Raw genomic sequence first — 56,555 nt, forward strand, 5'->3', positions numbered from 1 at the left:
CGTAAAGGCTGCAGTTTTCAACGTATGTCTACGCACTATGATTTCCGGCCGCCGAAGCGGCCGGAAAGGTGATGCTTGGGAGGATCATGGGCTCTCACCAAAGCCCATAAACTCATGCTGCCGGCGTAAGCCTGGCGTCGATGCCAAGCGCGAGCGCTTTGAGGATCAGCGCACAGGATGTCGCTCCGGCATCGAGGACGCCGATCGAGCGCTCGCCCAGCCGGCTCGCCCGGCCGATTTTGGCCACCAGATCGCGGGTGCTGTCGCGCCCCGCCTCAGCGGCGATGACCAGAGCCTTCAGCGATTCCGAGAACGGCTTCCCATCGCGATTGGCGGCGTCGAACGCCGTTATCGCGGGCACAAGCGTATCGAGAAGGGTCTTGTCGCCAACCTTTGCCGAACCGATGGCCTGGATACCCTCGAGACCGCTATGCAGCATTGCACTGAAAGTTGCCGCATCGATGGCCGGAACCTTTTCGATCGTTTCAGCGAACTGGGTGAACATGACGCCGTAGAGCGGCCCCATGGAGCCGCCGATTTCGGTCATCAGCACGGTGCCCAACGTATCAAGTGCAGCGGCCAATGACATGTCATTGCCCTTGATCCTCTCTGCCGCCATGCCGAAACCCTTGGCCATGTTGACGCCATGATCGCCGTCGCCGATCTTGCCATCGATCTCGCTGAGATAGGCACGGTTCTCGATGATCTGGTCTGCCAGAGAAAGAACGATATCTCCCGAGGAGGCATTTTGAAAAGTCTGCATCTCGTCTGTCTCTCCCATCAAAGCATGGCCGGGCACTGAACATCGACATCCAGCAACCGCTTCAGCTCCTCGTCGAGCGCCATCACGGTGAGCGTCGCACCCACCATTTCAAGCGAGGTGAAGTAGTTACCGATATAGGTTTTGTAGATCTTCAGACCGCGGCCGGTGATTTCGGATTCGATCGTGTCATGGAGAATATAGAGCTCGTTGAGAGGCGTGGCGCCTAGACCGGACACGATCACCGCGACTTCGGTTCCGGCGGAAAGATTATGGTCGTCGAGAACGATCTTCGTCATATCGCGCGCAACCTCGCTCGCCGATTTCAGCGGCTCCACCCGCACGCCCGGCTCGCCATGGTGGCCGATGCCGACCTCCATCGTCCCAGGCTCGATCGAGAAGTTCGGATGCCCGACGGCCGGTAGGGTGCAGGGACCAAGGCCGACGCCGATGGAGCGGCAATTGTCGATCGCCCGCTGCGCGATTGCCTGCACCTCCTCGATGCCAGCTCCCTCCCCGGCTTTTGCGCCGGCGCATTTCCACATGAAAATCTCGCCGGCAACGCCGCGGCGCTTCTCTCGCTCGTCCGGCCCTGCTGAGCATACGTCGTCATTGGCGACGACCGTCTCGATGGTGATGCCTTCTTTCGCTGCAAGCTTGATCGCCATCTTCACGTTCATGTTGTCGCCGGCATAGTTGCCATAGAGGCAGACCACGCCTTTGCCGCCATCCGCCTCCCGCGCCGCGTCGAGAAAGCTCTTGGCGGTCGGCGACGAAAAGAGCTCGCCGACGGCAACCGCATCGAGCATGTTGCGTCCGGTATAGCCGATAAAAGCAGGCTCATGGCCGGAGCCACCGCCTGTGATAACGCCGACCTTGCCGGCAACCGGCGCATGCCGCGCGGCGATTACGCGGGGATTGCTGCCGAGCCGAACGATATCCGCATGCGCCTTGACGAAGCCCTTGACCGTATCTTCGACGACCTCGTCCGGATTGTTGATGAACCGCTGCATTGTTGCTCCTATTTTCCGCGCGTCAGACAATGGTGTAACCGCCATCGATAAGAAGGTCCGCACCGTTGATCATGTCGGCGCCGTTCGAGGCAAGAAACACCGCTGCCGCCGCTATCTCTTCCGGAAAGGCGAAGCGGCCGGTTGGAATGCGCTGCTTCAGCGCTTCCCCACGTGGGCCGTCCCAGGCCTTCCTGCCCAAGTCGGTCAGAACGACGGTTGGAGAAATCGTATTGACGGTAATACCGTGTTTTCCCCATTCGGCGGCGAGTGTCTTGGAAAGGCCGATGACACCGAATTTCGATGCGCAGTAGGCAGCATGTTGGTCGATGGCGACGGTACCGGCCTGCGAAGCCATGTTGATGATTTTCCCGCCTTTGCCGGCTTTAATCAGCCGCCGTCCGGCAGCTTGGGAGACCAGGAACGTTCCCTTGAGATTAATGGCGATGGTCTTGTCCCAGGCGTCGAGGCTAAGATCCTCCGCGGGTGCCAGCATGACCACGCCGGCGCTGTTGACGACGATGTCGATGTGTCCGAAAGCGGCTTCGGCCGAAGCGATCACATTTTCAACCGATTGCGGATCGGATACATCGCAGACGAAAGATTTCGCGCCATTGCCGAGTTCGTCGGCCTTGGACTTCGCGACCGATTCATTGATATCGATCACGCCGACAGCGGCACCCTTGGCAGCGAATGCCGATGCTATGGCGCTGCCGATGCCGGAGGCCCCGCCGGTGACCAGAGCGACCTTGCCGCTCAGCGAAAAATTCAGATCAATCTGTTTTGAATCAGTCATGACTTTCTTCCCGACCTGTAAGGATTGGGGGTGGGCATCAGCCCACCCCACGGATGGATTATTTGCGCGTCGCAAGAAGCTGATCGACGTTTTGTGCCGTAACCGGGGTCCACGGTACATTATAGTTCTTGTCCTTGCCGTCGTTCCACGGCATGTCCTTGTAAGTCGTCCAGATATCCGACTCCGGCTTGTAGTTGCCATGCTTCGCCTGGTAGATGGCAAGGTCAAGCGCGCCCTGCGCCTGCGCCCGCGCATCCTGCAGGATCGATGTCATTTCGCCGGCCTTGACGGCGCGCAACGCGTCGGTAACACCATCGATACCACCAATGGCGAAGCTCTTGACGTCAAGTCCAGCCGACTTGATCGCCTCGATCGCACCCAAAGCCATTTCGTCGTTCTGACCGATTATGCCATTGATCTGGTTCGGATGGGCCGTCAACCAGTTTTCCATCAGCGTCTGGGCTTCCGCACGCGACCAGTTCGCCGTCTGGTCTTCGAGAACCTTGACATTCGGGCACTCGGCAAGCGCCTTCTTGTTACCTTGCAGACGCTGGATCTGTGCGGACTGGCCGACAGGACCTTCCAGGATGACCACATTGCCCTTGCAGCCGATCTTGTCGAGAACGGCCTTGGCTTCCATGTAGCCGGAGATCGTGTCGTCGGAACCGACATAGGACGTGAGCTGATCGGAATTGACGCGCGTATTCGAGCCGATCACCGGAATGCCGGCATCGACGGCCGATTGTACGGCGGCCGCGCCAGCATCGACATCGATCGGCGCGAAGATGATCGCATCGTATTTCTGCGTGATCATCGTCTTGAACTGATCCTGCTGGACCAGCGCATCATAGCGGCCGTCGAAAACTGTCAACTCGACTTCGCCGCTCTTGACCGCCGGATGGTCCTGGAGCGCCGCCGCCCAGATCTGCATGAACTCAGCGTTCAAACCGTAGGGCGCGGCACCAATCTTGATCTTCTCCTGCGCTACGGCCGATGAAGCCAGCAGCGCGGTTGCCGACGCAAGCGCAATCAAAAGTTTCTTCATTTCATTTCCTCCACCTTGGGTTTAGGCTGCCGGCATGGCTTGCCTTTGAGACGGGTCGGCAACGCGCCAGCCCCGAATTTCTGCGTCGGAGCTTAGGCTCCAAAATTCCGTTTCTGGTCGAGCATCACAGCACCGACGATCAGAGCGCCTTTCAGCACCTGCTGGTAGTAGGACTGGATTCCCATGAGATCGAGACCGTTGTTCATGACACCGATGATCAATGCGCCGATCAATGTTCCCGTGACGCGACCAACGCCTCCGGAAAGGCTGGTTCCGCCGATCACCACCGCCGCGATCGCATCCAGTTCATAGGCAACGCCCGCCTGCGGCAGCGCGGACCCTGTGCGGGCGCTGAGCAGCATTCCGGCAATGCCGGCAAGGCCGCCAGAGATGACGTAGACGATGAAGCGGATGCGGGTGGTGTTGATGCCCGAGGTCTTTGCGGCATGTGGATTGCCGCCGACAGCGTAGATATAGCGGCCGAAGCGGGTCCGGTTGAGGATCCACCACGAAACGGCGAACACGACGGCGAGGATGATCACCGGCGCTGGTATATTGAGGAAGTCGCCGGTGCCGATCCAGCGGAAAGCTGGTGTAAGCGCCGGAACCGGGCGGCCTTCGCCATAGATGAGCGTCAGACCGCGTGCCGCTGAAAGCATGCCAAGCGTTGCCACGAAGGCCGGCACCGAGAAGCGCGAGACGATCACACCCGATACCGCACCGCAGGCAATGCCGACCAGCAGGCCGATACCGAGGTCGACGACGACCGGATAAGGCGCGCCGACGATGCCCGCCGTTGCGGATGTCGTCGCAAAACTGGCACTGACGATACCGGCCAGCGCCACGACCGATCCGACGGACAAATCGATACCGCGCGTCAGGATCACGAAGGTCATGCCGATGGCCAGAACCCCATTTATCGAGGTCTGCAGCAGGATGTTCGAAATGTTGCCCGCGGTCAGGAAGTACTCGTTCGAAAAGGCGAGAACGCCGACCAGCAGCAGGAAGGCCAGGAAGATGCCGTATTCCTGAATCAGCAGCCGTCGTTGGTCTGAACCGAACCAACTGCCCGCACTCTTATTGTCATTTTCGCTAACTGACACCACTAGCTCCTCTGTTGCCGAAGGATTGCTCCGACCCTCGTCAGGTCGATAGGTGGACGAGTGATTGGGCATCCGTCTCCTCCCGGCTATAAATCCCGGCACTCCTGCCGGCGCGCATCACCATGATGCGGTCGGACATGCCGAGAACTTCGTCGATTTCCGATGAGATCATCACGACGGTTCCGCCGGCTTCGGCGAAGTCGCAGATGATGCGATAGATTTCGCGCTTTGCGCCGACATCGACGCCGCGCGTCGGTTCGTCCAGCAGCAGCACCTTCGGATTGCGCAGAAACCACTTGCCGAGCACGACTTTCTGCTGATTGCCACCCGAAAGGCCTGAAACCGGCATGGTGTCCTGCGCCGCCTTGATCTGGAATTGCTCCCGCATCCGGCGACTCGCCTCCACTTCGCCCGGCCGGTTCATCGCAAAAGCCGGGCTCAGCTCAGGCAGGCTTGCCATGCAGATGTTCGCCCGCACCGAGTCCGACAGATTGAGCCCGGTCTGCTTTCGGTCCTCCGTGACGAGCGCCAGCCCGTGCGCCATCGCTTCCGCAGGCTTCGTAATGGAAACCCCGGCGCCGTCGATCGTGATTTGACCCGCCGAAGGCTTGTCGAGACCGAAAAGGCAATTGAAGATCTCCGTTCTCCCGGACCCCATGAGGCCGTAGATGCCGAAAATCTCGCCTTTGCGGACGGAGAAGGAAATGTCCTCAATCTTGTTCGGGCAGGTGAGCGCAGCGACCTCCAGACCGACTTGCGCCGTCGGCGCGTTCGTCTTGACATATTCCTCGGCCAGCTCGCGCCCCACGATCATGCGGATGAGATCGGGCCGCTCAATATCCGCCAGCGCGCCGCTGCCTACAAAGGCGCCGTCTCGAAAGACCGTATAGGAGTCGGCGATCTGGAAGATTTCCGACAGGCGGTGCGAGACATAGACGATGCCGCGCCCCTGCGCCTGCAGGCGCCGGATGGCCGCAAACAAATGCTGCGCCTCCCGCTCGCCGATCGCCGAGGTCGGCTCATCCATGAAGATGACCTCGGCGTCGTGGCTGAGCGCCTTTGCGATCTCTACGAGCTGCATTTGCGCAACGGACAGGTTCATCATGTACTGCGTGGCGCGGATATCGAATTCGAGATCGTCCAAGAGCTTCTGCGCAGCGCGGTTCATGCTGCGAAAATCGATGCCACCAAAACGGGTCGACGGCTCGCGACCGAGATAGATGTTTTCCGCAACGCTCATGTGAGGAACAGGGCTGAGCTCCTGCTCGATGATCGCAATGCCTGAGGCCAGCGCATCGGCGGGACCAGCAAACTCCACTTCCTTGCCACGCCGACGGATGGAACCGGCGTCGCGGTTGTGTATGCCCATCAGAATTTTGAGAAAGGTCGATTTGCCGGCACCGTTGCCGCCGCAGAGGGCGTGAACCGAGCCGGCGCGCAATTGAAAGCGACCCTCGCGCAAAGCGGCAACACCGCCAAAGGACTTCTTCAGCCCTTCCACCTCCAGCAAAAATTCCACCTGCTCTCCTCCGCAATGCACTCGGCAATCCTGATGACGGATGCCGATCGACGTCGCGGGCCTCTGCCTCGATGTCGATTTCTGACATTATTCGATTACGAGTCGACAAATGTCAAGTGACGGGCGATTACTAATATGGCCCCCATGGTTCGAGCTCAGATCGCCCCGCCGTAAAACAGGTGAAAGGCGACGATCTTCGGCATTCGCCGGACAGGCGAATGATCAAAGAAAATCGGTACGGTACGGTGATATTTTGCTTGGTACTTTGACCGGATCACCCGTCGGAACTTCCGGTCGATCGAAAGCGCTAGTACATATTGGCGACTATTTGGACGCCTTGGCATGTGGCAATGATTCAGTGGAATTCGGGGCGGTACTGAGTCGAAGAATTTCACGGAGCCACAAGGCGGACAGATGACTGCCTTGTGGCAGACTGAATGAGGAGAACTCGTCGCTAACCGCCAGAAAGCTGCGAGTTCTTTTCATGTCGTGCGCCGCGCGACGGCCGAAAGGCTTTGTCTTCCAACTAGCGATCAATCTGCCAGAGCCGCACGTCTGCCCATCGACGGCAACTGTTGGCCCTTGGTCATGTCACCGGGTCGGGAACACAGTCGGCGGCGCTTTCGCTGCAGATTTCCGGAGTAGAAAGAAGTCGTAGCGCAAGTCCGCGATTGTGACTTCCTCAACACCCAAATTGCGATCTTCGATATAATCCATTGCTTTCCAATTGGATTTTCCGCTGACGGAACAAAGGTCCATAGCCCGCGTTCACCCGCTACACATATCAACGCAGTCGGAGGTCTTATCATGGGTCGCGGTATTCTTCTTTGGCTTCTCGGCATCCCTTTGCCGATCGTCATCCTTCTTGTCCTCTTCATGCGATAGGAGGCGATGATGTCCGTCTCTATGAACAGGCCCGAAGGCTCAGTGGCTCCGGTCGAGTCAGCCAATTCCGCGATTTCCTGGGGTCCCATTATAGGCGGTGCTGTCGCAGCCACGGGGATCACTCTTATTCTGCTTTTGCTGGGCTCAGGCGTTGGCCTTACTATGGTGTCGCCTTGGTCAGCTCAGAGCGCGTCAGCAGGCTCGATCGGCATTACTGCAGCGATCTGGCTGGTGGTCGTGCAGTGGTTGTCGTCGGCGTTCGGCGGCTACCTCACGGGCCGGCTTCGCACAAAATGGGCCGCCGTCCATACCGATGAGGTCTTCTTTCGCGACACGGCTCATGGCTTTATGAGCTGGGCACTGGCGACTATCTTCGTTGCTGGTTTTCTGGCGTCATCGCTCACATCGCTGGCAGGAGCCGGTGCACAGGCCGTCAGCACCGCCGCTACAACCGCGAGTGTCGCCGGAACGGCGGCTGCCGCTTCTTCCGGCGCGCCGGCCGCCGATCTCTCCACCTCGTATTTCACCGATGTGCTGCTTCGTCCCGAACAGAACCGCACGAGAGCTACTGCCGACGAAAATGCTTCGGCTGCAGAGATTTCACGCATATTGCTCAATAGCGTGGCGCAAGGCGAGGTTTCTGACGACGACAAGAATTATCTTGCAACTGTCGTCGCATCGAGAACAGGCCTATCCGACGCAGATGCCAAGGCGCGTGTTGATGTCGTATTGAAGCGGATCGACGATGCCAAGGCGGCCGCACAAAAAGCCGCGGATCAAGCGCGCAAGGCGGCAGTCACGACGACCTTGCTCGGCTCTCTGTCGCTGATCATTGGTGCGTTCATTGCCTCTGCGGCAGCCGCTCTTGGCGGACGGCAGCGTGATGAGGAAGAAGATCTCATCAGAACTCGACTGTAACATCGCCATCTTCAATACCGATCGGGATGCTTGGCTCTATCTAGGCAGAAATTGCAACATCTTCGTTGAAAAAGGCTTCAACGAACTATTTCAGATCAAATTATAATCGCCATTGTCTTAGAAGGATTGCTTTTCCGATGGAGAATCAACCGGTCAACCTTATCCTTGCCGCGCGCGCCGCCTTCAGCCAAGCAGCGGCGCTTGTTGTACAATACAGCTTCTCCATCCTCGGCGCCGTCATTCTTCTCATTGCCGGCTGGATTCTATCGGGAGTGTTCAGCCGGTGGGCTTATAAAGGCCTATCGAAAATACATGGGATCGATGAGACGCTTGCCCGTTTTTTCGAAAACGTCCTGCATTACAGTATTCTCATCTTTGTCTTTGTCGCTGTGCTGGCACAGTTCGGTATTCAGACGGCGTCGATCGTTGCTGCTCTCGGCGCTGCCGGCTTGGCAATCGGCTTGGCTTTGCAAGGCACGCTTCAAAACATCGCAGCCGGTATCATGCTTCTGGTGCTCAGACCGCTGCGTGTGGGTGAGTATATCCAGACCGCCAACGTCGAAGGGATCATTGTCGAGATAGGTTTGTTCGCAACCGAAATGAAAACAGCGGACGGCCTCTACCTGATGGCTCCCAATTCCACGCTCTGGAATACACCGATCACAAATCACAGCCGCGAAGTAAGCCGGCGTCAGCAACTGTCGGTCGCCGTCGGCAATGATGTCGACATCGACGCTGTGACGCAGACGCTCCTCGAGCTTGTAAAGTCGGACGAACGTGTGCGAAAGGATCCGCCGCCCCACGTCTATTCGGACGATCTTACCGCCGACAAGACGGTATTAGTGATCGAATATTGGGCAAAAACGAGGGATTGGTCGGAGACGCGCCACGCCACGATCGAGCGGCTGAGACGAGGCCTTGCTGCCAAAGGCATCATGCTCAAGTAAATCGCTGAGGGCGTTTGCATGAGGTCATGACATGCCGCTGCAGGAATTTTGAATCGAAGCGCAAAAGGTAGGCGCGACCACGGAACATACTCCCCTTACGTCGATTGATAAGCGAATAGGAGATGAGCCATGGCAGATAACATACCAACCAGTTCGCGAACAACCGATGAGTCACAAGCGGCAAAGCCAGAAACGCGAGACCTCGAAAAGGAAATCAGAGAACGGGCATATGCCATCTGGGAAAACGAAGGCAGACAAGAAGGTCGAGATCTCGAGCATTGGGAACGTGCAAAAAGACAGATCAGCGGTGAGTTCCACTTTGAGGAAACCGAGATCGAGGGCGACGATGAGCCAAAGTACGATGCGCTGAGGGAAGCAGTCGGCGAACATACCGGTTCATTTCCGGCAAAAAGCGATCTTGAATACGCGGGAGCAACCGTTGAGCGACGACACCGCCGCAATCATCTTTAGCTCGATCGCAGCTTCATAGCTCGTTCATCGGATGCGGCAGCGGCGGAAACTAATCTGTTTCGTCCATGAGCTTTTGCCTCGAGCAAGGCCGCATCGGCTCGCTGTAAGAGTGTGGCTACCGACCCGGCGATTGGTGATGATGCGATTCCTATCGAAATGGAAACCGCGCCGAGGACACGCCCGCGATAGGCCAAGGGCGTTGCGAAGACAATCGACCGGAGCTGTTCGCCCAACTGAAGGCCCTCTTCTTCATTGGCTCCAGGCAAAAGCACTGTGAACTCCTCGCCCCCGAAGCGATAGGCTATTCCAGCATTGCCCACTGTGTCGAGCATGATCTGGGCCACGTATCGCATGACTTCATCGCCTGCGTCGTGCCCATGTTCGTCGTTGAAGCGCTTGAAGTGATCGATGTCGATCATCATGCAGACAAGGGGCTTGTTCGCTTCTTCTCTGGAATAGAGGTTTAAGGCCTCATCGAGTGAGCGCCGGTTGAAAAGGCCGGTCAACGCGTCGCGGACCGCAAGATTCGTAAGCTTGTCGCGAAGCTGCAGATTGGCGATCGCAAGGCCGACATTCTCGGCGATGAGCTCGAGGTAGAGACGCGATGTCTCGGAGGCTGCCTCTGATTGATCGCGTTCTTCGAGATAAAGCAGACCAATCGCATCGCCTTGAGCGGTCAGCGGCACGCACAAGCCCGCGACTTCCTTCACATCGAGATGCTGGCAGGCAATATCGTGATGGGTCGCATCACTGACGTGCGGTCGTCCGCGGCGAAGGCCCCAGCAGGCGCTTGCAGGAAAGAATAGCTCAGAACGACGCGGATCGAGCCAGCTACTGAACCGCGTCAGCATCGTCCGGCTCTCGTTCATAACATAGAGGTGGCCGGAAAAATGCGGAAAGATCTGCGGCACAAACAGTGCAACAACCGCAGCCAATTCATGTTGGGCCTGGCAGGCTTGCAGCCTGTGCATCATCTGCAGGATCAAATCTTTCGTCTGCTGATCTCGCCGTCGCTCAGCATCGAGCCGCTCACGTTCGATCCCGTTTTCCCGGAAAATGTGGATCGCTTCATTCATCTCGCCGATTTCGTCGCGCCGGCGATCGAGTGGGACCTCGACTTCATAATCCTGCTTTGCAAGCCTGTTTACGATCCCGGTCATGCGCATAAGCGGTACGGCGACGCGGCGCTTCAGCACAAAATAGAGGACGCCCAGGAAAACCGCGGCGGTGAGAGCCAGCAGCGTCTTTGCGGTGGAACTCCAAAAATCGCTGCTCGACTGCGCGTCGTTCATCGCAGTTTCCATACGCGCCGCAGTCGATTCCCGAAAGCGTGCAACCGCGTCGAGGAGAGCCGTCTGAAGGCGCTCATGATCGGGCCCGAATAAGGTTTGCCGGGCACCCTGTTGATCTCCGCTGCGATAGGCCGCCACAGCCGCCTCTTCGACTTTGTCCAAAGCTTCGGCATCGGCTTGGATTTCGTCGAGCGTTGCCAATTCGGAGGCAGACGCGCCAAGCGCGCGGACCTTCCCGATCGCGGTTTCGCGCCGGCGTTCTTCTCCTTCCTTACCCTGGAAAGTTTGAAGATGCCGGTCTTCCCCCCTCATTACATAGAGACGCGCTTCGTCCGTCGTTTCTTCCGCCCCAAGGGCAAGTTCCTCCCCCAGATCATCAAGAGCCAGATGCTCCTGAACCGTTATCCTCTCCTGAGTGGCGCTATATGCCGAAAGGATGAAGGCGGCACCCGACAAAACGGTCAGAAGCACCGTGATGCCATACGCCCAGTTTGTAATTGTGCTTATTCGCATATTCGGAAAATAGGCTTTCCTGATTTAGAGACAATTAACGGTTAGGAGCGGCTGAGGCCAGTCTCTCCATCAGCGCGTGGCCTCAGCCGAAAGCCTCGTTTCGCAGCAAGCCGGAATCGCAAACAGCGTCGGCCCGACGGCTAGAGCTGCCGGATTCTTCTCGGCCATGTCCACACACAATGCCATTCTTCAGGATGATTTGCCGACGGCCTCCGCATATTCGGCAAATGTCCTGGTTTTCCCTTGACCCGAGTCCTCATTGGCGAGGAGCAGCAGGCGGATGGGGAAGAGCATCGCCTTTTGGTTGGCTTCTGAAAGGCCGCGGGCTTCGCAGTTGACGCCGTGCTGTGCACGTTCCAAAGCCTGCTGCATCTCGCCACGAGAAACGATGCCGCTGTCGACAAGAAGGGCATTGATTGAAGCGATCGCGGTGACGAGACCTTCGAGTTGGAGGTTGGCGGTGTTCAAAGTTCGACTCCTTCGCCGATGATTTCCACTGTAGCGGCCGCGCCATTTGACGCGATAGCTGTGTTGGTGAATTGCATGGTGTCCTCCGATGAAAGATGGCTATAAACGGCAGATTGTTCATGAAGTTCCCGGCGCCTGCCGTGGCGGCCGTTCGCCGGTTATCAATGGTGTTGCCACGATGATGACCGATTTGCGTGGTGTTCCCTTCTCTTCGGGCAATGGGACCACTTACGTATGGAATGGATCAATCGCTACATCGATCAGCCGCTGCTTGATGGCGCGGCCAATTGGCTTCGAACTTGGCATCTTTATTCCGGACAGCCCCCGGAGCGCCTCGAGCCGACCTGGCATCTCGCTGTGCTCTCGGTTCTTTTAATTGCCGCTCAATATTTTCTCCACGGCTCCGGGTTGCTGCTCAGCGCTTCGGCTCTCATCATGCTCGCGCTTCCTTCCGTATGGAAACTCCTTTTCTCAATGAGAAAGACAGATACATATGGCCGACGAGAATATACCGTACTCCGGACATATGCATTCACAAGACGGGAGACAGAATGGTCAGTAAGAATGACCGTCTTGTTCGTGTCCGCCGGTCTTCCGTTCTTCGCCGGATCCGATGACTCGACGGGCGCGTATTACTTGTTCGGAGCAAGCATCTGGTTCGTACTGACGGCGCCTGTCAAATTCTACCTTCAGGCAGCGGAACCGCCGGAACCCAATGAAGGCGATAGATCATTCCAACGTGCTGTCGAATTTGGATAGCCTGCGAATAGTTGCCGTCAAACCTGTTTATCGCCGGCATCCGTTGGCTCCGCTTGAAAGATCAATGCCATAGCCAGGTTGGCGCAGGCATGACGTCTGGGAACCAATACCGATGAGCTCCGTTATCTCCCACATAGTTCGAAAGGAGACCACGATGCTCTACTATGCTCTGGTGTTTTTTGTTGTGGCGCTGATTGCCGGTGTTCTCGGATTTGGGGGCATCGCGGGCGCTTCTGCTTCGATCGCGCAATTTCTGTTCTTCCTTTTCTTGGTCTTGTTCATCGTCTCGCTGGTAATGCGGGTCGTGCGGCGACCATAAAAGTAGGAATGAAGTAGCGTCTCTAACAACGACCCGGCTAAGGGACTGCAGTCCCGCCATGAAATCATTGTGCAACGTTCAGTTCTTTAGCCGGGTTTTCCCAAATGTGCTGGAACTTTCCCACCTCCTACCGGTCTTGAAGGCGGGCGGCAGGGGCGCGCCATCACGTCCCATGAACCAAGCAGCGACGCCTGACCTGCCGCTTGCGTGCCCAGCTTTGCGGCGGGCCCAAAGAATAGCGGACACGAAGTCCTAGACTTTCCGATGATCGCTTCGGACGGCAGAAGGCTCCCTCTCAGACAAAAAAAGCCCTATCCGGTGATGGATAGGGCGAATGATAATCCAGCTGTCGGGCGCGGGCACGTCCGACGGTTGATTTAGAACATATTATTATGACAACTTCTATACGTCGTTTGACTTACCTGATTGGATGGAAGCATCCTGACGGCAGATTTTCGCAAGTCCATCTGGCCTGTTATCGACGCCGTCGATGCGCTTCCCCTCGCCTCGTCATCAGACGCAACTTTTCGCCATTCGCGGCAGTTTTCTTTTCCGAACAAAGCTAGCCAAGCTGCGTTATCTCTTTATGAGCAACCGAGATAACGAGGAGAAAATCATGGATTGGAACAGAGTTGAAGGAAATTGGAAGCAGTTGAAAGGAAAGGTAAAAGAGCAGTGGGGCAAGCTCACCGATGACGACCTTGATCAGATCGACGGTCGCCTAGACCAGCTCGAGGGCAAGATTCAGGAACGCTATGGTTTGGAAAGAGACCGTGCGCGGCGTGACATTGATGACTGGTACGGTCGACAGACTTGGCACTAAACAGACTTGGCACTAACAAGTCGCGTTACCCCAATTGCCCCGCTCCGGCGGGGCATTTTTTTCGATTCCTGGCGCTCGCTTCCAAGCCCCGCGATAACACTTCTGTGATACTCACGATGGCCAGGTTGACTCGCAATATGCGCGTCCTAAGCTTCACTTCGGAAATATTATTGAGGTGTCGCCATGACTTATTTCGAGGAGACGCGAAGAATAGCGTGCGAAAATGACGCCGGGCGCCGCATCGTCATTATCGAACAATTAAAATGGCCCAAGTTTACCTTCTCGGATCGGCCGGGCGGTCCCGTGTTCGACTACATGACGGAAGACGGTCAGATCGCCAACAAGCTGGACGACGAGAATTTCCTTTTGCTTCTCACAGACGAAGTTTTCCATCGGGCATAGCGGAATAGGCAAGACGCTGCAGCGAAGTCGCAAGCTTCGCACATCCCTCATACAAGATACTCCTAATGCGCCGTCTAAATCGGTGCGAATAAAGAAGGGGGATATAGTGATGGGCTACGACTGGGATGGCGTGAAATCACGCCGCATGCGGGTATTGAAGCTTGGTATATCGCTGTTCATCTTTGCCATGACCCTGGTGGGACCGACAATGTTTTTCCTGCATTTTCGCTGAGGTTGCCGCTTCCACCTGAATGGCCGACCCAAATCGACACGTTGCTTCGGTCGATATTGCTATTTTTGTTAGCCATCCCGAGAATGGGTCGACGAAGACGCCGACCCAATGACATTTGATGTCCCGACGCCTACATCAGGGGTTTAGGTGTGAGGGAGAACGAGCAGGTTCTCTCTGCCGTTCCTCATCGCGATACGCGCTTTCTCGCGAACAAGCCCTCCTAGGTCGATATCCGGGTCACGCTCCGGATCCAGACCATCCCAGTCCAGTGCCACCTGCAACAGCGCCATATTCGTCAGGTGGACAAGGTTGCGAAGCTGTAGCGCTTCGGCTGCCTCCTTCGCTGTGGAAATCAGCCGGAACATTCTGACAAATTCACGCACTCTCAGACTATCGTCGTCGGGCATGGGCGCCTCCTAATTCCAGACACGAAGGTCAGGTTTCTCATGCCGCCATCTCCAACAGTCGGGTCGCAACGGATCGTATGGGTTTGGGCCGAACATAGAGCGGAGCCGACACGTCGAGCATGTGCCGCATGTTCGCGAGGACGCGCTGCGAGACCTCGAATGCACCACAGCAAACAGGATATCTCCCATATCCGTCGCAACGGCCAAGTTCATCGACTTCGGCACCTGCCCGCTTGTACACTCGCTTGAGATAGGGTTCGTAGTTGGAAATCATGGTGTGAATGCCGTGATCGAGTGCGCATTCACAAAGTGCGAGCAACAACAGACTGAATGCCCGGCCAGCATCGATATCGGGAAAATCACTTGCGATGGCAGCTTCATCGATACACATGCGCGTCCCTTCCCAGATCCCCGGGGCAACGAGGTCAGTTGCTGCTGGAAACGTTTCTCTGAAGACGTCGTAGAGAAGCGTCGGCCCTGTCGTGGGCATTAGCCGTATCCCGCCATAGAACCGCATCCGGCGCTCGTCGCACCAAACAAGATAGGCAGGGCCGAGCGCGTCATAGCTATCGCGTTCGTAGGGTCCGATGACGGTTACGTCCCAGCCGAGCGTATCCGCAAAGATCGTCTTGCGAAGGCGGAACATCTGATCGAGGATGCTCGCATATTTATGATATTCATGTGCTTGAATAACTATGAACATTTTCGCCTCCAACAGTTTCTGTCGCAAGGCAAGGATGAGCCGGAAAACCGTGATCGCAAATTCCCGCAAATGGAGCCCCTCATTTGAGGGGATATGTCAGGGGAGTGATGATACGGAGCTGCACGGCCTTCGTTGTAGCAGCCGAGAGGGTGGCGCAACCCAGCTTGAACCGCGCCGTCTTTAGATAATCCCGCGTCGTATGTTCGGAGATGTCGAGGATCAGCGCGATGTCCTTATAGTCCTTGCCAAGTGCTGTCCAGTGCAGGCACTCGATTTCCCTTGGGCTCAAGGATGGTACTGGATCATGCTCGCCATAAAGTTCCAGCACAGCTTTGCCGTGGATGAGATGCGCGAGTTCTGTCCATTCCTCTCGGCAACTTGTGACCAACTCTTGCCAACTATCAACCGGCAAACCAGAGTTGATTGAAAGCAACGACCGACGTCTAGCCTTGTCAGCGACGGGAATGGAATAACCATTGCCGCCGAGACCATGTTTCTGAGCGTCGACCAATAGCGCATAGGCCTCCGGCGTAGGTTCCACCTCGCTCCAGTCGAACGGAAGTTGACGAAGAAAGCCTTCCCTAACAACGGGATCAATCTTGACGTAGCCATTGAGAAGATATCGAGAGACCCAGGCATCAGGATAGGTGGTGCGAACAAATGGCGCGTCGATCGTATCCATGATGGTCTGCGCGAGATGGTAAGTCACGTAGTCGACATCGTATGCCGCCTGCAGAGACCGAATGGCGGCGTCGACTTTGGACGCCGTTTTGATCTCGTTGAAGACGTGCTCGAATCTTGGGTTGTCGGAAGTTCCCCGCATGACTCATGACCCAGCTGCGCCACCATCCTACCGCGAGATTGGTTCCACAAACAAGGGGATCTCCCCACATATGAGGGGAATGACGTCTGCAAAGGTGGTCCGCTATCCTGATGTCAGGAGAGCGATATGGGCCAAGCGGACGAAGCCGAGCAGGCGGTGGGCCACGCCGCCAATGGACTAAAAACGAGCTGGCACGATATGGCCGGCTCGGAAGCGTTGATACGGGCACTGATCGCCGAACGAAGCCAACGAACAAACGAGGCTCTGTTCTGGATTCGGGTCTATCGTGCTCTGTCCTCCGAGGCCATCGACACAATCCCCCCTTTTTTACGATGAAAGCTGCCAGGGCTCCGGACATGACTTGCAAGCCGAGCGGCACCGCCCGCGACACGACGCGCAGCGCGACCTTCAGGAAACATGCTGGCGGCCCGCCGTGAGTTCGCCCCCTTCCCGTCAAGTCGCTTGGTCGCTTTCAACCGATCCTGAACGTTAAGTCACACGGTTGCTGCCTGCGAGGCTCAAGCGCCGGCAAATTTGGCGTTGCTGTTGACGTCCTGCACGATAGTCGGTTCCCGCTGTGCATCTCTAACCCTCAAATGTCGGGGGGCACGAGACCTCACGGATGCATCTTCGGCCACTCGCTGGCGAACCAATCCCATCACACGGAAATTGAGGCGAGTTTGCTCGACCTGCAGCAAAAAGGCCGAATAGCCTTTTCTCGGAAAAAATGCATGAAAACGCATAATAATCAAATTATTAGCAAAGTGCGCCCAAAAGTGTAGAGAGGTATTCTCGTTTGACACGGCAGAAGGACTGAATTCTGTGCGACTTTCACGACGCAAAACAAAGTGTCACAAATTATGTGATCTTGTTAGTTTACGCTGTTATGAATTTTGGTGGGATGCTATGAGCCTTCCATGAAGTTTTCGGGACGTTCCTGCGACCTCAGAGCCACGCTCCGATGCAACCGAAATGACATCCCGACAGTATCAAATGATCGCAATCGCTCGCAATGGCAAAGGGAGAGCTTGAATGGCACGCATCACGTTGAGGCAGTTGCTCGATGACGCCGCAGAACATGGCTACGGCGTACCCGCTTTCAATATCAACAACATGGAACAGGCACTCGCCATCATGGAGGCCGCCGATGCCGTCAACGCGCCCGTCATCATGCAGGCATCACGCGGCGCCAGAGCCTACGCCAACGACATCATGCTGAAGCACATGATGGATGCCGTCGCTGAGATCTACCCTCACATCCCGCTTTGCGTCCACCTGGATCACGGCAACGACCCGTCCAGTTGCATGACAGCCATTCAAGCCGGCTTCACTTCGGTAATGATGGACGGTTCACTGAAGGCCGACGCCAAGACGCCGGCCGATTGGGAATACAATGTCGGCGTGACAAAGACGGTCACCGATATGGCGCATCTCGGCGGCATCTCGGTGGAAGGTGAACTCGGCGTGCTCGGCTCGCTGGAGACCGGCATGGGTGAGGCCGAGGACGGTCATGGCGCCGAAGGCAAGCTCTCGCACGACCAGCTTCTCACCAACCCCGACGAGGCGGTCAAGTTCGTGCGGGAAACGAAGGTCGATGCCTTGGCGATCGCCATGGGCACCTCGCACGGCGCCTACAAGTTCTCCCGTAAGCCCGACGGCAAGGTGCTGGCGATGAATGTGATCGAAGAAATCCATCGCAAATTGCCAAATACCCATCTGGTGATGCACGGCTCGTCCTCGGTTCCGGAAGAACTCCAGGAGATCATCAACAGGTACGGCGGCCAGATGAAGCCCACTTGGGGCGTGCCAGTCGAAGAGATCCAGCGTGGGATCAAGAACGGTGTGCGCAAGATCAACATCGATACCGATGGCCGCATGGCCATGACCGGCCAGATTCGCCGCGTGTTGCAGGAAGACCCGAGCGAATTCGACCCACGCAAGTATATGAAGCCCGCCATGGCGGCGTTGACGAAGCTTTGCAAGGAGCGGTTCGCGCAGTTTGGAACGGCGGGCCATGCTGCCCGTATTCGGCCGCTCCCTGTCACCGAGATGGCCAAGCGCTACAAGTCCGGCGCGCTCGACCCGGTCTTCTCCTAAAGTCGTTCCAGGAAAACCGCTGAGCGGTTTTCCGTCCGGAATTGTTCAAAACAAAAAGATGCAGCGGCTCGGCGATTCCTTTGAACGCCGGGCTAATCCACAGGATGGCACCTCAGCCGGAAGCCGGGCCTGCAGTCGTTCTGGCTTCCGAAAACAGATGCGCCGCGGCGTCATCGAGCCGCCGGCCATGAAATTTTGACATGATAGCGGTGACGTCTTCGATCTCGGCTGCGAGCCTTTGTTCCGTCCATCCAAGCGCTTCGGCAGCAATTGCACCGATGTCGCGCAACCCTTGCATGGTCAGCGCGCCTTCGATCGCAAGCGTTGTCCGCCGGAACACCACGTCCGACAGGTGGATGACGAATTCTTGCCGCACGATCCAGTCGATCTCGAGAGCACTGTAATGCGGAGCCCCGGCGAGGCGCGCGGCATCAGTGTGTGCCGATGGATAATCGAGGATCGCTGTGGCGGTGGTGCCGTAGCGGCTCAAGAGCTGGTCGATCCGGCCCGGCGCTGCACCGGTTCGCTTCGCAACAGCGCGCACCCATTCTCCGCGCGCCGTCGAATTCGCCGGGAAATCATGTCCGCCGCCGATCGCAAGATGTTTTGTGGATTGGCTCCGAGTGCGGTTCAGTCGCTGGAGCACAAGATCTGCAACCTCCTCGGCAAAGCCGCGGAAGGTCGTCCACTTGCCCCCCACGAGCGAGACGATCGCAAACGGACGATCTGACTGCGGTTCGATCACCGGAGCGGAATGGTCGCGGCTGATCAGTCCCGGCGACGATGCGTCCGAAGCCGGTAGAGGGCGAATGCCGCTATAGCTATAGACCACCTGGTCCCGCCCGAAGCGAAGACCCGGCAGCAGCGACTGGACGCTTTCGAGGAAATAGTCGATCTCTGGCTCTTCACACCGGACGTTGTCTGGATCGTCGCTGGGAATATCCGTCGAACCGACCAAAGCAAGACCGAGATAGCTATAGACGAGGCAAATACGGCCGTCGTCCGCTTCGAAGTAGATCATATGGCCGTTCAGTCCGCGCACGAGCTCGGGGTGGTCGAGCAGGATATGCGAGCCTTTCGTGCCACCGATCAGGCGTGAGGGGGCGCCGAGTGCGTCGTTGACGCGGTCGATCCAAGGGCCGGCGGCATTGACGACAAGCTTCGGAGCAACCGAAAATGTTGTACCGTCGGCGCGGCTGAAGCTGAGCCTCCCCTCGACCGAAGACGTCAGCGTGGTGAAGTTCGCCGCCAGCGCGTTCTTGTTGGCTTGAAGCCCATCCATGACCAGCTCGTAGACGAGTCGTTCCGGCCGGCTGATCTTGGCATCGTAGTAGATGCCGCCCGCGACGATATCAGGGGTGACATACGGCATTTCCTTGAGCGCGCGCTTCTTCAATATGAAGCGGTGGCGCGGCATGACCCGGTTACGCGACCCGAAAAAGTCATAGAGCGCAAGCCCGATCTTGATGAGAACGGCGCCGCGGCTGCGGGGCGCTGTCGTCGAGCCCGTCAGTGTGCGCAATGCCGCCCATATGCCTCGCGTCCACGAGAAAATCGGGATGAAGGTCGGCAATGCCTCGACGCAGTGCGGCGCGTTCTGAAGGAGGAGATTGCGTTCCAGCGTTGATTGGGCAACCAGGCCGAACTCACCCGTCTCCAGATATTTCAGACCGCCGTGAATGAGGCGCGAAGGCGCGGCGCTTGTTCCCGATCCGAAATCGGCCTTGTCGACGATGAGACAGTTGATCCCCTGGGCAGCAAGATCACGAAAAAGCCCAGCGCCGTTCACACCGGCACCGAGAATGACGACGTCTATGTCCTTGTCCGGCAATGTCGCAAAGCGTTGTTTCAGATCGGCGGCGATATCGGTCATACCATTGTTTCCTACTGAACTACCGTCAGCGCGATCTGCCCGCGCGGCGGTCAATTGTCCTAGTCGCGCGATTCAGCGGACGCGAGGCGGCCGATCTTCGGCCAGATTGGCGTCATCGCCTCGGCGATCTCACGAAACAGATCGTATCTCTCGCGATAGTGGATGCTGCGGGATACGTCTGGATGGCAGGTTCTGGCGATCTTGCCGACATCGCGGGGATCGCTCTGCGGATCGGCATAGAGACCGATGCCCGCACCTGCGCAAAGAGCCGCGCCCCAGGCCGCTGCCTCGTCTGTCTCCGTCACCGTCACCGGAATGCCAAGGACGTCGGCGAACATCTGGACGACGGTCGGATTGCGGGAAACGCCGCCGGCAAGCCGCGCCTCCCCAAAGGCGAAACCATCACGCAGCGCATCGACATGGATCTTGTGGTTGAAGGCAATTCCCTCAAGGACCGCCCGCAGCATGTCGCCGCGATCATGCCAGCCACCCAGGCCGAAGAAGCCAGCGCTTGCAGAAGCGCCATAGGGCGAGCCGAACAGATAAGGGTGAAAAAGCGCCGTCGAGGGACGCGCGAACGCAGCGTCTATCTCGTGCGCCAGCAGCGCATGGATCGACCCACCAGACGCCTCGCTGCTTGCGCGTTCGCTGGCGCAAAGCCGGTCAAGGAACCAATCGTAGTTCGCCGTCGATGCCGGAGAAATCGACATATTGTTCCACTGACCGGGCGCAATGGCATTGCGGCAGAACCAGCGTCTGTCGACGCGCGGCTCGGAAGACAAGGTTTCGTTGATCGAGTATGTGCCGGCAATCACCGCAACCACGCCTGAGGCGTAGCCACCCGCACCGAGAGCCGATGCGGTGACGTCGTGCAGGCCGGCCACGACGGGTGTTCCCTCGGCAAGGCCCGTGCGTGCAGCGGCCGCCCGCGTCACATGGCCGACGATCTCGTCGGAGCGCGAGGCCGGCGGCAGGGCATCGGCCAGCGCTTCCAGCCCGAAGAGCCTGAGCGCATCCTGCGAATAATCCTGGCTTTGGACATTGGTGAAGGAGGTGCTTGCCTCCGTCCGATCGGTGCCGATGACCTCGGTCAGGCAGAAGCGCAGCCAGTCCTTGCAACTCATGATATGGCCGATCTCCGCAAAGCGGGCCGGTTCCTTTTCCATGATCCAGGCAAGCAGCGCCGATGGCGCCGAGACATGCGGCAATTGCCCGGTAAGCTCTATCGCTTCATCTGCAACCGGACTTTCGAGCCAGCGATCGACGACGTCTCCTGCCCGGCTGTCGAGCGACAGGATCGCACGACCCAGCGGCCTGCGAGACCGATCGAGCATATAGATGCCGTCGCCGTGAGCGGTTGCCGCAACCGCCTTGATATCGGACGCCGGGCGCTTGCTGAGGCTGATCGCCTCGGCGATCGCGTCCGCCGTCGCCGTCCAGAGCTCATCCATGTCCCGTTCGATGTGCCGGGCTTTCGGTATGAACTGCGTAACGCGCCGGCGCGCCACCGCAATCGGCGTCCCGTCGACATCGAAGATGACGGCTTTGGTGACGGTCAGACCGCTATCAATTCCGAGCAGACTCGGCATTCTCATTACTCCGGATAGTGGAAAGGCCGCAGGCATGATCCGGGCGGCGAATGGCCGGCCGCTCTCCGGCCCCGGCTGTCATCGCCACCCTCATGATCGGCCTCCATCGCCCCTGGCGATGACGACGTTGATATCTTTGGACCGCATACGATCGATGTGAACGGCCGGCGTCTTGTCATCGACAACCACTGCGTCAAACTCGCTGAGTGCCGCGAAACTGTGCAACGCGCGCCGCTCGAATTTCGTGTGATCGGCAAGAAGGATGCGCTTGACGGCGCTGTCGAACATCGCCCGTTTCGTGTCAACTATTTCCGGCGACTGATGGAAGACGATGTCGTCGGTGATCGCCGACATCGAAATGAAGGCGGTATCGGCCCTCAGCCGGGTGATTTCGTTGATCGTCATACGGCCCATGAAGGCGTTGCACCAACTATAGTATTGACCACCGAGGGCCAGAAGCGTCACGTCATGCATCCCCTTGAGCGTGTTCATGAGGGTCAGCGAATTGGTGATCACCGTCAGCGGGACCTTGGCGGAGAGATGGGCGGCCATTTGCAGCACGGTGGTGGAATCATCGAAGAAGATCGCCTGGCCTGGCTCCACGAACCGCATCGCCGCAGCGGCTATCGTTTTCTTTTCGGCCGCCTGCCGATTTGAACGGTAGACGTCGCTCGATTCGATAAGGCTGGTTGCGGCGGCTGTGACGATGCCGCGCGTCTTGCGGAAAAGGCCGCGGCTTACGAGCTCGTCAACATCCCGGTGAGCGGTCATCAGACTGATGCCGAACCTATCGGTCAGGTCCTCGATACGCATGGAGCCTTCCGTCATGACCGCCTCGGCAATCATCTGCCGGCGAACGAGCTGGCGGGTGTGCCGGCTGTCACTTGGCAATTCGTCCAAGAGGGATGCTCCTAAGCCTGTCTTCTGTGTCACTTGAGCCTCTGCCGCTGAATCTCGTCGATGTCAGTTTCGTACAGCGAATGCAGTGCGAAGGCAAAAAGAGGAGATAGAACAACCCTTTGCATTGCGCATGTCTTGGCCGCCTTCTGCGAACTTCCAGCGGCTGAATGAAGGGGCGCCGCTGCCGGCGCCCCTTGTTGTCATCACTGCGACAGGACGAACGGAGCCGTGTACTTGTCCACATTGTCCTTGGTGATCAGGATGCAATCGAAGAGCTGCTTTTCGCTCTTGGCACCCGTGCTACCCGTCTTGATGACGTTGTCGGCCTGCTTGACAGCTTCCGCGGAGAACGTCGCGACCGGCTGCAGCACCGTGTACTGCAGTTCGCCGGCCTTGATCGCGGCAACCGCGTCCGGCGAACCGTCGAAGCCGCCGACCTTGATCTTGGCGAGCTTACCTGCTTCCTTCAGCGCGGCGATCGCGCCGAGCGCCATTTCATCGTTACCGGAAATGACGCCGATAATGTCGGGGTTGGCCTGCAGCATGGACTGCATCTTGTCGTGGCCCTGGGTACGATCCCAATTGGCAACTTCCTTCGCGACCTTCTGGAGGTCCGGATACTGCGTCAGCACCGTTTCGTAACCGTTGGAACGGGTTGCGGCATTGTTATCGGACGGAGCGCCGAGCAGCTCGGCGTATTTGCCCTTGTCGCCGACGCTTTCGACCCACTGCTGGGCGCCGAGCGCAGCACCCTGCGCATTGTTGGAGACGAGCTGAGCCTTGGCGAGACCTTCCTGGTTGATTTCAGCGTTGACCAGGACGACCGGAATGCCGGCAGCCACAGCCTTCTTCACAGCGCCGACCGAGCCGTCAGCATTCGCTGGGTCGAGGATGATGGCGACGGACTTGTTGGTGATTGCGGTGTCGATCAGATTGCTTTCAGTGTTGGTATCGCCTTTGTGGGCACTGACGGTTGCCGTGTAACCCAGCTTCTCGGCCGTTGCCTTGGCGATATTGCCTTCCGTCAACCAGTACGGGTTGGCCGGATCATTGACGATGATCGTCATCTGACCGCCGGCGGCCCATGCGGCTCCGGTCAGAAGCGGCGCCACCGCGACAGCCGCCATAACAATGCGCAAACCTTTTCTAAACATTAGTCTCTCTCCCATTTGATGAGCTCAGATAATGCCGGCGAACCGGCGGTGCTTTCCGCAATCGGCAGGCTGTTCGAAGCAGGTCCGCCGTCGTGGACAAGTTCAGTTGCGATCGTCAGGCCGACTTGGTCCGACGTCCGTATTGGATGCTGTTCATGAGGACGGCGAGCACGATGACTGCACCGGTAAAGACGGTCTGCCAGTAGGCGGACACGCCGATGATGACGAGACCGTCCGACAGGAAGCCGATGACGAAGGCACCGAGCATCGTACCGCGAACGGTGCCGCGGCCACCGGTCAGCGCCGCTCCGCCGATCACGACTGCTGCGATTGCGGTCAATTCATAGGTCGTGCCTGCCGTTGGGCCGGCCGAGGTGAGCTGCGACGACAGGACCAGGCCGGCAATGGCGGCACAGACGCCAGAAAGGACGTAGACGATGATCTTCACCCGCTTGACCGGCACGCCCGACAGGTCGGCCGCGCGTTCATTGCCGCCGGAAGCATAGAGCCAGCGACCGAAAGCGGTGCGGCTGAGAACGATGCCGCAGATGATGGCCAGCGCCGCCAATACGATGACGCCGATCGGAATGCCTGCCAGGCGGTTGAAGCCGAGCCAGTCAAAGCCGGTATTGCCGAGTTCCGGACGGCCGCCGAGATTGTTGTAGGTGAGACCGTTGGTCATCAGCAGCGCGACGCCGCGTGCAACATAGAGAACGCCAAGCGACGCCACGAAGGCCGGTACGCGCAGATAAGCGATCAGTATGCCGTTCACCGCTCCGACGACCGCGCCAAGCGCGCAGGTGATCACGACGACCGCCCAGACGGGCGGATACAGGATGACGCCGAAACTCGACAGCGTCACGCCTTGCATCAGGAAACCGGCGATACAACCCGCAAGCCCCAGCGTCGAGCCAACGGAAAGGTCGATGCCACCATTCAGGATCACCAGAAGCATGCCGATCGCCAGAATGCCGAAAATCGCGACATGCGAGGCCATGATCAGGAAGTTGTTCAGCGTGAAGTAATAGGGCGACAGAAAGGAAAAGACTGCGATGATGACGATCAGCGCGAAGAACGCGCGGCCTTCGAGGATCAACCGGATAAGATTGGTGTTCCGCTTCTGCCCGTTCGCAACCGCTTTCTTTTCAGTGATATTCGTGACTGACATAATCAGTGCTCCATAATTGCCGGCTAGTGCGCGACCACTGCTTCGCCCGAGGCGGCCATGATTTTCTCTTTAGTGACGTCGGGACCGAATTCGGCGGATATCCTGCCTCGGTGCATGACGATGATGCGGTGGGCAATGCTGAGGCATTCGCCGACTTCCGAGGTCGAATAGATCACCGCCAGACCGTGTTTGGCGCGTTCGGCCAAAAGCTTGAATACTTCCGCCTTTGCACCGACGTCGATGCCTCGGCTCGGTTCGTCGAGCAGCATGACCTTGGGCTCGGTCGCCAGCATCTTGCCGATCACGACCTTCTGCTGGTTGCCGCCCGAAAGTGAGCCGATTGTCGCGTCGCCGCCGTCCGTCTTGATATGAACCTTGCGGATGGAATCGTTTACCAGCTCCCGTTCGCGCCCGCCGGAAGTGAGCAATCCTTTCGTGAACGCGGCGATGCTGGCGAGCGAAAGGTTGGAGCCGACCGTCATCGTCTGGACAAGGCCATCACGCTGGCGGTCTTCAGGCACCAGTACCAAGCCGTTGGCGATGCGTCCGGCGATGTTGAGATTGGCGACATCGCGGCCTTCGAGGAGAACCCTGCCGCCACTCGATCGAAGGCGTCCCGCGACGCATTCGAGCAGCTCGGTACGCCCCGCGCCCATCAAACCATATATGCAGACGATCTCGCCGGCGCGGACCTGCAGCGAAAGACGATCCACCGCCTTATAGGCAGCGCCGGAAGGGCCTGGAACAGTCAAATCCTCGAGCGCAAGTGCTACGTCACCGATCTTGTGGCCGGTCGGCGGACTTCCGAGATCGAAGTTTTCACCGACCATGTTGCGAACGATCCATTCAAGATCGATGTCCTTGCGATCGGCATAAGCTGTCATGTTGCCGTCACGCAGCACGACGGCATGGTGGGTGATCTGAAGCGCCTCTTCGAGATGGTGGGAGATATAGACGATGGAGACGCCGCGGCTCGTCAGATCGCGAATGACCTTGAAGAGAACCTCCACCTCGCTGGCGCTGAGCGCCGAGGTGGGCTCGTCCATAATGAGGATACGCGAATTGACCGACAGAGCGCGCGCGATCTCGACGATCTGCTGCTGGCCGAGGCGTAGATCCTCGACGGCGGTCAACGGATCGATCTCCTCCTCGAGCTCCGCCATCAGTGCGCGTGTCTGGCGCTCCTCTTCGGCAAAGTCCACGCCGCCACTCTTGATGATCTCGCGACCCATGAAAATATTGTCGCGGACATTGAGATTGGGAGCGAGGCTCAACTCCTGATGGATGATCGAAATACCGCACTCGCGGGCATGGGTGGAGGAGGAAAACGAAACAGGCTGACCGTCGAGGACGATCTCGCCGGAGCTCGGCTGAACGACGCCAGAGAGGATCTTCATCAGCGTCGACTTGCCCGCTCCGTTTTCACCGAACAAAGTGGTCACCTGGCCGCGATGGATGTCGAAATTGACGCCCTTCAGAGCATGAACGTTGCCATAGGATTTTGCGATGTTGCGGGCGGCAAGAACGACCTCGCCCCGTGCGCCCTCATTTTGCGGCGCTGCACTCATTTGACTTCGACCTTGACCGGAGTGACGAGCCAGTTTTTGGGATTGATGAGCTTGAAGACGCCGACGATCGATGCCGTCTTGCCCGAGAGATTTTCCACGTCAAGACCGGCAAGAACGGTCTTCTTCATCTCATTGTTGATTGCCGAGCCGGCATCCTGGTACTCGATCTGATTGGTGAACTGGCCGAATTCGATAGCGCCCGTGGCATCGCGCAGGTCGGTGCCGTTGACGGCCGGACCTGTCTGGACGCGCACGACGACATCGCCCGGCAATCCGTCGACCTTGATCTCGTTGTAGTTGGCCTTTCGCGCGCCGAACACGCCGGTCAGCGAAACCGGGATGACCGGACCTGTGCTCGTGGCTACGCCGTATTTGTCACCTGCCGCCTTCTTGTCAGCCGCGATCGCGTTGGCGAGATCGACAGCATTGACTGCACGTTGCTCGACATTCGCCACCACCTTCGGGAATTCCTGAGCGCCATAGGCCTCCGGTGAGAACGCCTGCTCGCGCACGTCATGAACGGAGCCGATCTTGACGACGGTCGTGTCGAAAGCGATCGCCGCTACGACGATCACAACCGCAGCCACGCCGGCCAATAACGTGAATTTCGGCTTGGAAGCCGCGTATTGAATTTGTGCACTCATGTTCGAAAGACCTTCGGCGCTATCGGCCGGATTGCCCTGCTGGCAAGAAAACGGAAAAAGCGAACCACTTTAGCTGGCTGACGACGGTCATCGAAGCCGCTGTCGGCGCGCCCGGACGGAACGGCGCTTGCCTCGCCCATCGACGCGATCATCGTGGCGTGAAGCCGGACCGTATCCTGAAACGAAATGGCTCATCGGAGTTCCTCCTTGGTTGCCGGTGCTTGTCTCCTCCAATCACCTAGCCTCGCAACAACGTCACATGACGTTGACTACGATAGAAGTATGTTATTAACGCCACCAACCATGTTATAATTTTTTTGCCATGTCAACTGCCCTTCGTCGCTTCAGCGGCTTCGTAACGCATTTTCCGTTTGCGAGACAGCACGGGTCGGAATAGTCATCACGTTCGCCGCGATCGTAAGCATCTTGGCATCCGTTTTGCTCGGCTCAAGACTCACAAATGAACAAGCGCCAAAATATGCCATTGAATATCAATGGTAATTTGGCGCCGTATCACTAGACTGCTCAATGAGCTGCACTTTGGCTGAGGCCGTTTGTCGACCAAGCGGTGCAATTCTCGTCATCCTTACTTCAGTTGCCTCCGGGGGGTCGGAAGCAATTGACATCAACTATTTTATATGAAAAAAATTACATTGCCAGAAAAATTTTACGCATGCTGTGATATCTTTGTGTTATAATCTGATCGTAGCTTACGGTGGGCGAATGCTGGCTTATTGACGCGACGCCCCGGCGCGACTCAAAGAGGGCGATGGTGCGGCCCGGCAGCGCGCCGTTACGGTGGACGCCACTGCCGGCTTGGGTTTGCGCATCGCAGGCCGGGGGAGATCGGGGAGGAACACGGAATGGATTTGAGACAAGTGTTGGCAGCCGCTGAGTCACGTCTTGGCGTGCGGGAGTTCTCGCGCGATGCCTAGTAACGAAACGATTATCATCGGAATTGATGCGGGAACCTCCGTCATCAAGGCCGTGGCCTTCGAGCTTTCCGGTCGGCAGATCGCATCGGCGGCCGCGCGTAACCAATACACGATGGGGGATGACGGCTCCGCCACACAGCCGCTCGGCCGCACATGGTCGGACTGCGTCAGCGCCCTGCGCGGGCTCGCCGACAAGGTCAACGACCTTGCGGCACGTACTGCCGCCATCGCCGTCACCGGCCAAGGCGACGGCACCTGGCTCGTCGGCTCTGGCAACCTGCCCATTTGCGATGCCTGGCTTTGGCTCGACGCACGGGCAGCCCCGACCGTTAATCGCCTGAACGGCCACGCGGACAATCGCCGACGCTTTGAGGCAACCGGCACCGGGCTCAACACTTGCCAACAGGGCCCGCAGCTCGCGCATATGGACCGCTACATGCCCGAGCTTCTCGATCGTGCCGAGACGGCCCTGCATTGCAAGGATTGGCTCTATCTCAATCTCACCGACGTTCGCGCAACCGATCCGTCGGAGGCGAGCTTCACCTTTGGCAATTTCCGCACGCGCCGCTACGATTCCGTCGTCATCGACACACTCGGCCTCCATCACAGAGAGTCCCTTCTGCCCGATATCATCGAAGGAACCGAGACAACGCATCCGCTGTCGGCCGATGCGGCTAACGCGACCGGCCTGCTGGCCGGCACGCCCGTCTGTCTCGGTTATGTCGATATGGTCATGACCGCCCTCGGTGCCGGAGTGCGAACCGCAGGCCAGAATGCCGCTTGCTCGACGATCGGTTCGACGGGCGTGCACATGCGCGCCAAGGCGGTCTCCGACGTCCAGCTCAATGCCGAGGGCACCGGCTATGTGATCACCCTGCCGATACCCGGCATCGTCACCCAGGTTCAGACCAATATGGGTGCGACGATCAATATCGACTGGATTCTGCAGATTGCCGCCGACCTGATGTCGGAGGCCGGCAAGCCGGTCGCCGCCTCGGACCTCGTTTCCAGAATAGACACATGGTTCGCTGAAAGCCGCCCCGGCTCCATTCTCTATCATCCCTATGTTTCGGAAGCGGGAGAACGCGGCCCCTTCGTCAACGCCCACGCCCGCGCCGGTTTTACTGGGCTCTCCATTCGCCACGGCTTTCCAGACCTGGTTCGCGCCGTGATCGAAGGGCTCGGCATGGCGACGCGCGATTGCTACGCGGCGATGGGCGACATGCCGCTTGAACTGCGGATGACAGGCGGAGCCGCACGAAGCCGCGCGTTACGTCAATCGCTCTCGGCCGCTGTCAACGCCCCAGTCAGGGTCTCCAAACGTCAGGAAGCGGGAGCCGCAGGTGTTGCCATGATGGCCGCGGTTGCAATCGGTGCCTATGCGAACATGGACGACTGCATTGCCGAATGGGTCACGCCGCTGCTTGGCGAAGCCGAAGCGCCCGACGCGGAACAGGCGCGCCGTTACGATCGATTGTTCGCAGCTTATCTGGACGTACGGCAGGCAATCACACCCGCATGGGACATGCTCGCTGAGCAACCATAGGGATAAACAAGCCATGCACGTGGGCAGGACAGATGATTTTTGATGCAGAAGGCATCCTAAGGAGCGTGAAATGACTGAATCCGAAATCCTCGATCTCTTCGTGATCGGAGGCGGCATCAATGGCGCCGGCATCGCGCGGGACGCGGCCGGTAGAGGCCTCTCCGTCATGCTCTGCGAGAAAGACGATCTGGCTGAAGGCACGTCGTCACGATCCGGGAAGCTCGTCCACGGCGGTCTGCGATATCTTGAATATTATGAGTTTCGCCTGGTACGCGAAGCCCTGATCGAGCGCGAGGTCCTGCTGAATTCCGCAAGCCACATCATCTGGCCGATGCGTTTCGTGCTGCCGCACAGCCCGACGGATCGCCCCGCCTGGCTCGTCCGTCTCGGCCTCTTCCTCTACGACCATCTGGGTGGCCGCAAGCGGCTGCCCGGCACCCGCTCCCTCGATCTCAGCCGCGATCCGGAAGGCACGCCGATCGTCGATCAATATACCAAGGGCTTCGAGTATTCCGACTGTTGGGTCGACGATGCGCGACTCGTATTGCTAAATGCCCTCGATGCCGCCGAAAAGGGCGCTCAGATCCTGACGCGCACCGCCTGCATTAGCGCACGGCGCGACAACGGCAGTTGGATCGTCCAGATGCGCGACGAGCGTTCCGGCGACGTCCGTACGGTGCGGGCACGCGTCCTTGTGAACGCCGCAGGTCCGTGGGTCAACGATATCATCGGCCGCGTCGCCGGCTCCAACAGCCAACGCAAGGTCCGGCTCGTCAAGGGCAGCCATATCATCGTTCCGAAATTCTGGAGCGGACAACACGCCTACCTGGTTCAGAACCATGACAAGCGCGTGATCTTCATCAACCCTTACGAAGGCGACATGGCCCTTATCGGCACCACGGACATTCCCTACGAAGGCAAGCCGGAAGAGGTGAAGGCCGACGAGCAGGAGATGGACTATCTGATCGCTGCCGTGAACCGTTATTTCAAGGAAAAACTGCGCCGTTCCGACGTGATCTCAAGCTTCTCCGGCGTTCGTCCGCTGTTCGACGACGGGCAAGGCAACCCTTCCGCTGTGACGCGCGACTATGTCTTCGATCTCGACGAGACCGGTGGCGCACCCATGCTCAACGTTTTTGGCGGCAAGATCACGACTTTCCGCAAGCTGTCCGAACACGCGCTGCAGAGGCTCGCCAAATTCTTTCCCAAGATGGGCGGCGACTGGACCCGTTCCGCGACATTGCCCGGCGGCGACATTCCGAATGCCGACTACACCAGCTTCGCCGACTCGCTGCGCGAAGCCTATCCCTGGATGCCGCGCACGCTTGTGAACCATTACGGCCACCTATATGGCGCGCGGACCAAGACGATTGTAGGTGACGCCACATCCCTTGCCGGCCTCGGCCGCCATTTCGGCGGCAATCTCCATGAGGCGGAGGTACGCTATCTCGTCGCTTACGAATGGGCGCATACCGTGGACGATGTTCTCCTGCGGCGCACCAAGGAAGGCCTGCATATGACTGCCAAGGAGAAAGCGGATTTCTCGGCTTGGTTCGAGAGCGAACTGGCTTTGGCCGCCTGAGACATCCGCACATCCGAGGAGCCGACCCCCATGCCATTGACACTTTCACTCAACACCAATCCGCTGGTGAACCGTTTCGCCGAGCCGGACGACCTCATCGAGACGGTCGCGCGCGACCTCAGGATCCGCGATCTGCAATTGACGCATGAGTTCATCAATCCGAGCTGGCAGGCGCCGGTGATCCGGCGGCTGACCCGCACAATGCGGGCCGCGTTAGCGCGCACCGGCGTTCGCGTGACCTCGGGCATGACCGGTCCATATGGGCGCCTGAACCATTTCGGCCATCCCGACGCCGATGTCAGGCGTTACTATGTCGACTGGTTCAAGACCTTCGCCGACATCATTGCCGATCTCGGCGGACAATCGGTGGGCACGCAATTCGCTATCTTCACCTACAAGGACTTCGATGATCCAGCACGGCGGGAGAGCCTTATCCAGATCGCGATCGATTGCTGGGCTGAAGTCGCCGAGCACGCCCGATCGGCTGGCCTTTCCTATGTGTTCTGGGAGCCGATGAGCATCGGCCGCGAATTCGGTGAGACGATCAAAGAATGCATTAAGCTGCAGGACCGCCTGACCGCCGCCAATCTCGCAGTGCCGATGTGGATGATGGCCGATATCGATCATGGCGATGTCACATCGGCAAACCCTGACGATTACGATCCCTACACCTGGGCGCGCGCCGTTCCCAAGGTTTCTCCGATCATCCACATCAAGCAAAGCCTGATGGACAAGGGAGGCCATCGGCCGTTCACGGCGGAATTCAACGCCAAGGGTCGTATCCAGCCCGCGCCGTTGCTACAGGCGTTCACCGAAGGCGGTGCTGAGAACAACGAAATCTGTCTCGAGCTGTCGTTCAAGGAGCGCGAGCCCAATGATCGTCAGGTTGTCTCCCAAATCGCCGAAAGCATCGCCTTCTGGGCGCCTCATATCGACACCGGCGCCGGTGACCTTCGCATCTAGTTGCTGGTGGCCGCCAACGCTCCAGAGCAGTTCCAGAAAAATACGGGACGTGTTTCCGTCGGAATTGCTGGAAAGCGATGAGCTGGAGCGGTTCAGCGGTTTCGTGAAAAGCCGAACCGCCCTAGGACATCAGGGAGAGGGCAGCGCATTTGATTCTTGCCGTCAGCCCGTCTCGAGATGCGCCGGCTGCAAAAGGATGATTGAGAATGAACGTAAGAGCGAATGGAAGGGGACCGTCGATGGCCGATGCGGATGAGTCGCTCGCCGTGCGCGCCGCCTGGCTGCACTACGCCGGCGGGCTTACTCAGTCGGAGGTAGCCAAGCGCCTTGGCGTGCCGTCCGTCAAAGCACACCGCCTGATCGCACGGGCGGTCGCCGATGGCGTGGTCAAGGTGACGATTGATGGCGATATCGTCGAATGCGTGGAGCTCGAGACCCGGCTGGCGGAACGTTTCGGCCTGCAATATTGCGAGGTGGCGCCGGATCTCGGCGAGGAAGGCTTCGAGTTTCGCGCCCTCGGACAGGCTGGCGCCGGCTTCCTGAAGCGGGAGATCGAGCGCGGCGACAACAAGGTTATCGGTCTCGGCCACGGCCGAACATTGTCATCGGCCGTGCACCACATGCCGCGGCTGAACGCGAAGGGGCTGCGATTTGTCTCGATGCTCGGCGGGCTGTCGAGAAACTATGTGGCCAACCCCTATGATGTGATGCACCGCATCGCCGAAAAAACCGGCGCGCACGCCTATATGATGCCGGTGCCCTTCTTCGCCAATACCGGCGAGGACCGGGAAGTGATGCTTGCCCAGCGCGGCGTGAAGGAAGTGTTCGATCTCGCCAACAACGCCGACCTGAAACTTGTAGGTCTCGGCACGGTCGATACCGATGCGCAGCTTGTCCTCTCCGGCATGGTGGAGCCGCGCGAGATCGCGGAGATCGCGGCATCGGGCGGCGTGGGCGAGATACTCGGGCATTTCTTCGACGCTGACGGACGCATCCTCCAGACGACGCTGACGGCGCGAACCCTGTCCGCTTCCTTGCCGCGGTCGAAAACCGAGAGGTTGGTCGCCTTGGCCGGCGGTGTTGCGAAGGCCGAGGCCATCCGCGCAGTCCTGAAGAGCCGGTGTCTTTACGGCCTGATTACCGATGAACGAACCGCCCAGGCGCTTTTGGAACCCACGCACATCACATAAAAATATAACAAAGTAACAAAACAAGCGTGGAAATATGTGAAAAACGTGTTATGTTCTGGAGTATCCAATCCGGAGAGAACCGGAGGCCAAGGTGAAACGAGAAGAACGGCAACAATCGATCATTAACCTGCTCATCGAGCATAAAAGCGTCGACCTCGACGACTTGGCCGATCGCTTTGCCGTGTCCAAGATGACCATCCATCGCGACCTTGACGATCTCGAACAGGCCGGCGTCGTCCGCAAGATCCGGGGCGGCGCGACAATCGACGCGGGTGTGCAGTTCGAAAGCGACTTCCGCATCCGCGAGCGCCAGGGAAATGAAGCCAAGATCGCCATGGCGCGTCGCGCACTGGAGCTTGTCGAGCCTGGCATGACAGTTATGGTCAACGACGGTTCCATGGCCGCCGTTCTCGGCGAGATGTTGCTTCAGAAACGGCCGCTGACGCTGATCACCAACAACGCCGCAATCATCGAGAGGCTGAAGAACGAAAGCGGCATCACATTGATTGCGCTGGGTGGCATATACTCCCCGAAGTTCAACGCGTTTCTGGGTGTGGTGACAGAGGAAGCGTTGTTTCGTCTGAGAGCGGATATCGCTTTCATCTCGACGCCCGCCGTTTCCGGCACCCTTGCCTATCACATGGACGACAATGTGGTACGCGCGAAGCGGGCGATGATCGCGTCTGCGAGCAAGACCTGCTTGCTGGTCAATCACCAGCGCATTGGACATACCGCCCTGCATGTCATGGCCGATCTTGCCGATTTCGACGTCATCATCACCGACAGCGCCCCCGAGCCTGCCGCCATCGAGCAGCTCGAACGCGCCAACATCAACCTGACCATCGCCTCGAACTGGGAGACGACATGAGCGCCGCACCTCGATTCTGGATTGGAACCAGTTGGAAGATGAACAAGACGCTGGCGGAAGCCAGCAGCTATGCTGAGGCGCTGCGCGCCGCCGATGGTGGGCGAGATCCGGCTATCCAGCGTTTCGTCATTCCGCCGTTCACCGCGGTGCGGGAGGTCAAGGGTCTGCTTGCCGATACCTCCGTTAAGGTGGGTGCGCAGAACATGCACTGGGCCGATCAGGGTGCCTGGACCGGCGAGATTTCGCCTCTCATGCTCAGGGATTGCAATCTCGACATCGTCGAGCTCGGCCACTCCGAACGCCGCGAACATTTCGGCGAGACCAACGAGACGGTCGGCCTGAAGACCGAAGCCGCAATCCGCCACGGTCTGATCCCGCTCATCTGCATCGGTGAAACACTGGCCGACCGGGAGAGCGGCCGGGCAACGGACATTTTGAAAACTCAGGTTCTCGGCGCTTTTTCGAAGCTGTCCGCGGCGCAGAAGGGCGCGCAGATCCTTCTTGCCTACGAACCTGTCTGGGCAATCGGCGAAAAGGGAATTCCCGCATCGCCAGACTATGCCGATGCACGCCAAGCCGAGATCGTGTCGATCGCGCAAGATGTGCTCGGCCGCCGAATCCCCTGTCTCTATGGGGGATCGGTCAATCCGGGGAACTGTGAAGAACTCATATCGTGCCCAAACATCGACGGGCTTTTCATCGGTCGTTCGGCCTGGAGCGTCGAGGGTTATCTCGGCATCCTTGCCCAATGCACCGCCAAACTCCAAGGAGATAAACAGTGAAGCTTGCAATCGCAGGAGACAGCGCTGGCGAAGGCCTCGCAAAAATTCTCGCCGAGCACCTCAAGGACCGCTACGACGTGCAGGAAGTGTCGCGCACGGATACCGGTCCGGACCCGTTCTACGCGAACCTTGCCGATCGCGTCGCGTCGGGCGTCCTCGACGGCACCTATGATAAGGCGATCCTCGTCTGCGGTACCGGCATCGGCGTCAGCATTTCCGCCAACAAGGTGCCCGGCATCCGCGCCGCGCTGACGCACGATACCTATTCGGCCGAACGTGCCGCACTTTCGAACAACGCCCAGATTATCACGATGGGCTCCCGCGTCATCGGACCGGAACTTGCCAAGGCCATCGCCGACACCTTCCTCGCACACACATTCGACGAGCAGGGCCGCTCGGCAGGAAATGTCGAGGCAATCAAAGAACTCGACGCGAAATACAACGCGCGTTGATTGGGATTGCATAGCATCGCCGCGTGTCGTGGCCTTCAGATCGACACGCGGCGATGATGCCGCAATAAACCGAGAGAAATGAAGCTGCGTCACGACGCCAACCTGCAGTTGGGGATGACAGCGCCTGGCTCGTCGGCTATAAGGCCTGTGCGACTCATGAGGGAGATCAGTTAGATGAGAAATTTCGGCACCAATCAGCGCTGAACAGCGACGCCGAATGCGGACTGCTGTTCAGTCCATCCTTGTCTAACAATATGATCTCTCGTGCCCTTGGAGGGCATTCATGTTTCGTCGCTTCTTTTCCTATTATGCGCGCTATAAGACCCTGTTTTTTCTGGATTTCGGCTGCGCGGTCGTCGCTGGTCTTCTCGAATTGGGCTTTCCGCTGGCGGTCAAGCTCTTTGTCGATGAACTGCTGCCAAGTCGTGAGTGGGGTCTGATCGCTGCGACCGCTGCGCTGCTGCTGATCGTCTATGCGCTGAACACCGGTCTGATGGCTGTGGTCAACTACTGGGGCCATGCGCTGGGCATCTCGATCGAATCCGACATGCGCCGCCAGGCCTTCGACCACATCCAGAAGCTCTCGTTCCGTTATTTCGACAATAACAGAACCGGGCATCTAATTACACACGTCACCAAGGATCTCGAGGAAGTGGGCGAAATCGCCCATCACGGACCCGAAGACGTCTTCATCGCCATCATGACCTTCATCGGCGCCTTCCTGCTGATGTTTTCGGTGCAGTGGAAGCTGGCGCTGATGACGACGATCATCGTGCCCTTCATGACCTGGCTTGTTAGCCGCTACGGCGCCAGGATGACATTGAACTGGCGCAGCCTGTTCACCAAGGTCGGCGACTTCAACACCCGCGTGCAGGAGAGCGTCGGCGGCATCCGTGTCGTCAAGGCCTTCGCCAACGAGGATTACGAAAGCCGGCTCTTTGCCCGCAATAACGAGGACTACAAGGCCACCAAGCTTAATGCCTATGCCTATATGACTGCGAGCATTGCGCTCAGCTATTTCAGCACGCGCCTTGTGCAGCTCGTGGTGATGGTGGCCGGAACCTGGTTCGTGGTTTCCGGCGAGCTGACCTATGGCGGCTTCGTCAGCTTCCTGCTCCTGATCAATGTCTTCTTTCACCCGATCGACAAGATCACTTCGGTGCTCGAGATGTATCCGAAGGGCATCGCCGGCTTTAAACGCTTCCTGTCGTTGATCGACACGCAGCCCGACCTCGCGGACCGGCCGAACGCGATTGTGGTCGATCATCTCAAGGGCGATATCGTCTACAAAAACGTCAGCTTCGGCTATTCGGATCAGGGCATGATCTTCGAAGGCCTCAACCTGCAAATCTCTGCCGGAGAGACCGTAGCCTTCGTCGGCGCTTCGGGAACAGGCAAGACGACGATCTGCTCGCTGCTGCCACGCTTCTACGACGTGACGGCCGGCAGCATCACCATCGACGGCATCGACATCCGCGATATGACGCAGGCCTCCCTACGCAGCCAGATCGGCATCGTGCAGCAGGACGTGTTTCTGTTCGGATCGACCATTCGAGAAAACATCGCCTATGGGCGGCTGGGCGCGACCGACAAGGACATCATGGAGTCGCTGCGCCGCGCATCGCTGGACGAATTCGTCCGTTCCCTGCCGGACGGTCTCGATACGCCGACCGGCGAACGCGGCGTGAAGCTGTCAGGCGGGCAAAAGCAGCGACTGGCCATTGCGCGCATCTTCCTCAAGAACCCGCCAATCCTCATTCTCGACGAAGCAACTTCTGCGCTCGACACAGCAACCGAGTATGCCATCCAGCAGGCGCTGGCGGACCTCTCGAAGGGCCGTACGACCCTCGTGGTGGCGCATCGGCTGACGACTATCCGCAATGCTGATCGCATCATTGTCATGGGATCGAACGGCATCGTCGAACAGGGTACGCATGCTGAACTGCTGACCAGCGGCGGCGGTTATGCCAGGCTTCACAGCGCCCAGTTCGGAGCGTTCCCGTGATACAGACGCGTATTGTCACGATCGAGCCTGGCCGTGGTCGGTGAAGCGTTTGCTGAAGTTCATGATTCAACGGCGGATTCCCACGGAATCCGCCCATTTCATTTGCAGATCCATTTCATCGCCATCGGAGAGGCTGATGCCGCCGGGGTGCGAGGATCTCAGCGCCCAATTTGCGCTTGGTTGTGAGCGCATGCCGCTTTAGTCATGCCCCTATACATTGCAAAGAGGTGTGGCGCACTGGCGGTAAAGCGGCGGACAGGATCGCAAATTGATCGGCTTCTTCTTGGCAGCGGCCGATATTGCCTCAATACGTCTACAGTCGCGCAGTTATGAGTCTGCGGCCTAGTTCGTATTCGCTCAAGCTCGTCAGTCATTGAATGAATGGGCCTGCGAGGAGCAGATTGCCGTTTGCAGCTCAGGTCGCTATGTTTACTGAAGGCACACGAACAACAAAGGAGGTTGCCTATGTCATCGCGGGACGCCTGATCCAGCAATACCAAGACTTCTGCCTTTCCAAGGGCATCAATTTTACCAGCATTGAATCCGTACGGCCGCACGACAATACCACGCTCTTCTGCAGCGCTGGCATGCAGCAGTACAAGCCCCTCTTCTCCGATCCCTCCTACATTGGAACCGTCGCAAACAGCCAGGCCTGCCTGCGCATGGGCGACCTCGATGAGATCGGAGACGGAACGCACTTTCTCCACTTCACGATGCTCGGTCTTTTCTCCTTCAGGGAGATGACCGTTGGCGACGCCATCGATTTCTGGATTGAGTTCCTTGGAACACTCGGTCTGGTACCTGACCATGTGACAATCCATCCCGATCGCCTGGACGAATGGACTCCGCTTTATCGCGGCCGCTTGCCCGTGATTTCAGATGCAGAATGCAAATGGAGTGATGGCAGCATCAGCGGATATTGCACCGAGTTCTATAAAAATGGCATTGAGATCGGAAACATCGTCAATCCGCTCGGAACTTGTATCGACGTCGGTTTCGGTGCCGAACGCCTCGACATGATCGTCAACGGCACGCCGCCAGAGGATGCGCTTGGCACGCTGCGCGAGACTGTCGTGAAGATCGTGGAGAGTGGCTACCGAGCGGGTAACAAGGAACAAGGATACGTGCTGCGAAAGTTGCTCCGCCGCATCCATATGATGGGCGGCATGCTCGATCATCCTTATTTTGAAGAGGAGGTCGAACGTCAGAAACGTCTGCGCGCCAAATATCTGCGTCTCAGTGAAAAACATTCCGACATGAGTCCGGAATGGTGGTTCGACACGCACGGTATCGACCTCTCCGACATGCGGTAGACTGTGGACGAGTTGCAACGGACAGGGCCTCCCGATGGTGACAGCGGGAGGCGCCTTGACGTCTTGGTTTCCGTAGCCGCTCTACTATAATGATTTGGTAGGAGGATCGCATCATGGCTGTCGCTTTCACAAAAGAGGAAAGTGCCGAAACGGCTGCGGAGACGCAGCTTCCCGACCGTGCTATTTCGCCTCATCCGAACTTGGTCACCGAAGACGGATGGAAGGCGCTGAACGTCGCCCTACAGGAGGCTCGCGAACAGTACGAGGCCGCAAACGCTCTCGAAGACGTGAACGAGCGGCGACGTCAAGCGGCGGTACCTTTTCGTGACCTGCGTTATTTCAATGAGCGGGTGCGGACTGCTGAGGTGATGACAGCTCCAGCGTCAAATGAAGCTGTCGCCTTCGGCAGCACCGTCACCTTCAGCCGAGACGACGGGCGCGTGCAGACCTATCGCATAGTGGGAGAAGACGAAGCCGAGCCTAAACATGGGACGATCTCCTACGTTTCGCCAGTCGCTCGATCTCTCATGGGGAAATCGGTCGGGGACGTAGCCGTGGTCGGCAACAACGAGCTGGAGATTGTGTCGATCACTTGAGGTGGAACGGTTCTCTCGTTCCTGCGCTCCGTCGACCGCGATCGGATCGAACTGCGAGGGGATGGGAAAGCGTCAGATATTCAAAAGCCGCTTCGCCGGCGACGGCCAGTTTGTCGAGAGTGTCTCACGGGTTGGTCGGTGCCTGCGAATGGAGGCGGCGAAAGGAGCAAGAATATGCTGGGAAGCATGACCGCATCGTCGAGCTTGGAATAAACGCAAGCTCACGCGGTGAAGGGAGGTTTCTCGAATTGTGTGAGCAAGCGGGTTTTGCCGAGCCTCAACGCCTCGCAAAGCAGCTCAACCTAATCCTCCACTTACATTGTTCATCTCGCCGCAAGCATGTTCGAGCCAATCCGAGAATGCACGTACCTTCTGGCGCGCATCGGCGCGGGCCGGCCATAGGGCATAGTAGCCATAACCGCTATCGATGATCCGCTCAAAAGGGGCCACCAGCTCGCCGCTCTCCAGATCCTGCTGCGAAAAGGCAAGATCGCCCATGGTCACACCATAGCCGCTGGCCGCAGCGGTCATTGCAAAATCCTGCGTGTCGAAGACCTGATGGCGAGCCGCATGGAAAGAATAGGCGCCCTCGGCCTGTAGCCAGAGCGTCCAATCGCTATGACGCGGGTTGGAATGTAGCAGGACGCAGTTTTGCAGATTCTTTACCGCCGGCGGATCACCGAGCTTCGAAAGCAGTTGTGGGGAACACATCGGCGTCAGCCGTTCGCGCAATAGCGGCAAAACATCCATACCAGGCCAATGGCCGTTGCCGTAGGTGATCAGCATGTCGATATCGCCGACCGAGAAAGTGGGGCGCAGGAACCAGGCCGTGTCGATGTTGATATTCAGATCTTCATGATGGCTGTGAAGATCCGGCAGGCGCGGAAGGAACCACTTACGCGCAAATGTCGGCGGCATGCGGATCGTGAGCGAGCGTACGGTCGTCCGCGTTGCTTCGAATGAAGTCTTCAGTGAGGCAAGAAGGGTGTCGACAATCGGGATCAGCGCCATACCGCGCTCCGTCAGCGCCACCTTACGCGTATGGCGTTCGAACAGGCTGCACCCGAAATAATGCTCAAGCTGCTGAACCTGCCTGCTGATTGCGCTTTGGCTGAGATTGAGTTCGGCTGCCGCCGCCGTGAAGCTGCCCGTTTCCGCAACGACCGAAAAGGTCTGAAGCGTCTGCAGCGGCGGTAGCCGGTTGTGATCGAATCTCGGTTCCATTCGTTCCCTTGCCTTCACGCCGCTGATTGACGCAACAAGCATTAAAGCATGCGGATCGGATGGCAACCGGACGCGGCTCAGGCGATTGCGCGGCGCACAGTCGATACGGCCTCTCTGACCCGGCGCGGCGCCGTCCCGCCTCTATGGTCGCGGCTGGCGACCGATCCTTCCACTGTCAGCACGTCAAAGACGTCTTCGCGAATGGACGGCGCAAAGGCTTGCATATCGGTGAGCGAAAGCCCCGAGAGCGTCGCCAGCGCCTTGTCGCGTGCCATGCCCACGATCGCGGCGACGGAATGGTGCGCGTCCCGGAACGGCATTCCGGTGCGGACGAGATAGTCGGCCAGATCGGTCGCCGTCGAATAGCCCTGCTTGGCCGCCGACAGCATCTTGTCGCGCTTCACCGTAATGGTCGGGATCATCTGGGCGGTAACGCTGACGGCCGCGCGGACGGTCTCGAGGGTGTCGGTCAGCGGCGGCTTCGATTCCTGCTGGTCCTTGTTGAAGGCAAGCGGCTGGCTTTTCATGAGCGCTGCGGAAAATGCAAGATTGCCAATGACGCGAGCCGCCTTGCCACGCACGAGTTCAGCCAGATCAGGATTGCGCTTCTGCGGCATGATGGAGGAGCCGGTGCAGAACTGGTCGCCCACCTCGATGAAATCGAACATCGGCGTGCACCACAGGATCACCTCCTCGCTAAAGCGCGACAGATGTCCCATGATCACTGCGCCGGCGCTGCAAACATCCACGACATAGTCGCGGTCTGAAACCGCATCGAGGGAGTTGGCAAACGACTGCGAAAAGCCAAGCTGATCGGCACTATACTCAGGATCTATGGGATAGCCCGTACCGGCCAGCGCGGCGGCGCCAAGCGGCGAAACGTTGAGACGCTCCCGCGCGGCACCGACCCGGTCGAGATCCCGCAAAAACATTTCGGCATAGGCCATCAGGTGATGGCCGAAAGTGACGGGCTGGGCCACCTGCAAATGCGTGAAGCCGGGCATGATCGCATCGACATGCTCCTCGGCAAGATCGACGAAGGCGCCGACCAGGGTCTTCAGATCAGCGGCCAGCAGATCCAGCTGCTCGCGTGCATAAAGGCGTATATCGGTTGCAACCTGGTCGTTGCGCGATCTCGCGGTATGCAGCTTCTTTCCAGCATCGCCGATCAGGGCGGTCAACCGGTTCTCGACATTGGTGTGAACGTCTTCAAGCTCTCTCTTCCACTCGAACGCGCCCGAACGCATTTCTTCTGCAATCTGGTCGAGCCCGGTCTGGATCTGAGCATTCTCTTGCGCCGTGATGATGCCGGCGCGGGCCAGCATATTGGCATGGACCTTGGAGCCTGCAACGTCATGCAATGCTATGCGCTTGTCCTGATCAAGGCATTCGTGGAAATTCTCGAAGTCCCTGGAAACGGCTTCCTTGAAAAGTGGGGACCATGTCGTGGCCGTCTGGTTTCTCATCTCGGTCTTCCCTTTTGAAAGGACGCAGCCCGCCTCCGAGCGCGTCGTTTATTGAAGCAGATCAAGCAGACTGCGGGCGTCGGCCCGGCTTTCCAGATCGAGGACGAAATCACACAAGGCATTGACCCTATGGGAAGGCAGCACCATGCTGGCAAGCTCGGCATACTTGCCGATGAGCCGCTCATCGCTCAGCGGGTTCTGCGGTCCACCCAGGGGAAATTCGACAATCAGGCGGTGCCGCTCGCGATTGTCAGTCACGATGGTGATTGCGGGCTCGTCCTCATCCCTCATCGCCGGATCGATCCGAACAGTGATGCGATCCATCAACGAACCGATCGCCGCTGCCGACCAGGCCGCCTCTTCCAGCTCGGCAAGAAAGACCTTGCCATAACGCAGCCTGGCGGCGAGCGCATAGGGCAGGCTCATCTGCGCCTGAGCGCGGGACTCGATCGTCTTGCCACCGCACATGCCGTACTGGAAGCGACTGATATCCACCTCGATAGCCTCAATGTCGGCAGCGTCGAGACCATGACGTTGAAGCAGCAGATCCAGCGCGTCGATCCCAGCATGCGTGCCGCGGCAGGTGGCATGCGGCTTGATGGAGCAGCGATTGAGCCGCCAGTTCATCCCGAAATCGAGTACCAGGGCTTGCGGATCTCCCCTGCCCGCGCCGAACGTTGCGAAGAAACTACCCCAGCGCTCTGCGTCGAATACGCTGTCCGGCCCCTCGAAATCCCTCTTTGCCAGATAGGCGGCCATAAGCCCGCCTTCGGCGGCGCGGCCGGCATGAAGCTTTTTGGTTGAACTGCCGTTGTGAATGAAAGCCCAGGTGCCGCCGACGAAAGAACAGGCCGTGCCAAGCGCCGAAGTCATGGCATCTGCATCGAGATCCAGCATAGTGCCGACAGCAGCGGCTGCGCCAAATGCACCGCACGTGCCTGTGGAATGCCAACCGAGGCCGTTGTGCTCTTCGTATCCGCCGACCGCCTCCAGCACACGACGGCCGACTTCGTAGCCAAGCAGGACGCTGCGCAAAAGCTCGCGGCCGCTGAACGGCCGATCGCAATCACCAAGTGCAGCGAGTGCGGCAGGCAGGACGACAGCGCCGGAATGATCGCAGCCGCCACTGTCATCGAGCTCGTAGGCATGAGCCGAAACACCATTGACGAGTGCGGCGGTCCTTGCGTCCGCCGAGATCGGCCGTCCCCAGATAGACGAACGCCCCATTCCGGCTTGAATGCCAAGCACCTCCAGCACGGTGCGGGTTTCGCGGGATGCTGATCCGGCAATCGCTGCGCCAAGCGTATCGAGAATGTGAAGCTTTGCCTTGTGAATGGTCTCACGGGGAAAGGCATTGAAGCTCGTTGAACATACGTGGCCGGCAAGTAGGCGTGTCAGATTATCGCTCACCGGCCTGCTCCTCGCCGATATAGGCTTCATAGACATTGATTGGATGATCGCCGGGTGCGGCGATGCCCTTGCGGCCATGCCAACGCGCAACCTCGGCGGCCGTTGCCAACCAAACGTCGTCGAAGCCTCGGATGTGACATAACAACTCCTCGATCAGAGCAATTCTGCCAGGTGTCCCCGTCCATTCCGGGCGGAGCTGGATCACATAGCAAAGGCCGTATTTTCGGTAGGCGTCGAACTCGGCGATCCAGTTGCCGAGCACCGCCTCGTAGGACGGAATCCGCCCCTGGCCCTTCGGAAAGGCCGGCGTGAAGTTGAATTGAAAGTAAGGTCGGTCTTCGAGTTCGATGTGAACCGGAATTTCCACGAGCGACGACGGATGGCTGTAAGGTACGTCATCGCCGTTCAAGGATGCAGACCAGGAATAGCCAGCCTGGAGAAGCATCCGGTCGAAGTGACGCGGCCAATTGCCTGCGGGCAGCCGAAAGCCCGAGACATCGTTCGATGCGATCGAACTCAGCGTCTCGCGGCTGCGCTGCAGGAGTTCCACGGCCGCGGTCGCCAGCATGGCATCGTAGCGCTCGAAGGCCCAGCCGTGGCTTTCGAGCTGGTGATGCGCCGACACGACATCGCGCAGAAGCCGCTCATGCCTTTCCGCCACGAGACCGGGCACGAACCAGCTCGTCGACATGCCGGCGGCGGCGAACGCATTACACAGGCGCTCCACACCGCGGATGGCGCCATATTGCCAGACCGAATAGCTCTTGCTGCGTCCCCGCAGATCAGGCGCCTGCGCAATTGCATCGAGGCCGTCATCGAAGATCACAGAGACGATTGCGGCGCATCTCTTGCCCTGCGGCCAGAAGCCTTCGGAAGGAGTGCTGGTCATGTGGCAATCTCCGGACGTTGCTCAATCCACCACTTCGCGATCTCGGAACAACGCGTCGTCCAGACGCTGTCGCCATGCGCGGTGATGGCTTTGAAAAGGCCCTCCAGGATCGCAAGCCGGCCGGGCTTGGCGCAGACCTTTGGATGCAGGATCGTCGTCCAGCAGAGCCCTTCGCGATGGTAACCCTCGAATTCGGCGCACCAATTGCGCTGGACGTCGGCGTAGCCGGATATCCGGTCGAGCCCGATCGGGAAGTCGGGATCCTCGCTGTAAGCGAGAGCGGTATAGTCATCGATATCCCAGCGCCCCGGAATCTCGACAAGTCCGCGGCCATGTGCCCCCTGGTGGAAATAGGGCCGATCATCGCCACGCATCGAACTGGAGTAGATCACGCCGAAGGCATGCAGCAGTTCGGCGGTTTCCTCGCTCCAGTCGCCCGAGGGCGTGCGGAAGCCGACCGGCGTCACCCCCAGCCGCTTGCGAAAGATCTCACGGGAACGCTCCATGATATCGAGCTGCTGCTGCCGGCTGCAATCGATGAAAACCTCATGATAGTGGCCGTGATAGGCAATCTCGTGGGCATCCCTGAGGATGCGTTCGCATTGCGATGGCCAATGCTCGACGACCCAGGTCGGCACAAAGAACGTCGCCTTGAGGCCATATTCGCTGAGAAGATCGAGAAGCCTTGGAAGGGCACGCCAGGGACCATAAGCGCCTTGCGTGAAGTAGCGGGGATTGGACAGCAGCGAGCCGTCGAGCATCGCATCCCCGGTCGGGCCATCGACGTCGAAGGCGAGCGCTACCGCCGACTGCCGGCCTTCCGGCCAGAGAGCAGGTTTCGCCGCCGAATTGGTTGCAGTCTTCGCAGTCATGGGACTTTGCATGCGCTTTCAGTTGTGTTTGAGGCGCAACCATCCTTCCGCGGGCGCAATGGCACCCCGGCTGACCGTTGCATGCATGGGATCGGGAAGCGCCGCTTTTGCTGCGGCGCTTCTTGTGGCGCTTACTTGACGCCGTTCACCACAGCCTTTGGAACGGCATTGTGGACTAGCCCCCACTTCTTGAGGATCTGATCGTAGGTGCCATCCTTGATGAGAGCATCGAAGGCCCCGGCAACCACATCGCGAAGGGCGGTGTTGTCCTTCTTGAACGCCATGCCGAACGTATCGTTGCTGAGCAGCGGGTCGCCGACCAGCTTGTACGTATCGGGCTCAAGCCGCATCTGGTAAGCGATCGTCTCGATCCCCTGGACGACAGCATCATAGCGACCCTGCTTCATGCCGAGACGGGCGGCGTTTGAATCTGCCGTACCCTCGAAGGCTATCGTGGACTTGCCCTTGGCCTCGCAATTGGCCGCGCTCCAATCCTTGACGTTTTCGCCAAAGGAGGTGCTTCGGCTTCCTGCGACCGTTTTGCCACACAGATCGCTCGCCTGCTTGTATTTGTCTGCGTTGGCGTTGACGGTGAACAGGATGGGACCGCTCGTGATGTAGTCAACGAAGTCCATGCTCGCCTGGCGCTTTACGTTGTCGCTCATGCCGGAAATGATCATGTCGGCACGACCGGTCTGGAGGCCGCTTTGAAGCTCCTGAAATGCGGAGGTGACGAAGACGGTCGTGAGATTCAGTTTCTTGGCGATGGCATTTGCAAGATCGACATCGAAGCCGTCGATGGTGCCGCTGTCTGGATTGACGAATTCCATGGGCGGATAGATGGGGTTAGTCAGAATGCGCAGTTCGCCTTCCTTGAGAAGGTTCAGGCTCGAATCTGCCGATGCGGTGGTGGCGGCGAGGGACAGCAGCGCCGCCGAGATGGCGAGATGGATGCGTTTCATCAATTTCTCCTCTGATGATCTTTCTTCAAGGTTCTTGTTGTTAAAGCACCGCAGAAATGAAGTTCTTCACTCTGGGATTTCTTGGATTTTCAAGGATCTCGGCGGCTGTTCCTGCCTCCACGATCGTGCCGCCGTCCATGAAGATGATGCGGTCGGCCACTTCGCGGCAGAAACCGATCTCATGGGTGACGACAATCATTGTCGTGCCCGAAGCGGCAAGCTCCTTCATGACGCCAAGGACTTCGCCGACAAGTTCCGGGTCGAGCGCCGATGTCGGCTCGTCGAAGAGCATCGCCTTGGGCTTCATCGCCAGCGCCCTTGCGATTGCGATGCGCTGTTGCTGTCCGCCGGAAAGCTCGCTCGGATAGGCGTTGGCCTTGTCCGCTAGACCGACACGTTCGAGAAGAACGCGCGCTTCGGCGATGCACTCCTGCCGCGGCCGCTTCTGAACGCCGACCGGACCTTCGATGATGTTTTGCAAAACCGTACGATGCGGGAAGAGGTGAAATTTCTGGAAGACCATGCCCACGGCCTGCCGCTGGCGGGCGATCTCGCGGTCCGGAAGAGGAAACAATCGATTACCGTCGCGGCGATAGCCGACGATTTCATCGTCGACCATGACATAGCCGGCATCAATCGGTTCGAGCTGGTTGATGCACCGCAGGAAAGTGCTCTTTCCCGAACCTGAAGGTCCGATGATGCAGATCACCTCGCCCTTCATGATCTCGAAGTCGATGTCCTTGAGCACATGAAACGTTCCGAAATATTTCTGCAGACCGTGTGCCTTGATGATCGCATCCATTAGCCTGCCTCCCCCGCCAGAGCCTGGCCGGCTGGCTGCTGATGGGAAGCGTCGCGCCGGCCCCAGCCCTTCGAAAAATGTCGCTCGATGTAGATCTGGAGGATGCTGAGGATGGTGACGACGACCATGTACCAGATGGTGGCCACGATCAGCAGTTCGATGACGCGCGAGTTGACATAGTAGATGTCCTCCACGCTTCTGAGCACCTCGGAATATTGGATGACGCTAGCAAGCGACGTCAGCTTGACCATGCCGATCGTCTCGTTGCCGATGGGAGGAACGATGACGCGCATGGCCTGCGGCAGGACGATCTTCAGCGTGGCCCGCAACTTCGTCATGCCGATCGATTGGGCCGCTTCCATCTGTCCCTTGTCGATCGACAGGATGCCGGCACGCACGACTTCCGCGGTATAGGCCCCCTGCTGGATTCCGAGGCCGAGAAGTGCGGCGACGAAGGGGGTCATCACATCGACCGTCCGGATCGAGAACAATCCTGGAATGCCGATTGTCGGGAAAATGAGAGCGAGATTGAACCACAACAGAAGTTGCAGCAGGGCGGGCGCACCGCGGAACAGCCAGACGTAACCGACAGAAATACTGCGCAAGACCGGGTTATCAGACATGCGCATGATAGCGGCGACAACGCCGAGGACGATGCCGACGATCATGGCGCAGAACGTCATAATGATCGTGTTGCCGACCCCTGCCAGAACGGATCTGGAAAAGAGATTCTCAGAAACGTAGCTCCAGCCAATGTCTCCCTTCCAGAAGGCTCTCGCCAATAGAAGGAGCAGAATGATGCAAATCGCCGCCATGATCTTTGTGCCGATCTTTCGCTGCGGCACGATCACAAGCGCGTTCACGTCTGATAGCGCTGACTTGTTCAAATTCTGGTCCCCCGAGCTCATTTGTGAGCTTCGATCTTTAATCGGTGAACCTTACGTTGCTTTTGAATTAACCCACAAACGAGAATCGAACATGCAATTTATGCGTTTCTCGCATAAATCGCCGTCATTGCTCGCTGCTCTCACGTTAGGGCCTGGGTGCTCGGCGATTGTAACTTCAAAGATTTCTACAAAGCGCCGGATTGGATGTCGGAGCCGCTGGAGCACGATGTGTCGCCACAACTTAGATGGTATCCGATCGAAACCGGCTTCCAGTTGATACTTGATATGCTCGTCACAAATAAAACGCCCATGGGATACAGTCATGTCTATGCGCCCCAGCACTATATCGATGCACGGGTCGCAGCGGATGTGAGATGATGGCCCCAATATCAGCCCCTCTCCCTCAAGCAGCCCTTTCGAAAAGCCGGAAAAAGTTGGCGGGGTGTCTAGAAAGGCCGATGTGGAACCCATCTACGAAGGACGAGGAGGCTAAAGACTTGTCCGACACGCTTTCAGACTGGTCGCGACGATCTTCTTTCGATGCTTGTCGCCAACGGGGTGATCATTTGTTGGAGTGAACGATGGCGATCCATCGTAATGAAGACGAGGCGGAATGCGTCGTGCTGGTGCACGGGCTTGCTCGCGGCAGCGGATCCTTTTGGCTTATCGAGAAAGTGCTGGCGCGACGGGGATTTCTAGTCGTCAACAAAGCATATCCTTCAACGCGTGCACCAATCGCCGAGCTTGCAAACTACGTGGGGGATTGCGTCAAAGTATGCGGCGCACGCCGGGTCAATTTCGTAACCCATTCCATGGGAGGAATTCTGGTTCGCTACTGGCTGGCACACGCACGGCCGTCAAATTTGGGGCAGGTTGTGATGCTCGCCCCGCCCAACAACGGTTCCGAGATCGTGGATGTCTTCGGCGAGATGCCACCATTTCGTTGGATCAACGGCCCGGCTGGTCTCCAGCTTGGAACCGGTGCAGAAGCGATGCCGCAGCTTCTGCCGAAGCCTGACTATCCAGTGGGGATCATCGCCGGCGACGTATCCGTTAATCCGGTATTCAATTCCATCATCGAAGGGCCGAATGATGGAAAGGTCTCCGTCGCGTCAACGCGACTGGATGGCGCGGTTGACCATCTGGTCCTGCATGCCACGCATACGTTCATGATGTTCAATCCAATCGTGGTTGTCGAGACCATCAACTTCCTTGAACGCGGCACATTCCATCACGGCCTGACAATGCAGGAGGCAAGCGCGACCATTCTTGCAATGATCCAGTAAGAAGCGGTCGCCTCACAAGCCTACGGGTCGTCTTCGGGCCGACAGCCAGCCCTGCGCTTGATAGCGCTGTGCCTCTCAAAAGGGAAAATACATTAGCGAAAACGCCGGTACGCCGGTATTGTGGCGTCATCTCAAGGCAGGAGTGATCCATGAATATGATTAGGATAGCCGCGGCCGCTTTCTTTGCGGGTGCTGTTGCGTTGACGGGAGCTCTTCCCGCCGAAGCGGCAACCGCGCGCGTGACCGGCACGACGCAAGTTCGATCGGGACCCGGCACCTCATATCGCTCCGTCGGTCAGGTGCGGAGAGGAGACAGGGTGAACGTCACCCGCTGTTCGTCGTCGCGGAGATGGTGCCACATCCAGCCACGGCATTCGCGCAACGGCTGGGTCAATTCCCGGTTCCTCGACCGCGTTTCCGGAAGCCACAGAGGCCGTCCGGGCAGCGTGTGCTTCCATGGCGCGCACGGGTATGTTTGCCTCGGTCGATAGCGATCCGCTGGTATGAATTGATCCAACGCGTCCATTAGATCGATCGTTGCAAGGTATACTGTCTCGCGCTCCGGCGTAGCGGGGAAGCTAACCTACCTCACTCATGAGGTCTGCCGTAACCATCACCTCAGTCACGGCAGCCTCGACGACTGATCTGCAGTTCGTAGCTTACGATCGACGAATTCGAACGACATGAGCTCACAGAGCGAACGTGTCCTGTGGTCTACGCTGCAAGGCGCGACTCTATTCGGCGAGTGCGCCGCTCCCCCGCAGAAATCCAGCCAGACCATCTACAAAAAGACGGACCTTCTTTGGAATATAACGATTTGAAGGGTAGACGGCCTGAATGACCTGCGGTTCATGGAGCCAGTCGGGAAGCACTCTTTCCAACGTTCCTGATGCAATCATCGGCTCCAGAAGGACATCGTGAACGAGCCCGATGCCCATGCCCGCCGCAATGGCCTCGCATATAAGATGGGAATTGTCCGATCTGAGCACCGGTTTGACGCGTACATCTATCACCTCCTGTTGAGCCCCCGTCAGGCGAATCTGTTCGGCGCCCTGCAGGTAGGAGCGCACGACGTAGTTGTGATGTTCGAGATCGTTTGGGTGACCTGGTCGTCCGCGACGGTCAAGGTATTGCGGCGTTGCAGCGAGGCTGCGCTTCAGCAAGCCGATCTTTCTAACGATCAGCTGTGTTTCAGTCACGACTCCCATGCGGATCGCGAGATCGAGCCCCTCGGCAGCAACATCGGCAAACCGATCGGACAGGGAGACGTCCAAATCGATATCCGGATGATTTTCCCTGAACTGAAATAGATATGCACCAAGGGCCTGCGTACCAAAGCTGATGGGTGCACTGATCGCCAGCCGTCCGGTGATTCCCGCATCAAGATCGCTGACAATCTGATCGGCTTCGTCTATGCGCTCCAAGACACCTTTCACGTGTTGGAGATAGACGGCGCCCGCCTCCGTCAATGCCACTTTCCGCGTGGTGCGATCAAACAATCTAGCCTGGAGTTGGCGCTCCAGAGCGCGAATCTGCTGGCTAACCGATGATTGGGTCCGGTGAAGGTCACGTGCTGCGGCCGAGAAGCTCCCATTCTCGGCGACACAAACGAAACAAGACAGCATCGAGAGGCGATCCAACCCAGCACCCATTTATAAGCCAATGAAATAAATCTTATCAGTTTTGGCAGAATTAATCATTCTCGCCAATAGCGCTATAGCCGTCCAGCTCATTCCTCAAAGCCTCCAGGAGCTGACATGCCTATATCACGTCGTAATCTATTCGCCGCCTCCGCTGGCCTCGCCATGGCAACAGCTATCGGTGACATCAGGACGGCCAACGCCTCAACCGAACTTGCTACCGTCCAGATGCCCGGAGTCATCCGCCGCAAAGTTGGAACAATCGAAGTCACCGCTTTACTCGACGGATATATGGAGATGCCAGCCGCCCTCTTCAAAGCGCCGGAAGACGAGGCCGCTCGCCTTGCTTGGAAGCAATTCCAGCCAGCTTCACCACGCCTGAGCCCAGTGAACGCGTTTCTGATCAATCTCGGCGAACGGCTCGTGTTGGTCGATACCGGCGCCGCTGGCCTTTTCGGGCCAACGCTCGGAAGAACCCCGCAGGCGCTCGCAGCCGTAGGGGTCAAGCCAGAGCAGATCGACGCGGTGCTGTTCACGCACATGCATCCTGATCATGTTGGTGGTGCCATCGATCCCCATGGCAACGCAGTCTTCTCGAATGCGGAAATGATCGTGTCCGAAGCTGATTTTCGCTATTGGCATGACGATACCGCCCTCAACCAAGCACCTGACGCTTTTAAGCCGTTTTTCTCCGGAGCTCGAACCGTCGCCAAAGCCTATGAAAAGCGTCTGACGCAGTTTTCAGGAGAGACCGAGCTGCTTGGCGCTTTGGGGACAGTGCCACTTCCCGGCCATACGCCAGGCCATACCGGCTTTGTCGTTCACTCGGGAGACGATACGCTCCTTATTTGGGCAGATATCGTGCACCACGCGGCCTTTCAGTTCGCCCATCCGGAATGGGGTCCGGCCTTTGATGTCGACGGCACCTTGGCGACAGCATCCCGCAAACGTGCTTTTGATCAGGCCGCGCACGACCGCATCTTGGTTGCGGGAATGCACTTGCCCTTTCCGGGCTTTGGCCACGTCGCCCTGGAGAAGGGCGAGTATCGGTTCGTTGCTGCTGAATGGCCCTACGATCTCTAGGAGCAATCCAACGATCACTATTATGCAACTTGGTTTCAAATCGGTAGGAGACGAAGCGGGTGATGGAGCAATCCCTCCTGCCTGCATTCGCTTCGCCCGCTCTCCGGACCAGCAGCGTCAGCGAACTTTTGCTCTCTTGCCGAAAGTGGTTGTTCCGCTTTTTGCAAGAGAGCGGGGATTTTCTTTGAAACCCGTCACAAATGTAACTCTCACCCATCCCTACTCCTCGCCTATCAATTGCCCGACCAGAACAGCTGGCGCGCGCTTCCTGAACCTTCGTTCTCAAGCGCCGCTCCAACCATGCAGCAGCTGTGATGGCCGCTACCTGCAGGTTTCGTCGAGAGAAGGAATGACAATCCATGAATGATCAAGGCTATACCACCAGTTTCGAAGTGGATCAGACTCCGCAACAGGCCTTCGACGCCATAAATAACGTGCCTTTGTGGTGGTCGGGGGACCTGCAAGGCGACACCACCGAAGTCGGCGACGAATTCACCTATCGCTACGAAGACCTACATCGCAGCAGACAAAGAATTACTGAGATGACACCTCAGAAGCGGATTGTCTGGCATGTCGTGGAGGCCGAGCTGAATTTCGTTCAGAACCGAGCCGAGTGGAACGGCACCGACATTATTTTCGATATCGCGACAAAGGGTGACAAGACTGAGGTCCGCTTCACCCATGCAGGCCTTCTTCCGAGCGCCGAATGTTTCGACGACTGTTCGAACGCATGGAGCTATTACATCAACGGCTGCCTGCGGAATCTCATTGCCGGAAATGTCAAGGGGGACCGCGATGCGATTGGTTAGATTGAGAGCCCCGGGTGGCCTGGAAAACCTCAAAATCATCGAGGAAAATCGCCCAGAACCAAGACCCGGTGAGGTGTTGGTACGAATAGAGGCATGCTCCTTGAATTTGCGCGACGACTTTGTCGTCCGGGGTAAAGTGCCTTTTGATGACGGCCGCGTTCCGCTCTCAGACGGTGCGGGAAAGGTAATTGCGATTGGCGACGAGGTGAGCGAATTCGCAGTCGGAGACAACGTCGTCAGCACATTCTATCCCTACTGGTTGACGGGCGACATCACCTCCGCCACCCGACGGGATATACCTGGTGAACATTTCGACGGCTTTGCCTGCGAATATGTGTGCATGCCGGCCCATGCCTTTACGAAGACACCGGTGGGCTTTTCACATCTGGAAGCGGCAACCCTCACCTGTACGGCGGTGACTGCCTGGAGAGGTTTGGTGGTGTGCGGCCAGGTCAAACCCGGCGACACGATCCTGACCCTTGGAACAGGGAGCGTGTCGCTGTTTGCGCTGCAATTCGCGAAGGCCGCCGGCGCCCGCGTCATTGCGACCTCATCGTCCGAGGAGAAGCTGGAGCAACTAGAACGTCTTGGAGCCGACGTCGTCATCAATTACAAGGCCGTGCCAGACTGGGGCCAGAAGGCAAGAGATCTGACGGACGGGCGCGGCGTCGATCACGTCATCGAGGTCGGAGGACCTGCTACCCTTGCGCAATCGATAGCGGCCTGCAGAACGGGCGGGCATATAGCGCTCATCGGCGTGTTGACCGGTTTTGCCGGCGAGTTGATGATCCCGGCGCTATTTTCCAAACAGATTCGAGTGAGCGGGATCTCCATCGGCAGCCGTGCAGATCAAGAAGACATGATCCGTGCCATCGACGTAAATCGTATTAGGCCCATCGTTGACCGCAGTTTTCCGCTGGAAGAGATCGCCGGCGCGTTCAACTATTACGGATTGGGCCAACATTTCGGCAAGGTTTGCCTTAACGTGTAGGTTGGCCTGATCGCTGTGAACGCACAGTCAGCTCACCAATAGCCGTGATACTCATGCAACCGGTCACCCAAATTCGCGTAGGGCGTCTTCGATCATCGCCTCAAGGCTGCTTGCCTGTACGCCAAGTAGCCGCTCGGTTTCTGCTGAATCCACGATGAGCGGTCGTTCAAAAAGATAGGTCATCTCCAGGAGTTCGTGCATTCCACCCGTCTCCATCTCTTCGGCGGAATATGTGCGAACTTCGGGGATGTCTGTGCCAATGATATTCGCAAATCGCCCGATAAGCTCTCGAGGCGAGGTATGTTGGGAAGGAACGTGAAACGCGCGTCCCCAGTCGCCGGAATAGCGGGATGCCGCCACGAGGGTTCGCGCGACGTCCTTGGTAAAGGTCCAAGCGTGATTGGCATCGAGGTCCCCGAGGAAGGTGACCGGCTTCTTATCAAGCAACGACGGCAGGGCCAGCAGCGAGAAGTAGGTGACCGCGCCTTGCCCGAGATAATCACTCGATCGTATCTCGATGGCGGGGACGTTGGCGCGAAGGGCGCGCTGCCACATGATCGTCCGGACGGTACCTTTTCTGCTCGTGGGATCGAGTGGAAGGTCCGGTCGCAGGGGGCTTTCTGCATGCTCGCCATAGCCGTAGACGTTTCCGAGGAGGACGATCTTCGCGCCGACGGATTCGGCTGCTCGCACCGTTCCATCGATGATCGGGAAGAAATCAGTTGGCCACCGATGATACGGGGCCATGGCGCACATGAAGATTGCGTCCGCGCCCTCGCTGATGCTCGCGAGGGCAACGGCATCGGTGGCATCCGCTTGTACCAACCGCACACCCTCGAGCCCGATCGAGTTCACCGTCCTGCTTGTCAGGACGACGTCATGGCCTTCCTTACCAAGCAGGCGAGCTGTCTCTGTCCCTACCGGACCTGCACCCACGACAACATAGAAACTCATGATAACCTCTTCGCGTTCTGGTGATGAGGTTCACTTAACGGGCAATCGGATTGAAAATCGCACAGGAATTGCCAAATGTTAGGCAGAATCCGCTATGAATTTGAGGGCAGTTCACATGCACCTGCAATCTGCTTCACCTTATCCTGACGCGCGGGTCACAGCTTCTTCGCGACATGTGGAGGCAGGAACCTATCGCCTGCCGAAAGCGCAGCATCATCGCATCATGGTTCACGCCAGCGCCGCAACGCGGACCTACTGTAACGACGTCGCGAAATATTTCATAAGACGCGCCGGAGACGTGGATATTGTGCCAGCAGGCCGGGAGGCGGGGTTCGAGGCAGAGACCTCCTTCGACACACTGGAGATTCGCCTTACGCCCTCCCTGCTCGAGGGCGTAGCGGCCGAGCTTGGCACAGGGGCAAGCTTGCGGAGGTTCGACACACGGCACTTGCTTCGCGACATGCGTATCCAATACCTTGCCCAGGCGCTGGAAAGCGACCTGAAGGCCGGATTGCCAAGCGGACACTTGTTTGCAGATGGCGTCGGCGTGGCGCTCGCGGTCCGCCTGCTCGGGCTTGATGACCCGAGAGCCGAGCGAACGGTTAGGTTGTCGCATGATCAACTCAGCCGCGTCGTCATGTACATAGATGCCAATCTGCATGAGGCGCTTACGATCGATGAACTTAGCCGCATCGCAGGCGCAAGCAGCTCTCATCTGCGAACCTGGTTCAAAGCGGCAATGGGTACGACACTTCACCGCTACGTGTTACGGCGGCGCGTCGACCGTGCTCGAACCCTATTGCTCGCAGGCGACAACAGCATCAGCGAAGTGGCTCATTTGACTGGTTTCGCGCATCAGTCTCATCTCGCGCACTGGATGCGACGAGAAATCGGGGAGACGCCTCGTGGCTTGAGACGGGCAAAACCGGTCTCATGAGCCTTGGCACTTTGTCCAGTGCACTTCCGATTGACTTGGACGTCAGCCTTTCACTCTGACGTCCGCTGCCTTTGGATCTCCCTAACGCTGTCGGTGCACGCTACAAGAAAATCGATCAGAAACCCTCTACGCGTGCCCGTCTTCAATAATCTGTCGATGCGCCCACTCGTAATCTCAGGACTCGCAAAGCAGTTGCCGTTGCGTGCGCACCGCAGCGAGCCCCAAGCCGATCCTTGGGCACGTTACGGATGCGTAGCCGTTTCGTCGATCGCGGGATCCCTATGCTTGCGACCAGGGAAGGCTTTTGGAGAACCGGTCGGTGATCCAATCGGCGAAAGCGCGTGTCTTATTGGGAACAAGTTGCGTGGATGGATGCACGACGTAGACACCGCCTTCGTCGGGAACCGGATAGTCTTCGAGAATACGAACAAGCCGCCCATCGGTAAGCTCACGACCGACGAGCCAGTCGGTCGCGTAGAGCAAGCCATGTCCGCTGATTGCCGCAAGCACCAATGCTTCGGCGTCATCCGAGATAAAGGGACCGGAAACCGGGACCGAAAGTTGCGCCCCACTCGGCATTATAAATTCCCAAAGATATGGGTTCGGCTTTCCAGAGAAAATCAGGCAATCATGTCCGGCGAGATCGTTTGGCGTCGGGGGTGCCGCATGCCGTTGGAGATAGGAGGGGGATGCGACGATCATGCGTTTTCGATCCGCCAGCTTGCGGCTTACGAGCCGCGAATCCGGCAATACCCCAAGGCGTACGGCGAGATCGAATCCTTCGCCAATTAGGTCCACGAAACGGTTCGAGAAGGCGACATCGAGTGTAACACCGCGATAGGCTGCGCGGAACTCGACAAGTAATGGCATCAGCCACATTCGGCCGAAACTGCCGGGCAGAGCAAGGCGAAGGCGACCTTGCG

General features: G+C 58.3%; 56 protein-coding genes (1 of these 56 running past the window's edge). 27 read left to right on the forward strand and 29 right to left on the reverse strand.

Annotated elements, in window-relative coordinates:
- Positions 1 to 112: 112 nt before the first annotated feature.
- The 6 genes from dhaL to FHT86_RS32915 form a co-directional block, all read right to left on the reverse strand.
- A complete protein-coding gene (gene dhaL, locus FHT86_RS32890; RefSeq protein WP_133711112.1) occupies positions 113 to 763 on the reverse strand; it encodes a dihydroxyacetone kinase subunit DhaL in 651 nt (216 codons plus the stop codon).
- A 17-nt stretch (positions 764 to 780) separates the two neighbouring features.
- Positions 781 to 1,773, reverse strand: coding sequence for a dihydroxyacetone kinase subunit DhaK (locus FHT86_RS32895; RefSeq protein WP_133711113.1), 993 nt, complete (start codon positions 1,771 to 1,773; stop codon positions 781 to 783).
- A 22-nt stretch (positions 1,774 to 1,795) separates the two neighbouring features.
- On the reverse strand, positions 1,796 to 2,566 hold the full coding sequence (locus FHT86_RS32900; protein WP_133711114.1) for an SDR family oxidoreductase: 771 nt from the start codon (positions 2,564 to 2,566) through the stop codon (positions 1,796 to 1,798).
- A gap of 58 nt (positions 2,567 to 2,624) precedes the next feature.
- Positions 2,625 to 3,611 (reverse strand): substrate-binding domain-containing protein, encoded by a 987-nt coding sequence (locus FHT86_RS32905; protein WP_133711115.1) that lies wholly within the window; start codon positions 3,609 to 3,611, stop codon positions 2,625 to 2,627.
- A 92-nt stretch (positions 3,612 to 3,703) separates the two neighbouring features.
- Positions 3,704 to 4,786: an ABC transporter permease gene (locus FHT86_RS32910; RefSeq protein ID WP_246779775.1), complete on the reverse strand. Its 1,083-nt coding sequence runs from the start codon at positions 4,784 to 4,786 to the stop codon at positions 3,704 to 3,706.
- Positions 4,755 to 6,233: a sugar ABC transporter ATP-binding protein gene (locus FHT86_RS32915; RefSeq protein ID WP_133711117.1), complete on the reverse strand. Its 1,479-nt coding sequence runs from the start codon at positions 6,231 to 6,233 to the stop codon at positions 4,755 to 4,757. The genes FHT86_RS32910 and FHT86_RS32915 overlap by 32 nt, the downstream gene beginning before the upstream one ends.
- Positions 6,234 to 7,127: 894 nt before the next feature.
- Here FHT86_RS32915 and FHT86_RS32920 point away from each other — a divergent pair.
- The 3 genes from FHT86_RS32920 (at position 7,128) to FHT86_RS32930 (ending at position 9,454) form a co-directional block, all read left to right on the forward strand.
- Complete coding sequence (locus FHT86_RS32920) at positions 7,128 to 8,036, forward strand: hypothetical protein (RefSeq protein WP_133711118.1); 909 nt, start codon at positions 7,128 to 7,130, stop codon at positions 8,034 to 8,036.
- Between the two features lie 137 nt (positions 8,037 to 8,173).
- Complete coding sequence (locus FHT86_RS32925; protein ID WP_133711119.1) at positions 8,174 to 8,983, forward strand: mechanosensitive ion channel family protein; 810 nt, start codon at positions 8,174 to 8,176, stop codon at positions 8,981 to 8,983.
- 129 nt (positions 8,984 to 9,112) lie between these two features.
- Entirely contained in the window at positions 9,113 to 9,454 is a 342-nt protein-coding gene (locus tag FHT86_RS32930) for a DUF2934 domain-containing protein (protein ID WP_133711120.1), read from the forward strand.
- On the opposite strand, the gene FHT86_RS32935 is transcribed toward FHT86_RS32930, so the two are convergent.
- Together FHT86_RS32935 and FHT86_RS32940 are read right to left on the reverse strand one after the other, a co-directional pair.
- Complete coding sequence (locus FHT86_RS32935) at positions 9,451 to 11,259, reverse strand: diguanylate cyclase (protein WP_133711121.1); 1,809 nt, start codon at positions 11,257 to 11,259, stop codon at positions 9,451 to 9,453. The genes FHT86_RS32930 and FHT86_RS32935 overlap by 4 nt on opposite strands.
- A gap of 189 nt (positions 11,260 to 11,448) precedes the next feature.
- Complete coding sequence (locus tag FHT86_RS32940) at positions 11,449 to 11,727, reverse strand: hypothetical protein (RefSeq protein ID WP_133711122.1); 279 nt, start codon at positions 11,725 to 11,727, stop codon at positions 11,449 to 11,451.
- A 234-nt stretch (positions 11,728 to 11,961) separates the two neighbouring features.
- Between FHT86_RS32940 and FHT86_RS32945 the strand changes: the two genes are divergently transcribed.
- From FHT86_RS32945 to FHT86_RS38535, 5 genes are all read left to right on the forward strand, one after another.
- Entirely contained in the window at positions 11,962 to 12,486 is a 525-nt protein-coding gene (locus tag FHT86_RS32945) for a hypothetical protein (RefSeq protein WP_133711123.1), read from the forward strand.
- Between the two features lie 154 nt (positions 12,487 to 12,640).
- The gene (locus tag FHT86_RS32950) at positions 12,641 to 12,805 is read left to right on the forward strand and encodes a DUF1328 domain-containing protein (protein WP_133711124.1); all 165 of its coding nucleotides are present in this window, start codon (positions 12,641 to 12,643) and stop codon (positions 12,803 to 12,805) included.
- A 616-nt stretch (positions 12,806 to 13,421) separates the two neighbouring features.
- Complete coding sequence (locus tag FHT86_RS32955) at positions 13,422 to 13,628, forward strand: CsbD family protein (protein WP_133711125.1); 207 nt, start codon at positions 13,422 to 13,424, stop codon at positions 13,626 to 13,628.
- A 183-nt stretch (positions 13,629 to 13,811) separates the two neighbouring features.
- Entirely contained in the window at positions 13,812 to 14,030 is a 219-nt protein-coding gene (locus tag FHT86_RS32960) for a hypothetical protein (protein ID WP_133711126.1), read from the forward strand.
- Positions 14,031 to 14,139: 109 nt separating this feature from the next.
- Positions 14,140 to 14,262 (forward strand): hypothetical protein, encoded by a 123-nt coding sequence (locus tag FHT86_RS38535; protein ID WP_281413749.1) that lies wholly within the window; start codon positions 14,140 to 14,142, stop codon positions 14,260 to 14,262.
- A gap of 143 nt (positions 14,263 to 14,405) precedes the next feature.
- Here FHT86_RS38535 and FHT86_RS32965 read toward each other — a convergent pair whose 3' ends face one another.
- The 3 genes from FHT86_RS32965 to FHT86_RS32975 all read right to left on the reverse strand — a co-directional run bounded on the left by FHT86_RS32965 (position 14,406) and on the right by FHT86_RS32975 (position 16,195).
- Positions 14,406 to 14,669, reverse strand: coding sequence for a hypothetical protein (locus FHT86_RS32965; protein ID WP_133711127.1), 264 nt, complete (start codon positions 14,667 to 14,669; stop codon positions 14,406 to 14,408).
- Between the two features lie 37 nt (positions 14,670 to 14,706).
- Positions 14,707 to 15,372, reverse strand: a complete 666-nt coding sequence (locus FHT86_RS32970) for an acyl-homoserine-lactone synthase (RefSeq protein WP_133711128.1) — start codon at positions 15,370 to 15,372, stop codon at positions 14,707 to 14,709.
- Positions 15,373 to 15,451: 79 nt separating this feature from the next.
- A complete protein-coding gene (locus FHT86_RS32975) occupies positions 15,452 to 16,195 on the reverse strand; it encodes a LuxR family transcriptional regulator (protein ID WP_133711129.1) in 744 nt (247 codons plus the stop codon).
- A gap of 126 nt (positions 16,196 to 16,321) precedes the next feature.
- On the opposite strand from FHT86_RS32975, the gene FHT86_RS32980 reads away from it, so the two are divergent.
- Positions 16,322 to 16,531, forward strand: a complete 210-nt coding sequence (locus tag FHT86_RS32980) for a hypothetical protein (protein WP_133711130.1) — start codon at positions 16,322 to 16,324, stop codon at positions 16,529 to 16,531.
- A gap of 696 nt (positions 16,532 to 17,227) precedes the next feature.
- Positions 17,228 to 18,292, forward strand: a complete 1,065-nt coding sequence (gene fba, locus FHT86_RS32985) for a class II fructose-bisphosphate aldolase (protein ID WP_133711131.1) — start codon at positions 17,228 to 17,230, stop codon at positions 18,290 to 18,292.
- A 112-nt stretch (positions 18,293 to 18,404) separates the two neighbouring features.
- Here the strand turns inward: fba and FHT86_RS32990 are convergent, their stop codons facing one another.
- From FHT86_RS32990 to FHT86_RS33020, 7 genes are all read right to left on the reverse strand, one after another.
- Positions 18,405 to 20,165 carry a glycerol-3-phosphate dehydrogenase/oxidase gene (locus FHT86_RS32990; RefSeq protein WP_133711132.1) on the reverse strand — a complete coding sequence of 587 codons (1,761 nt, stop codon included), beginning with the start codon at positions 20,163 to 20,165 and terminating at the stop codon, positions 18,405 to 18,407.
- 59 nt (positions 20,166 to 20,224) lie between these two features.
- A complete protein-coding gene (locus FHT86_RS32995) occupies positions 20,225 to 21,754 on the reverse strand; it encodes an FGGY-family carbohydrate kinase (RefSeq protein WP_133711133.1) in 1,530 nt (509 codons plus the stop codon).
- A gap of 90 nt (positions 21,755 to 21,844) precedes the next feature.
- Positions 21,845 to 22,687, reverse strand: coding sequence for a DeoR/GlpR family DNA-binding transcription regulator (locus FHT86_RS33000; protein WP_133711134.1), 843 nt, complete (start codon positions 22,685 to 22,687; stop codon positions 21,845 to 21,847).
- Positions 22,688 to 22,857: 170 nt separating this feature from the next.
- Positions 22,858 to 23,808 carry a D-ribose ABC transporter substrate-binding protein gene (locus FHT86_RS33005; protein ID WP_133711135.1) on the reverse strand — a complete coding sequence of 317 codons (951 nt, stop codon included), beginning with the start codon at positions 23,806 to 23,808 and terminating at the stop codon, positions 22,858 to 22,860.
- 115 nt (positions 23,809 to 23,923) lie between these two features.
- Entirely contained in the window at positions 23,924 to 24,976 is a 1,053-nt protein-coding gene (locus FHT86_RS33010; RefSeq protein WP_133711136.1) for an ABC transporter permease, read from the reverse strand.
- Positions 24,977 to 24,999: 23 nt separating this feature from the next.
- Positions 25,000 to 26,544, reverse strand: coding sequence for a sugar ABC transporter ATP-binding protein (locus tag FHT86_RS33015; protein ID WP_133711137.1), 1,545 nt, complete (start codon positions 26,542 to 26,544; stop codon positions 25,000 to 25,002).
- Complete coding sequence (locus tag FHT86_RS33020; RefSeq protein ID WP_133711138.1) at positions 26,541 to 27,188, reverse strand: DUF2291 domain-containing protein; 648 nt, start codon at positions 27,186 to 27,188, stop codon at positions 26,541 to 26,543. The genes FHT86_RS33015 and FHT86_RS33020 overlap by 4 nt, the downstream gene beginning before the upstream one ends.
- Positions 27,189 to 28,115: 927 nt before the next feature.
- Between FHT86_RS33020 and FHT86_RS33025 the strand changes: the two genes are divergently transcribed.
- The 10 genes from FHT86_RS33025 (at position 28,116) to greA (ending at position 39,420) form a co-directional block, all read left to right on the forward strand.
- Entirely contained in the window at positions 28,116 to 29,669 is a 1,554-nt protein-coding gene (locus tag FHT86_RS33025) for an FGGY-family carbohydrate kinase (RefSeq protein WP_133711139.1), read from the forward strand.
- 70 nt (positions 29,670 to 29,739) lie between these two features.
- Positions 29,740 to 31,251, forward strand: coding sequence for a glycerol-3-phosphate dehydrogenase (locus FHT86_RS33030; protein WP_133711140.1), 1,512 nt, complete (start codon positions 29,740 to 29,742; stop codon positions 31,249 to 31,251).
- 30 nt (positions 31,252 to 31,281) lie between these two features.
- Positions 31,282 to 32,214, forward strand: coding sequence for a sugar phosphate isomerase/epimerase (locus FHT86_RS33035; protein WP_133711141.1), 933 nt, complete (start codon positions 31,282 to 31,284; stop codon positions 32,212 to 32,214).
- A 239-nt stretch (positions 32,215 to 32,453) separates the two neighbouring features.
- Positions 32,454 to 33,404 (forward strand): sugar-binding transcriptional regulator, encoded by a 951-nt coding sequence (locus FHT86_RS33040; protein WP_133711142.1) that lies wholly within the window; start codon positions 32,454 to 32,456, stop codon positions 33,402 to 33,404.
- A gap of 91 nt (positions 33,405 to 33,495) precedes the next feature.
- Entirely contained in the window at positions 33,496 to 34,272 is a 777-nt protein-coding gene (locus FHT86_RS33045; RefSeq protein WP_133711143.1) for a DeoR/GlpR family DNA-binding transcription regulator, read from the forward strand.
- Complete coding sequence (locus tag FHT86_RS33050) at positions 34,269 to 35,054, forward strand: triose-phosphate isomerase (RefSeq protein ID WP_133711144.1); 786 nt, start codon at positions 34,269 to 34,271, stop codon at positions 35,052 to 35,054. Before FHT86_RS33045 ends, FHT86_RS33050 begins: the two co-directional genes overlap by 4 nt.
- Positions 35,051 to 35,506 carry an RpiB/LacA/LacB family sugar-phosphate isomerase gene (locus FHT86_RS33055; RefSeq protein ID WP_133711145.1) on the forward strand — a complete coding sequence of 152 codons (456 nt, stop codon included), beginning with the start codon at positions 35,051 to 35,053 and terminating at the stop codon, positions 35,504 to 35,506. Before FHT86_RS33050 ends, FHT86_RS33055 begins: the two co-directional genes overlap by 4 nt.
- 283 nt (positions 35,507 to 35,789) lie before the next feature.
- Positions 35,790 to 37,511 (forward strand): ABC transporter ATP-binding protein, encoded by a 1,722-nt coding sequence (locus FHT86_RS33060; RefSeq protein ID WP_133711146.1) that lies wholly within the window; start codon positions 35,790 to 35,792, stop codon positions 37,509 to 37,511.
- Between the two features lie 425 nt (positions 37,512 to 37,936).
- A complete protein-coding gene (locus FHT86_RS33065; protein WP_133711284.1) occupies positions 37,937 to 38,824 on the forward strand; it encodes an alanine--tRNA ligase-related protein in 888 nt (295 codons plus the stop codon).
- A gap of 113 nt (positions 38,825 to 38,937) precedes the next feature.
- Positions 38,938 to 39,420, forward strand: a complete 483-nt coding sequence (gene greA / locus FHT86_RS33070; protein WP_133711147.1) for a transcription elongation factor GreA — start codon at positions 38,938 to 38,940, stop codon at positions 39,418 to 39,420.
- A gap of 297 nt (positions 39,421 to 39,717) precedes the next feature.
- On the opposite strand, the gene FHT86_RS33075 is transcribed toward greA, so the two are convergent.
- From FHT86_RS33075 to FHT86_RS33110, 8 genes are all read right to left on the reverse strand, one after another.
- Positions 39,718 to 40,644, reverse strand: coding sequence for a LysR substrate-binding domain-containing protein (locus FHT86_RS33075; protein WP_133711148.1), 927 nt, complete (start codon positions 40,642 to 40,644; stop codon positions 39,718 to 39,720).
- Between the two features lie 77 nt (positions 40,645 to 40,721).
- On the reverse strand, positions 40,722 to 42,110 hold the full coding sequence (argH, locus tag FHT86_RS33080; protein WP_133711149.1) for an argininosuccinate lyase: 1,389 nt from the start codon (positions 42,108 to 42,110) through the stop codon (positions 40,722 to 40,724).
- A gap of 48 nt (positions 42,111 to 42,158) precedes the next feature.
- The gene (locus tag FHT86_RS33085) at positions 42,159 to 43,520 is read right to left on the reverse strand and encodes an MmgE/PrpD family protein (protein ID WP_133711150.1); all 1,362 of its coding nucleotides are present in this window, start codon (positions 43,518 to 43,520) and stop codon (positions 42,159 to 42,161) included.
- Complete coding sequence (locus FHT86_RS33090) at positions 43,510 to 44,409, reverse strand: polysaccharide deacetylase family protein (RefSeq protein WP_133711151.1); 900 nt, start codon at positions 44,407 to 44,409, stop codon at positions 43,510 to 43,512. The genes FHT86_RS33085 and FHT86_RS33090 overlap by 11 nt, the downstream gene beginning before the upstream one ends.
- Positions 44,406 to 45,281, reverse strand: coding sequence for a polysaccharide deacetylase (locus tag FHT86_RS33095; RefSeq protein ID WP_246779776.1), 876 nt, complete (start codon positions 45,279 to 45,281; stop codon positions 44,406 to 44,408). Before FHT86_RS33095 ends, FHT86_RS33090 begins: the two co-directional genes overlap by 4 nt.
- A 131-nt stretch (positions 45,282 to 45,412) precedes the next feature.
- Positions 45,413 to 46,243 carry an ABC transporter substrate-binding protein gene (locus FHT86_RS33100; protein ID WP_133711153.1) on the reverse strand — a complete coding sequence of 277 codons (831 nt, stop codon included), beginning with the start codon at positions 46,241 to 46,243 and terminating at the stop codon, positions 45,413 to 45,415.
- Between the two features lie 40 nt (positions 46,244 to 46,283).
- Positions 46,284 to 47,045, reverse strand: a complete 762-nt coding sequence (locus FHT86_RS33105) for an amino acid ABC transporter ATP-binding protein (RefSeq protein WP_133711154.1) — start codon at positions 47,043 to 47,045, stop codon at positions 46,284 to 46,286.
- Complete coding sequence (locus FHT86_RS33110; protein WP_133711155.1) at positions 47,045 to 47,953, reverse strand: amino acid ABC transporter permease; 909 nt, start codon at positions 47,951 to 47,953, stop codon at positions 47,045 to 47,047. The genes FHT86_RS33105 and FHT86_RS33110 overlap by 1 nt, the downstream gene beginning before the upstream one ends.
- A gap of 135 nt (positions 47,954 to 48,088) precedes the next feature.
- Here FHT86_RS33110 and FHT86_RS33115 point away from each other — a divergent pair, with 135 nt between their 5' ends.
- The 3 genes from FHT86_RS33115 (at position 48,089) to FHT86_RS39000 (ending at position 49,709) form a co-directional block, all read left to right on the forward strand.
- Positions 48,089 to 48,310, forward strand: a complete 222-nt coding sequence (locus FHT86_RS33115; RefSeq protein ID WP_312862619.1) for an alpha/beta-hydrolase family protein — start codon at positions 48,089 to 48,091, stop codon at positions 48,308 to 48,310.
- Positions 48,311 to 48,513: 203 nt separating this feature from the next.
- Positions 48,514 to 49,218 carry an alpha/beta fold hydrolase gene (locus tag FHT86_RS33120; RefSeq protein ID WP_133711157.1) on the forward strand — a complete coding sequence of 235 codons (705 nt, stop codon included), beginning with the start codon at positions 48,514 to 48,516 and terminating at the stop codon, positions 49,216 to 49,218.
- Positions 49,219 to 49,373: 155 nt separating this feature from the next.
- On the forward strand, positions 49,374 to 49,709 hold the full coding sequence (locus tag FHT86_RS39000) for an SH3 domain-containing protein (RefSeq protein WP_409527641.1): 336 nt from the start codon (positions 49,374 to 49,376) through the stop codon (positions 49,707 to 49,709).
- A 243-nt stretch (positions 49,710 to 49,952) separates the two neighbouring features.
- On the opposite strand, the gene FHT86_RS33130 is transcribed toward FHT86_RS39000, so the two are convergent.
- Entirely contained in the window at positions 49,953 to 50,870 is a 918-nt protein-coding gene (locus FHT86_RS33130; protein WP_183868999.1) for a LysR family transcriptional regulator, read from the reverse strand.
- 105 nt (positions 50,871 to 50,975) lie between these two features.
- On the opposite strand from FHT86_RS33130, the gene FHT86_RS33135 reads away from it, so the two are divergent.
- The 3 genes from FHT86_RS33135 to FHT86_RS33145 all read left to right on the forward strand — a co-directional run bounded on the left by FHT86_RS33135 (position 50,976) and on the right by FHT86_RS33145 (position 53,741).
- The gene (locus FHT86_RS33135; RefSeq protein ID WP_133711160.1) at positions 50,976 to 51,941 is read left to right on the forward strand and encodes an MBL fold metallo-hydrolase; all 966 of its coding nucleotides are present in this window, start codon (positions 50,976 to 50,978) and stop codon (positions 51,939 to 51,941) included.
- 359 nt (positions 51,942 to 52,300) lie between these two features.
- Positions 52,301 to 52,750, forward strand: coding sequence for an SRPBCC family protein (locus FHT86_RS33140; RefSeq protein ID WP_133711161.1), 450 nt, complete (start codon positions 52,301 to 52,303; stop codon positions 52,748 to 52,750).
- Entirely contained in the window at positions 52,737 to 53,741 is a 1,005-nt protein-coding gene (locus FHT86_RS33145; RefSeq protein ID WP_133711285.1) for a zinc-dependent alcohol dehydrogenase family protein, read from the forward strand. Before FHT86_RS33140 ends, FHT86_RS33145 begins: the two co-directional genes overlap by 14 nt.
- 63 nt (positions 53,742 to 53,804) lie before the next feature.
- Here FHT86_RS33145 and FHT86_RS33150 read toward each other — a convergent pair whose 3' ends face one another.
- Positions 53,805 to 54,695, reverse strand: coding sequence for an NAD-dependent epimerase/dehydratase family protein (locus FHT86_RS33150; RefSeq protein ID WP_133711162.1), 891 nt, complete (start codon positions 54,693 to 54,695; stop codon positions 53,805 to 53,807).
- A 115-nt stretch (positions 54,696 to 54,810) separates the two neighbouring features.
- On the opposite strand from FHT86_RS33150, the gene FHT86_RS33155 reads away from it, so the two are divergent.
- Positions 54,811 to 55,632, forward strand: coding sequence for a helix-turn-helix domain-containing protein (locus FHT86_RS33155; protein ID WP_133711163.1), 822 nt, complete (start codon positions 54,811 to 54,813; stop codon positions 55,630 to 55,632).
- 279 nt (positions 55,633 to 55,911) lie between these two features.
- On the opposite strand, the gene FHT86_RS38540 is transcribed toward FHT86_RS33155, so the two are convergent.
- Positions 55,912 to 56,555, reverse strand: partial view of a LysR family transcriptional regulator gene (locus tag FHT86_RS38540; protein ID WP_312862620.1) — the 3' portion only. 322 nt of this gene lie beyond the right edge of the window; only the last 644 of its 966 coding nucleotides appear in the window; its start codon lies off the right edge, out of view — the gene reads right to left on this strand; it ends in the stop codon at positions 55,912 to 55,914.

Origin of the sequence: Rhizobium sp. BK313 (assembly GCF_014193655.1) — a bacterium.
In the GTDB taxonomy this organism is placed as follows: domain Bacteria; phylum Pseudomonadota; class Alphaproteobacteria; order Rhizobiales; family Rhizobiaceae; genus Rhizobium.

Bases quoted from the DNA above. Each gene is read 5' to 3' on its own strand.
- FHT86_RS33050 (WP_133711144.1), top strand. From the start codon at position 34,269: ATGAGCGCCGCACCTCGATTCTGGATTGGAACCAGTTGGAAGATGAAC.
- FHT86_RS33025 (WP_133711139.1), top strand. From the start codon at position 28,116: ATGCCTAGTAACGAAACGATTATCATCGGAATTGATGCGGGAACCTCC.
- FHT86_RS33135 (WP_133711160.1), top strand. From the start codon at position 50,976: ATGCCTATATCACGTCGTAATCTATTCGCCGCCTCCGCTGGCCTCGCC.
- FHT86_RS33035 (WP_133711141.1), top strand. From the start codon at position 31,282: ATGCCATTGACACTTTCACTCAACACCAATCCGCTGGTGAACCGTTTC.
- FHT86_RS32950 (WP_133711124.1), top strand. From the start codon at position 12,641: ATGCTCTACTATGCTCTGGTGTTTTTTGTTGTGGCGCTGATTGCCGGT.
- FHT86_RS32935 (WP_133711121.1), bottom strand. From the start codon at position 11,259: ATGCGAATAAGCACAATTACAAACTGGGCGTATGGCATCACGGTGCTT.
- FHT86_RS33090 (WP_133711151.1), bottom strand. From the start codon at position 44,409: ATGACCAGCACTCCTTCCGAAGGCTTCTGGCCGCAGGGCAAGAGATGC.
- FHT86_RS32975 (WP_133711129.1), bottom strand. From the start codon at position 16,195: ATGCGGGGAACTTCCGACAACCCAAGATTCGAGCACGTCTTCAACGAG.
- FHT86_RS33110 (WP_133711155.1), bottom strand. From the start codon at position 47,953: ATGAGCTCGGGGGACCAGAATTTGAACAAGTCAGCGCTATCAGACGTG.
- FHT86_RS39000 (WP_409527641.1), top strand. From the start codon at position 49,374: ATGATTAGGATAGCCGCGGCCGCTTTCTTTGCGGGTGCTGTTGCGTTG.
- FHT86_RS38535 (WP_281413749.1), top strand. From the start codon at position 14,140: ATGGGCTACGACTGGGATGGCGTGAAATCACGCCGCATGCGGGTATTG.
- FHT86_RS33005 (WP_133711135.1), bottom strand. From the start codon at position 23,808: ATGTTTAGAAAAGGTTTGCGCATTGTTATGGCGGCTGTCGCGGTGGCG.
- FHT86_RS33060 (WP_133711146.1), top strand. From the start codon at position 35,790: ATGTTTCGTCGCTTCTTTTCCTATTATGCGCGCTATAAGACCCTGTTT.
- dhaL (WP_133711112.1), bottom strand. From the start codon at position 763: ATGCAGACTTTTCAAAATGCCTCCTCGGGAGATATCGTTCTTTCTCTG.
- FHT86_RS32895 (WP_133711113.1), bottom strand. From the start codon at position 1,773: ATGCAGCGGTTCATCAACAATCCGGACGAGGTCGTCGAAGATACGGTC.
- FHT86_RS33015 (WP_133711137.1), bottom strand. From the start codon at position 26,544: ATGAGTGCAGCGCCGCAAAATGAGGGCGCACGGGGCGAGGTCGTTCTT.
- FHT86_RS32910 (WP_246779775.1), bottom strand. From the start codon at position 4,786: ATGCCCAATCACTCGTCCACCTATCGACCTGACGAGGGTCGGAGCAAT.
- FHT86_RS33120 (WP_133711157.1), top strand. From the start codon at position 48,514: ATGGCGATCCATCGTAATGAAGACGAGGCGGAATGCGTCGTGCTGGTG.
- FHT86_RS33130 (WP_183868999.1), bottom strand. From the start codon at position 50,870: ATGGGTGCTGGGTTGGATCGCCTCTCGATGCTGTCTTGTTTCGTTTGT.
- FHT86_RS33095 (WP_246779776.1), bottom strand. From the start codon at position 45,281: ATGACTGCGAAGACTGCAACCAATTCGGCGGCGAAACCTGCTCTCTGG.
- FHT86_RS32930 (WP_133711120.1), top strand. From the start codon at position 9,113: ATGGCAGATAACATACCAACCAGTTCGCGAACAACCGATGAGTCACAA.
- FHT86_RS33010 (WP_133711136.1), bottom strand. From the start codon at position 24,976: ATGTCAGTCACGAATATCACTGAAAAGAAAGCGGTTGCGAACGGGCAG.
- FHT86_RS32925 (WP_133711119.1), top strand. From the start codon at position 8,174: ATGGAGAATCAACCGGTCAACCTTATCCTTGCCGCGCGCGCCGCCTTC.
- FHT86_RS33155 (WP_133711163.1), top strand. From the start codon at position 54,811: ATGCACCTGCAATCTGCTTCACCTTATCCTGACGCGCGGGTCACAGCT.
- FHT86_RS33065 (WP_133711284.1), top strand. From the start codon at position 37,937: ATGTTTACTGAAGGCACACGAACAACAAAGGAGGTTGCCTATGTCATC.
- FHT86_RS33075 (WP_133711148.1), bottom strand. From the start codon at position 40,644: ATGGAACCGAGATTCGATCACAACCGGCTACCGCCGCTGCAGACGCTT.
- FHT86_RS33140 (WP_133711161.1), top strand. From the start codon at position 52,301: ATGAATGATCAAGGCTATACCACCAGTTTCGAAGTGGATCAGACTCCG.
- FHT86_RS32955 (WP_133711125.1), top strand. From the start codon at position 13,422: ATGGATTGGAACAGAGTTGAAGGAAATTGGAAGCAGTTGAAAGGAAAG.
- FHT86_RS32960 (WP_133711126.1), top strand. From the start codon at position 13,812: ATGACTTATTTCGAGGAGACGCGAAGAATAGCGTGCGAAAATGACGCC.
- FHT86_RS33105 (WP_133711154.1), bottom strand. From the start codon at position 47,045: ATGGATGCGATCATCAAGGCACACGGTCTGCAGAAATATTTCGGAACG.
- fba (WP_133711131.1), top strand. From the start codon at position 17,228: ATGGCACGCATCACGTTGAGGCAGTTGCTCGATGACGCCGCAGAACAT.
- FHT86_RS32995 (WP_133711133.1), bottom strand. From the start codon at position 21,754: ATGCCGAGTCTGCTCGGAATTGATAGCGGTCTGACCGTCACCAAAGCC.
- FHT86_RS33100 (WP_133711153.1), bottom strand. From the start codon at position 46,243: ATGAAACGCATCCATCTCGCCATCTCGGCGGCGCTGCTGTCCCTCGCC.
- FHT86_RS32970 (WP_133711128.1), bottom strand. From the start codon at position 15,372: ATGTTCATAGTTATTCAAGCACATGAATATCATAAATATGCGAGCATC.
- FHT86_RS33150 (WP_133711162.1), bottom strand. From the start codon at position 54,695: ATGAGTTTCTATGTTGTCGTGGGTGCAGGTCCGGTAGGGACAGAGACA.
- FHT86_RS32920 (WP_133711118.1), top strand. From the start codon at position 7,128: ATGTCCGTCTCTATGAACAGGCCCGAAGGCTCAGTGGCTCCGGTCGAG.
- FHT86_RS33020 (WP_133711138.1), bottom strand. From the start codon at position 27,188: ATGAGTGCACAAATTCAATACGCGGCTTCCAAGCCGAAATTCACGTTA.
- argH (WP_133711149.1), bottom strand. From the start codon at position 42,110: ATGAGAAACCAGACGGCCACGACATGGTCCCCACTTTTCAAGGAAGCC.
- greA (WP_133711147.1), top strand. From the start codon at position 38,938: ATGGCTGTCGCTTTCACAAAAGAGGAAAGTGCCGAAACGGCTGCGGAG.
- FHT86_RS32900 (WP_133711114.1), bottom strand. From the start codon at position 2,566: ATGACTGATTCAAAACAGATTGATCTGAATTTTTCGCTGAGCGGCAAG.
- FHT86_RS33145 (WP_133711285.1), top strand. From the start codon at position 52,737: ATGCGATTGGTTAGATTGAGAGCCCCGGGTGGCCTGGAAAACCTCAAA.
- FHT86_RS32990 (WP_133711132.1), bottom strand. From the start codon at position 20,165: ATGACCGATATCGCCGCCGATCTGAAACAACGCTTTGCGACATTGCCG.
- FHT86_RS32945 (WP_133711123.1), top strand. From the start codon at position 11,962: ATGGAATGGATCAATCGCTACATCGATCAGCCGCTGCTTGATGGCGCG.
- FHT86_RS32980 (WP_133711130.1), top strand. From the start codon at position 16,322: ATGGGCCAAGCGGACGAAGCCGAGCAGGCGGTGGGCCACGCCGCCAAT.
- FHT86_RS33030 (WP_133711140.1), top strand. From the start codon at position 29,740: ATGACTGAATCCGAAATCCTCGATCTCTTCGTGATCGGAGGCGGCATC.
- FHT86_RS32965 (WP_133711127.1), bottom strand. From the start codon at position 14,669: ATGCCCGACGACGATAGTCTGAGAGTGCGTGAATTTGTCAGAATGTTC.
- FHT86_RS33040 (WP_133711142.1), top strand. From the start codon at position 32,454: ATGGCCGATGCGGATGAGTCGCTCGCCGTGCGCGCCGCCTGGCTGCAC.
- FHT86_RS32905 (WP_133711115.1), bottom strand. From the start codon at position 3,611: ATGAAGAAACTTTTGATTGCGCTTGCGTCGGCAACCGCGCTGCTGGCT.